This window comes from Clostridium sp. HCS.1, assembly GCF_047900555.1.
GTDB lineage: Bacteria > Bacillota > Clostridia > Clostridiales > Clostridiaceae > Clostridium.
The window spans coordinates 173,015-230,685 of record NZ_CP170704.1 but is presented as its reverse complement, the minus strand read 5'-3'; the positions used below and the strand labels follow the sequence as shown (position 1 = coordinate 230,685).

Annotated in this window: 58 protein-coding genes, 7 tRNA genes, 1 riboswitch and 1 other annotated feature (2 of these 67 running past the window's edge); of the genes, 9 read left to right on the top strand and 56 right to left on the bottom strand. The window is 28.8% G+C overall.

Features of this window, described 5'->3' with window-relative positions; all coding sequences use genetic code 11:
* From spoIIE to purR, 27 genes are all read right to left on the bottom strand, one after another.
* Positions 1 to 819 carry the beginning of a stage II sporulation protein E gene (gene spoIIE / locus ACFYH6_RS01110; protein ID WP_316344395.1) on the bottom strand. 1,563 nt of this gene lie to the left of the window's left edge, so the window shows 819 of its 2,382 coding nt (coding positions 1-819); its start codon is at positions 817 to 819; the stop codon falls past the left edge of the window.
* Between the two features lie 359 nt (positions 820 to 1,178).
* Positions 1,179 to 1,265, bottom strand: a tRNA-Leu gene (locus tag ACFYH6_RS01105).
* A gap of 5 nt (positions 1,266 to 1,270) precedes the next feature.
* Positions 1,271 to 1,347: transfer RNA gene (locus ACFYH6_RS01100), tRNA-Met, on the bottom strand.
* A gap of 6 nt (positions 1,348 to 1,353) precedes the next feature.
* Positions 1,354 to 1,429, bottom strand: a tRNA-Met gene (locus ACFYH6_RS01095).
* A gap of 22 nt (positions 1,430 to 1,451) precedes the next feature.
* Positions 1,452 to 1,538: transfer RNA gene (locus tag ACFYH6_RS01090), tRNA-Leu, on the bottom strand.
* A gap of 5 nt (positions 1,539 to 1,543) precedes the next feature.
* Positions 1,544 to 1,620: transfer RNA gene (locus ACFYH6_RS01085), tRNA-Met, on the bottom strand.
* A gap of 5 nt (positions 1,621 to 1,625) precedes the next feature.
* Positions 1,626 to 1,701: transfer RNA gene (locus tag ACFYH6_RS01080), tRNA-Met, on the bottom strand.
* Positions 1,702 to 1,722: 21 nt separating this feature from the next.
* Positions 1,723 to 1,809, bottom strand: a tRNA-Leu gene (locus tag ACFYH6_RS01075).
* Between the two features lie 212 nt (positions 1,810 to 2,021).
* Complete coding sequence (locus ACFYH6_RS01070) at positions 2,022 to 2,429, bottom strand: S1 domain-containing RNA-binding protein (RefSeq protein WP_316341933.1); 408 nt, start codon at positions 2,427 to 2,429, stop codon at positions 2,022 to 2,024.
* Positions 2,430 to 2,513: 84 nt separating this feature from the next.
* Positions 2,514 to 2,801, bottom strand: coding sequence for a septum formation initiator family protein (locus tag ACFYH6_RS01065; RefSeq protein ID WP_316341932.1), 288 nt, complete (start codon positions 2,799 to 2,801; stop codon positions 2,514 to 2,516).
* Between the two features lie 84 nt (positions 2,802 to 2,885).
* Complete coding sequence (gene yabQ, locus ACFYH6_RS01060; protein WP_316341931.1) at positions 2,886 to 3,275, bottom strand: spore cortex biosynthesis protein YabQ; 390 nt, start codon at positions 3,273 to 3,275, stop codon at positions 2,886 to 2,888.
* A gap of 9 nt (positions 3,276 to 3,284) precedes the next feature.
* Entirely contained in the window at positions 3,285 to 3,578 is a 294-nt protein-coding gene (gene yabP / locus ACFYH6_RS01055) for a sporulation protein YabP (protein ID WP_316341930.1), read from the bottom strand.
* A 51-nt stretch (positions 3,579 to 3,629) separates the two neighbouring features.
* Complete coding sequence (locus ACFYH6_RS01050; RefSeq protein WP_316341929.1) at positions 3,630 to 3,890, bottom strand: RNA-binding S4 domain-containing protein; 261 nt, start codon at positions 3,888 to 3,890, stop codon at positions 3,630 to 3,632.
* A 64-nt stretch (positions 3,891 to 3,954) separates the two neighbouring features.
* On the bottom strand, positions 3,955 to 4,230 hold the full coding sequence (locus tag ACFYH6_RS01045; protein WP_066889712.1) for an HU family DNA-binding protein: 276 nt from the start codon (positions 4,228 to 4,230) through the stop codon (positions 3,955 to 3,957).
* A 225-nt stretch (positions 4,231 to 4,455) separates the two neighbouring features.
* The gene (gene mazG, locus ACFYH6_RS01040; protein WP_416179837.1) at positions 4,456 to 5,907 is read right to left on the bottom strand and encodes a nucleoside triphosphate pyrophosphohydrolase; all 1,452 of its coding nucleotides are present in this window, start codon (positions 5,905 to 5,907) and stop codon (positions 4,456 to 4,458) included.
* A 19-nt stretch (positions 5,908 to 5,926) separates the two neighbouring features.
* Positions 5,927 to 7,462: a polysaccharide biosynthesis protein gene (locus ACFYH6_RS01035; RefSeq protein WP_316341927.1), complete on the bottom strand. Its 1,536-nt coding sequence runs from the start codon at positions 7,460 to 7,462 to the stop codon at positions 5,927 to 5,929.
* Between the two features lie 102 nt (positions 7,463 to 7,564).
* Positions 7,565 to 8,113, bottom strand: a complete 549-nt coding sequence (gene spoVT, locus ACFYH6_RS01030) for a stage V sporulation protein T (protein ID WP_316341926.1) — start codon at positions 8,111 to 8,113, stop codon at positions 7,565 to 7,567.
* A gap of 162 nt (positions 8,114 to 8,275) precedes the next feature.
* Positions 8,276 to 9,253: a peptidylprolyl isomerase gene (locus ACFYH6_RS01025; RefSeq protein ID WP_316341925.1), complete on the bottom strand. Its 978-nt coding sequence runs from the start codon at positions 9,251 to 9,253 to the stop codon at positions 8,276 to 8,278.
* Positions 9,254 to 9,349: 96 nt separating this feature from the next.
* Positions 9,350 to 12,859: a transcription-repair coupling factor gene (gene mfd, locus ACFYH6_RS01020; RefSeq protein ID WP_416179836.1), complete on the bottom strand. Its 3,510-nt coding sequence runs from the start codon at positions 12,857 to 12,859 to the stop codon at positions 9,350 to 9,352.
* Between the two features lie 18 nt (positions 12,860 to 12,877).
* On the bottom strand, positions 12,878 to 13,453 hold the full coding sequence (gene pth / locus ACFYH6_RS01015; RefSeq protein ID WP_416179835.1) for an aminoacyl-tRNA hydrolase: 576 nt from the start codon (positions 13,451 to 13,453) through the stop codon (positions 12,878 to 12,880).
* 103 nt (positions 13,454 to 13,556) lie between these two features.
* Positions 13,557 to 14,696: a S1C family serine protease gene (locus ACFYH6_RS01010; protein WP_416179834.1), complete on the bottom strand. Its 1,140-nt coding sequence runs from the start codon at positions 14,694 to 14,696 to the stop codon at positions 13,557 to 13,559.
* Between the two features lie 15 nt (positions 14,697 to 14,711).
* The gene (locus ACFYH6_RS01005) at positions 14,712 to 16,130 is read right to left on the bottom strand and encodes a HAMP domain-containing sensor histidine kinase (RefSeq protein WP_316341921.1); all 1,419 of its coding nucleotides are present in this window, start codon (positions 16,128 to 16,130) and stop codon (positions 14,712 to 14,714) included.
* A complete protein-coding gene (locus ACFYH6_RS01000) occupies positions 16,131 to 16,817 on the bottom strand; it encodes a response regulator transcription factor (protein WP_316341920.1) in 687 nt (228 codons plus the stop codon). It abuts the gene before it with no gap.
* A gap of 140 nt (positions 16,818 to 16,957) precedes the next feature.
* Positions 16,958 to 17,920 (bottom strand): ribose-phosphate diphosphokinase, encoded by a 963-nt coding sequence (locus ACFYH6_RS00995; RefSeq protein ID WP_316341919.1) that lies wholly within the window; start codon positions 17,918 to 17,920, stop codon positions 16,958 to 16,960.
* A gap of 49 nt (positions 17,921 to 17,969) precedes the next feature.
* Complete coding sequence (gene glmU, locus ACFYH6_RS00990; RefSeq protein ID WP_416179833.1) at positions 17,970 to 19,340, bottom strand: bifunctional UDP-N-acetylglucosamine diphosphorylase/glucosamine-1-phosphate N-acetyltransferase GlmU; 1,371 nt, start codon at positions 19,338 to 19,340, stop codon at positions 17,970 to 17,972.
* A gap of 185 nt (positions 19,341 to 19,525) precedes the next feature.
* Positions 19,526 to 19,810 (bottom strand): septation regulator SpoVG, encoded by a 285-nt coding sequence (gene spoVG, locus ACFYH6_RS00985; protein WP_316341917.1) that lies wholly within the window; start codon positions 19,808 to 19,810, stop codon positions 19,526 to 19,528.
* 125 nt (positions 19,811 to 19,935) lie between these two features.
* Positions 19,936 to 20,751, bottom strand: a complete 816-nt coding sequence (gene purR / locus ACFYH6_RS00980) for a pur operon repressor (protein WP_416179832.1) — start codon at positions 20,749 to 20,751, stop codon at positions 19,936 to 19,938.
* Positions 20,752 to 21,028: 277 nt separating this feature from the next.
* On the opposite strand from purR, the gene murC reads away from it, so the two are divergent.
* Together murC and ACFYH6_RS00970 are read left to right on the top strand one after the other, a co-directional pair.
* Positions 21,029 to 22,408, top strand: a complete 1,380-nt coding sequence (gene murC, locus ACFYH6_RS00975) for a UDP-N-acetylmuramate--L-alanine ligase (RefSeq protein WP_416179831.1) — start codon at positions 21,029 to 21,031, stop codon at positions 22,406 to 22,408.
* Positions 22,409 to 22,666: 258 nt separating this feature from the next.
* Positions 22,667 to 23,485 (top strand): purine-nucleoside phosphorylase, encoded by an 819-nt coding sequence (locus ACFYH6_RS00970; protein WP_416179830.1) that lies wholly within the window; start codon positions 22,667 to 22,669, stop codon positions 23,483 to 23,485.
* Between the two features lie 138 nt (positions 23,486 to 23,623).
* Here the strand turns inward: ACFYH6_RS00970 and ACFYH6_RS00965 are convergent, their stop codons facing one another.
* Positions 23,624 to 24,700: a M24 family metallopeptidase gene (locus tag ACFYH6_RS00965; protein ID WP_416179829.1), complete on the bottom strand. Its 1,077-nt coding sequence runs from the start codon at positions 24,698 to 24,700 to the stop codon at positions 23,624 to 23,626.
* A gap of 122 nt (positions 24,701 to 24,822) precedes the next feature.
* On the opposite strand from ACFYH6_RS00965, the gene ACFYH6_RS00960 reads away from it, so the two are divergent.
* Positions 24,823 to 25,521: a metallophosphoesterase family protein gene (locus tag ACFYH6_RS00960; protein WP_416179828.1), complete on the top strand. Its 699-nt coding sequence runs from the start codon at positions 24,823 to 24,825 to the stop codon at positions 25,519 to 25,521.
* Positions 25,522 to 25,586: 65 nt separating this feature from the next.
* On the opposite strand, the gene ACFYH6_RS00955 is transcribed toward ACFYH6_RS00960, so the two are convergent.
* The gene (locus ACFYH6_RS00955; RefSeq protein ID WP_416179827.1) at positions 25,587 to 26,000 is read right to left on the bottom strand and encodes a cytochrome b5; all 414 of its coding nucleotides are present in this window, start codon (positions 25,998 to 26,000) and stop codon (positions 25,587 to 25,589) included.
* A gap of 95 nt (positions 26,001 to 26,095) precedes the next feature.
* Positions 26,096 to 26,363, top strand: a binding site (T-box leader).
* Between the two features lie 52 nt (positions 26,364 to 26,415).
* Between ACFYH6_RS00955 and asnS the strand changes: the two genes are divergently transcribed.
* The gene (gene asnS, locus ACFYH6_RS00950) at positions 26,416 to 27,810 is read left to right on the top strand and encodes an asparagine--tRNA ligase (protein WP_416179826.1); all 1,395 of its coding nucleotides are present in this window, start codon (positions 26,416 to 26,418) and stop codon (positions 27,808 to 27,810) included.
* Positions 27,811 to 27,871: 61 nt separating this feature from the next.
* Here asnS and hypE read toward each other — a convergent pair whose 3' ends face one another.
* The 10 genes from hypE to ACFYH6_RS00900 form a co-directional block, all read right to left on the bottom strand.
* Entirely contained in the window at positions 27,872 to 28,873 is a 1,002-nt protein-coding gene (hypE, locus tag ACFYH6_RS00945) for a hydrogenase expression/formation protein HypE (protein WP_416179825.1), read from the bottom strand.
* A 4-nt stretch (positions 28,874 to 28,877) separates the two neighbouring features.
* Complete coding sequence (hypD, locus tag ACFYH6_RS00940; RefSeq protein ID WP_416179824.1) at positions 28,878 to 29,942, bottom strand: hydrogenase formation protein HypD; 1,065 nt, start codon at positions 29,940 to 29,942, stop codon at positions 28,878 to 28,880.
* Positions 29,935 to 30,165: a HypC/HybG/HupF family hydrogenase formation chaperone gene (locus ACFYH6_RS00935; protein WP_416179823.1), complete on the bottom strand. Its 231-nt coding sequence runs from the start codon at positions 30,163 to 30,165 to the stop codon at positions 29,935 to 29,937. The genes hypD and ACFYH6_RS00935 overlap by 8 nt, the downstream gene beginning before the upstream one ends.
* Positions 30,166 to 30,198: 33 nt before the next feature.
* Complete coding sequence (hypF, locus tag ACFYH6_RS00930; protein WP_416179822.1) at positions 30,199 to 32,922, bottom strand: carbamoyltransferase HypF; 2,724 nt, start codon at positions 32,920 to 32,922, stop codon at positions 30,199 to 30,201.
* The gene (locus ACFYH6_RS00925) at positions 32,919 to 34,310 is read right to left on the bottom strand and encodes a nickel-dependent hydrogenase large subunit (RefSeq protein ID WP_416179821.1); all 1,392 of its coding nucleotides are present in this window, start codon (positions 34,308 to 34,310) and stop codon (positions 32,919 to 32,921) included. The genes hypF and ACFYH6_RS00925 overlap by 4 nt, the downstream gene beginning before the upstream one ends.
* Before the next feature lie 9 nt (positions 34,311 to 34,319).
* Complete coding sequence (locus ACFYH6_RS00920; RefSeq protein WP_416179844.1) at positions 34,320 to 35,141, bottom strand: hydrogenase small subunit; 822 nt, start codon at positions 35,139 to 35,141, stop codon at positions 34,320 to 34,322.
* A gap of 148 nt (positions 35,142 to 35,289) precedes the next feature.
* Positions 35,290 to 35,502, bottom strand: coding sequence for a hypothetical protein (locus ACFYH6_RS00915; RefSeq protein ID WP_416179820.1), 213 nt, complete (start codon positions 35,500 to 35,502; stop codon positions 35,290 to 35,292).
* A gap of 18 nt (positions 35,503 to 35,520) precedes the next feature.
* Positions 35,521 to 36,000 (bottom strand): hypothetical protein, encoded by a 480-nt coding sequence (locus tag ACFYH6_RS00910; RefSeq protein WP_416179819.1) that lies wholly within the window; start codon positions 35,998 to 36,000, stop codon positions 35,521 to 35,523.
* Positions 35,994 to 36,203, bottom strand: a complete 210-nt coding sequence (locus tag ACFYH6_RS00905; protein ID WP_316341898.1) for a helix-turn-helix transcriptional regulator — start codon at positions 36,201 to 36,203, stop codon at positions 35,994 to 35,996. Before ACFYH6_RS00905 ends, ACFYH6_RS00910 begins: the two co-directional genes overlap by 7 nt.
* An 81-nt stretch (positions 36,204 to 36,284) precedes the next feature.
* Complete coding sequence (locus ACFYH6_RS00900) at positions 36,285 to 37,514, bottom strand: chloride channel protein (RefSeq protein WP_416179818.1); 1,230 nt, start codon at positions 37,512 to 37,514, stop codon at positions 36,285 to 36,287.
* 69 nt (positions 37,515 to 37,583) lie between these two features.
* Positions 37,584 to 37,655, bottom strand: a riboswitch (Fluoride riboswitch).
* Between the two features lie 183 nt (positions 37,656 to 37,838).
* Between ACFYH6_RS00900 and ACFYH6_RS00895 the strand changes: the two genes are divergently transcribed.
* The gene (locus ACFYH6_RS00895) at positions 37,839 to 38,375 is read left to right on the top strand and encodes a sigma-70 family RNA polymerase sigma factor (RefSeq protein ID WP_416179817.1); all 537 of its coding nucleotides are present in this window, start codon (positions 37,839 to 37,841) and stop codon (positions 38,373 to 38,375) included.
* Position 38,376: 1 nt separating this feature from the next.
* Positions 38,377 to 39,027 carry a hypothetical protein gene (locus ACFYH6_RS00890; protein ID WP_416179816.1) on the top strand — a complete coding sequence of 217 codons (651 nt, stop codon included), beginning with the start codon at positions 38,377 to 38,379 and terminating at the stop codon, positions 39,025 to 39,027.
* 160 nt (positions 39,028 to 39,187) lie between these two features.
* On the opposite strand, the gene xylB is transcribed toward ACFYH6_RS00890, so the two are convergent.
* Both xylB and xylA read right to left on the bottom strand, forming a co-directional pair.
* Positions 39,188 to 40,642: a xylulokinase gene (gene xylB / locus ACFYH6_RS00885; RefSeq protein WP_316341895.1), complete on the bottom strand. Its 1,455-nt coding sequence runs from the start codon at positions 40,640 to 40,642 to the stop codon at positions 39,188 to 39,190.
* A gap of 184 nt (positions 40,643 to 40,826) precedes the next feature.
* Complete coding sequence (xylA, locus tag ACFYH6_RS00880; RefSeq protein WP_316341894.1) at positions 40,827 to 42,134, bottom strand: xylose isomerase; 1,308 nt, start codon at positions 42,132 to 42,134, stop codon at positions 40,827 to 40,829.
* A gap of 176 nt (positions 42,135 to 42,310) precedes the next feature.
* Here xylA and ACFYH6_RS00875 point away from each other — a divergent pair, with 176 nt between their 5' ends.
* Positions 42,311 to 43,459, top strand: a complete 1,149-nt coding sequence (locus tag ACFYH6_RS00875; RefSeq protein ID WP_316341893.1) for an ROK family transcriptional regulator — start codon at positions 42,311 to 42,313, stop codon at positions 43,457 to 43,459.
* Between the two features lie 63 nt (positions 43,460 to 43,522).
* Here ACFYH6_RS00875 and ACFYH6_RS00870 read toward each other — a convergent pair whose 3' ends face one another.
* From ACFYH6_RS00870 to ACFYH6_RS00825, 10 genes are all read right to left on the bottom strand, one after another.
* Positions 43,523 to 43,849 (bottom strand): DUF202 domain-containing protein, encoded by a 327-nt coding sequence (locus ACFYH6_RS00870; protein ID WP_416179815.1) that lies wholly within the window; start codon positions 43,847 to 43,849, stop codon positions 43,523 to 43,525.
* Between the two features lie 28 nt (positions 43,850 to 43,877).
* The gene (locus tag ACFYH6_RS00865) at positions 43,878 to 44,816 is read right to left on the bottom strand and encodes a 1-phosphofructokinase family hexose kinase (RefSeq protein WP_316341891.1); all 939 of its coding nucleotides are present in this window, start codon (positions 44,814 to 44,816) and stop codon (positions 43,878 to 43,880) included.
* 15 nt (positions 44,817 to 44,831) lie between these two features.
* The gene (locus ACFYH6_RS00860) at positions 44,832 to 45,689 is read right to left on the bottom strand and encodes a tagatose bisphosphate family class II aldolase (RefSeq protein ID WP_416179814.1); all 858 of its coding nucleotides are present in this window, start codon (positions 45,687 to 45,689) and stop codon (positions 44,832 to 44,834) included.
* Positions 45,682 to 46,197 (bottom strand): galactose-6-phosphate isomerase subunit LacB, encoded by a 516-nt coding sequence (gene lacB / locus ACFYH6_RS00855; RefSeq protein ID WP_416179813.1) that lies wholly within the window; start codon positions 46,195 to 46,197, stop codon positions 45,682 to 45,684. Before lacB ends, ACFYH6_RS00860 begins: the two co-directional genes overlap by 8 nt.
* An 11-nt stretch (positions 46,198 to 46,208) precedes the next feature.
* A complete protein-coding gene (gene lacA / locus ACFYH6_RS00850) occupies positions 46,209 to 46,637 on the bottom strand; it encodes a galactose-6-phosphate isomerase subunit LacA (RefSeq protein WP_316341888.1) in 429 nt (142 codons plus the stop codon).
* 10 nt (positions 46,638 to 46,647) lie between these two features.
* On the bottom strand, positions 46,648 to 48,126 hold the full coding sequence (locus ACFYH6_RS00845) for a sulfatase (RefSeq protein ID WP_416179812.1): 1,479 nt from the start codon (positions 48,124 to 48,126) through the stop codon (positions 46,648 to 46,650).
* A 123-nt stretch (positions 48,127 to 48,249) separates the two neighbouring features.
* Positions 48,250 to 49,062 carry a PTS system mannose/fructose/sorbose family transporter subunit IID gene (locus ACFYH6_RS00840; protein WP_316341886.1) on the bottom strand — a complete coding sequence of 271 codons (813 nt, stop codon included), beginning with the start codon at positions 49,060 to 49,062 and terminating at the stop codon, positions 48,250 to 48,252.
* A complete protein-coding gene (locus ACFYH6_RS00835; RefSeq protein WP_416179811.1) occupies positions 49,062 to 49,856 on the bottom strand; it encodes a PTS mannose/fructose/sorbose/N-acetylgalactosamine transporter subunit IIC in 795 nt (264 codons plus the stop codon). The genes ACFYH6_RS00840 and ACFYH6_RS00835 overlap by 1 nt, the downstream gene beginning before the upstream one ends.
* A gap of 26 nt (positions 49,857 to 49,882) precedes the next feature.
* Positions 49,883 to 50,353 carry a PTS system mannose/fructose/N-acetylgalactosamine-transporter subunit IIB gene (locus ACFYH6_RS00830; protein ID WP_416179810.1) on the bottom strand — a complete coding sequence of 157 codons (471 nt, stop codon included), beginning with the start codon at positions 50,351 to 50,353 and terminating at the stop codon, positions 49,883 to 49,885.
* Between the two features lie 21 nt (positions 50,354 to 50,374).
* Positions 50,375 to 50,806: a PTS sugar transporter subunit IIA gene (locus tag ACFYH6_RS00825; protein WP_416179809.1), complete on the bottom strand. Its 432-nt coding sequence runs from the start codon at positions 50,804 to 50,806 to the stop codon at positions 50,375 to 50,377.
* 264 nt (positions 50,807 to 51,070) lie between these two features.
* On the opposite strand from ACFYH6_RS00825, the gene ACFYH6_RS00820 reads away from it, so the two are divergent.
* Entirely contained in the window at positions 51,071 to 52,201 is a 1,131-nt protein-coding gene (locus tag ACFYH6_RS00820; RefSeq protein ID WP_416179808.1) for an anaerobic sulfatase maturase, read from the top strand.
* Positions 52,202 to 52,207: 6 nt separating this feature from the next.
* Entirely contained in the window at positions 52,208 to 55,039 is a 2,832-nt protein-coding gene (locus tag ACFYH6_RS00815) for a sigma 54-interacting transcriptional regulator (protein WP_416179807.1), read from the top strand.
* Positions 55,040 to 55,061: 22 nt separating this feature from the next.
* Here ACFYH6_RS00815 and ACFYH6_RS00810 read toward each other — a convergent pair whose 3' ends face one another.
* The 5 genes from ACFYH6_RS00810 to ACFYH6_RS00790 form a co-directional block, all read right to left on the bottom strand.
* A complete protein-coding gene (locus tag ACFYH6_RS00810; RefSeq protein WP_416179806.1) occupies positions 55,062 to 55,808 on the bottom strand; it encodes an ABC transporter permease in 747 nt (248 codons plus the stop codon).
* A 1-nt stretch (position 55,809) separates the two neighbouring features.
* On the bottom strand, positions 55,810 to 56,466 hold the full coding sequence (locus ACFYH6_RS00805; RefSeq protein WP_416179805.1) for an ATP-binding cassette domain-containing protein: 657 nt from the start codon (positions 56,464 to 56,466) through the stop codon (positions 55,810 to 55,812).
* 145 nt (positions 56,467 to 56,611) lie between these two features.
* Complete coding sequence (locus ACFYH6_RS00800) at positions 56,612 to 56,917, bottom strand: PadR family transcriptional regulator (RefSeq protein WP_316341877.1); 306 nt, start codon at positions 56,915 to 56,917, stop codon at positions 56,612 to 56,614.
* An 88-nt stretch (positions 56,918 to 57,005) separates the two neighbouring features.
* Entirely contained in the window at positions 57,006 to 57,410 is a 405-nt protein-coding gene (locus ACFYH6_RS00795) for an arsenate reductase ArsC (RefSeq protein ID WP_416179804.1), read from the bottom strand.
* Between the two features lie 175 nt (positions 57,411 to 57,585).
* Positions 57,586 to 57,671 carry the final stretch of a leucyl aminopeptidase gene (locus tag ACFYH6_RS00790; protein ID WP_416179803.1) on the bottom strand. 1,390 nt of this gene lie beyond the right edge of the window, so the window shows 86 of its 1,476 coding nt (coding positions 1,391-1,476); the start codon falls outside the window, past its right edge — the gene reads right to left on this strand; the stop codon is at positions 57,586 to 57,588.

Below are 57,671 nucleotides of genomic sequence, written 5' to 3'. Positions count from 1 at the left end.
AGCAGAAAAGACTCTACCAACTTCTTTAAAAATTCCAATTATTAACCCACATAAGCTATATAAAGTTATAGCACTTACAATATCTCCATTAGTTATTCCTATAATAAGACCCATAGACACTCCTATGGCAGATCCTATTCCAGATCCCCCTATATATGCAAAAATAGCAACAGAAGAAAGTGCTAGAATATTTCTAACTTGTATATTAAATATATCTAAACTTCCTACACCTGCAATTAATAAGCAAATTAAAATCCCTATACTAATTATTTCTTCTGTTGAGAAAAAATAATTACTTTCTAATTCATCTACACATCTTAAAGCATAACTTATCATATATTTAACTGGAACTATGCTTAAAACCTTTAACAAAGAAAATACTATGTTAACTTCTATAGGTTTATTATTTACAACAATGTTATATATAATAAACACAGAAAAAACCAAGAAAAAAGTAACATAATCCCTCTTTTTAATTTCTAATTTATTACAAACCTCCATATATCCTATTACTAGTACAGCTGCTATTGAATAACTAACAGCTCCCTCTAAGGTAGCTGATATAGATAAATACCCTAATATAGTTCCTAGTAGAGCTACTAATATACTTGTAACATCTTCTCTCTTTATACCTATAAGATACGCAATACCAAAAGGTGCTATCCCCATATCTATAGTTGCTGACAATAGAACTCTACTAAGTAAAAATCCCATTACCAGGGATATAATCAACCTGAAAGCTGTCCCTTGAAGCTTTATTTCTCTTTTTTTCTTGTTATCCACTCTCTTATAAGTTGATATGTTAACACCATATTGCATTTTCTCTCCTCCATCTTTCCATAAAATGTAATTTAGATTATATCACCTTATAAAAAAATTATGTGTCGCAAGATGTATAGTTATTATTTTTTCGTAGTACAATATTATGTAAATTTCCTTATTTAAATAGCCCTTTTTATTCATAAAGTTCTAAATAATAAGTTTTTGTATTATTTAACCTTTTTCTTTTGAAAATAAATTTGTCAGTATTACTTAATTTTTGAAGAAATATAAATAGAAAAAATTAAAGATAAAAATATAATGCATGTTCTTCTTTGATAAGCTTCAAATCTAAAAATATAATATATATTTTTTATTTATAAAATAAAAAAAAGTACTTAAGTTATACTTAAGTACTTTGGTGCTGAAGACCGGAATCGAACCGGTACGGTATCGCTACCGCAGGATTTTAAGTCCTGTGCGTCTGCCTGTTCCGCCACTTCAGCGTGTATGGTAGCGGAAATAGGACTTGAACCTACGACACCTCGGGTATGAACCGAGTGCTCTAGCCAGCTGAGCTATTCCGCCATATTTTGGTTGCGGGGGCAGGACTTGAACCTACGACCTTCGGGTTATGAGCCCGACGAGCTGCCAACTGCTCCACCCCGCGATATTAAAAGCTAAATTCAACTTGGTGCTGAAGACCGGAATCGAACCGGTACGGTATCGCTACCGCAGGATTTTAAGTCCTGTGCGTCTGCCTGTTCCGCCACTTCAGCCTATATGGTAGCGGAAATAGGACTTGAACCTACGACACCTCGGGTATGAACCGAGTGCTCTAGCCAGCTGAGCTATTCCGCCATTTTTGGTTGCGGGGGCAGGACTTGAACCTACGACCTTCGGGTTATGAGCCCGACGAGCTGCCAACTGCTCCACCCCGCGATAATTAAGTTGAATTTAGCTTGGTGCTGAAGACCGGAATCGAACCGGTACGGTATCGCTACCGCAGGATTTTAAGTCCTGTGCGTCTGCCTGTTCCGCCACTTCAGCATGTTTTTTTCTGTCGCCCCTCAGCGACAAAATTAATTATATATTATGTTTTATATAGTGTCAACATCTTTTTTTGATTTTTTATTTGATATTACTTAATTTTATTTGTAAATTCTTTTTCTTACAAAGCATAAAGGACTATTTCAATTAGTAAATAGTCCTTTATATAGATTTATATATTAAATTTATATGATGTACTTTATTATCTGTTATTAGTTTTTTCTTGAACCTTTAGATTTAAAATCTTGCTTCTTCTTAACATCTTGCATTCTTTCTTCACTGTCTTTTAAGAACCTTGACATTATATCTTCGAAATTGCCTGTATTAGAGCTAGTCTTTTTACTTTCTGATGTCCAATCTATTTCTACAGGTTTAATTGATTTTTTTTGTACATTTGCTTGCTTTATTGACAAGCTTATCTTCCCATTATCATCAATAGATATCACTTTTACTTTCACCTTATCTTGTTCCTTAAGGTGCTCTCTAATATCCTTAACAAATGAATCTGCCACTTCTGAAATGTGAACTAGTCCTGTCTTTCCTTCTATTTCAACGAAAGCTCCAAAACTAGTTATATTAACCACTGTACCTTCTAATATGTTTCCTGCCATCAAGGTCATGTTACAAAGATTCCTCCTTAAAAATTAAATAATATATGTTATTATAATAATAACCTCTTTTAAATAGTTCTAAAACATATTTTTTTAATTTTGCTGCTGAGAATCCACAACTTTTTCTCCATCTTTAATCATACCTAGTCTTTCTCTTGCAAGTTTCTCAAGATATTCATTAGATTCATTAGCTTTTTTAAGATCTGATTCTAATTTGAAATTTTTATTCTTAAGTTCTTGTAATTCTTCCTGGCTATTAATAATGTCTGCTTGGATTCTTCTAATAGTAATTTCTTGCTTTATATAATTAGCAACAAAAATAACAAAAATAATAACTATAATTAATCTTTTAAGAGTTAGTTGCTTTTTAATTGCTCTCACCCTCTTTAAAATATATTATACAATATATTTTAAACACTATAAATATTTTATTCAAGTTATTTTTTTATGTTCATAGTTTTCCTATCATTTTTTACCAGAAATACTATAATATATTATCTTTATTGGATATACTGCATTTTTAAAAGTTATCCTAATAATTTTAGCAATTCTATTAATTATATATTTCTCTATTCTAAAGACTGTAGGGCTTATAAATTTCAAATAAAGGATTAAAGTTAAAACCATAAATATATATACATAAGGACCTAAGAAAGCATAATTGGTATATAGTAAAAAGGTAAACACTATAACAGCGGTAAGAATCCAAAATAATATATCTTCGATTATTACTATTATTTTAGGAATCCTAAATCCCCTTATTATATTATATAAATCAAATAATATGCCAACTAATATTCCAGCAAGTATGGAATATACTAATATGTCAATTTGAACATCTAAAGATAACGGCATATCATTTACCTATTTAAATAATTTAGAAATTATACTTTCTTTTTCTTTTTTTATTTCCTTACTACTATATACTATTGAAGCTACATTCCCAACTATTATTACATCGCCATTTTGTACATCTAGCTTATTCATTTTTAGTTCTGACCCTTTAATAGTTAAAAACCCTAACTTTGTATTTAATAAAATCTTCTCATCATCAAAACTTATAACTTCTTCTACCCCTGTAAGTGTTAACTTTTTTCTATTTTCTAAAACTATATTACCCCTAGGTTCTTCTAGTTTATTTTCACTTTTCTTTTCCATCTTATCTCCTCCACATATTCTTTATAAAAATATATGAAAGAGATATAATATTTATTCTTTATCTTCTTCGCCTTCTAATATCTCATACATTTCTTTTGCATTTTCTTTTCTTACATGTTCAGCTATATTTACAATTCTTGCTTTCAGAGTTCTGTTTGCAAATTGTATTTCTATAATGTCCCCCTCTTTAACTACAGTTGAAGGTTTAGCTATTTTCCCATTAATAGAAACTCTGTCACCTTCACAGACTTCTTTAGCTACAGTTCTTCTTTTTATAATTCTGGAAACCTTTAAATATTTATCTAATCTCATATTTACTCTCCTTAAACCTTATTGTTTATTAAAAGAACCCCAGTAAACTGGGGTTCTATTTATACTATTTATTAACTTTTTCTTTAAACTCTTTTCCTGCTTTGAATACTGGAACAGTTGAAGCTGGAATGCTTATTGTTTCCTTAGTTCTTGGATTTCTACCTTCTCTTGCTGCTCTTTCTCTAGTTTCAAAAGTACCAAATCCAACTAATTGAACTTTTTCTCCCTTTTCTAATGCTTCTTCAACGCTTTCTATAAAAGCTTTTAACGCTAATTCAGCATCCTTCTTAGTTAATTTGCTTTTTTCTGACATGCTAGTGATTAATTCTGCTTTATTCACAATTACATCCTCCTTAAATAACCCGTGTATATTTTAGTAGTTAACCATTTCTGTTAATATGTACTATAACTACATTCTCTTATTATATATCGTCTTTTTGTGCTAGTCTATAACATTATGATTTTTTTGTTATAAAAGCTATTTTTTACAATAAGTTAATTATAGCATAGTATAAATCACTATAATACTATTCTTCAAAAAATTTATAAATCCTTCTTTATTTTATTAAATTCTTTGTTTTTTTGCTTCATTCCAAAGTTTATCCATTTCTTCTAAGGTCATTTCATTTAAATTTTTATTATTTTTTAATGCCTCTTCTTCAATAAAAGAGAATCTATTTATAAATTTTTGTATAGTTAAATTTAATGCTTCTTCTTCATCTATATCTAATAGCCTTGCTACATTAACAGATGCAAATAATAAGTCCCCTACTTCACCTTTTATTTTCTCCTTATTATTGGATTTATATACATCTAATACCTCTTTTAATTCTTCTTCAACCTTTACTGAAGCCTCTTCTACCCTATCCCAATCGAAGCCTACTTTAGCCGCCTTCTTTTGAACCTTATGAGCCCTAACTAAAGCTGGAAGCGCCTTTGCTATAGCCTTCATTTCATCAGTGATAGTATTATGGCTTTTTTCTTTTTTCTTAAGTTCTTCCCAATTATCTACAACCTCACTACTATTTGAAACTTCTACACTTCCAAAAACATGAGGGTGTCTATAAATCATTTTATTACATATAGATCCTATTACATCATAAATATTGAAATATCCATCATCCTTACCTATAGATGCATGGAAAACTACATGTAATAAAACATCTCCAAGTTCCTCTATCATTCCATCTATATCATCGTTATTTATGCTATCTACTAATTCATAAGCTTCTTCTAATAATTGATTTTTTATACTTTCATGGGTTTGCTCCATATCCCAAGGACAACCATTTTCTCCTCTTAAAGTATCAATTATTTCAACTAAATCATTAAAATCCTTCTTATTACCCATATCCTTTGGTATATAAATAGAAGTTAAATAGTCTATATCTTCCTGCATATCAAGTTCATAAATAGGTATTGTTCTAATAGACTCTTCTCCCTCTATACCTGCAGCTCTAACAAAGTATATCTCTGTATCATCATTGTAATAGTCTAATAATCTCAACTTTACTTCTGATGCTATTAAAGGATTGTATACCTGCGTAATTATAGTTCCTATTCTCTTATCTAAAACTTGATTTCCTATATCAAAAGCATCAATAATTTTTAGTCCTTCAATTGGATCTATTTTTAATACATCCATCATTGCATCAATAAAACTTACAGCTGGCACTATTTCATATTTAATATTTTCACTATCACATAAGCTAATAAGATTAAATACTGATTTTTCTGCTACTAGTGGATGGCCAGGGACAGCGTAAACTATTTCTCCAAATTCCTTATGATTTTTCACTATGTCACTAGCTATATTTTCATAAACTTCATCAAAATTATCTGAAGTCTCATAATAATGATCGTATGTTTTAAATCTTTCTACCTTTGATTTTAAGTAGTCTACAGTAGGATGTTTTTCAGTTCTAAAAAATATATTTTCTCCTTCTTCTAAAGCCCTAACTGCACCAATAGTTAAGGCATCTGGTGCTCCTGGTCCTAAACCTATTATTTTTATCATTAGGTTCTCTCCTTACTAATTAATTTTTTACAAATTTATTTTTTATTTCATCTATACTAAATATTCTAAGTATCACTATTAATATTACATATATAATAATACCCAAAAATATAGATAATAAGCAAGAAGAAGTATTGCTATTAGTTTTAATAAATATTAAATTATATGCAACTAATACGCCAATAATCATAATAGAAGCTGCAATAATAGGTTTTATAAAAGATTTATATACATTTAGTCTTAATTTTAATCTTTTTCTTAAAGAAATTAAATTTAATATAGTTGCCACTAAATACGCAGAAATACTGGCTATAACAGCCCCATATATATTAATTTCAGGTCTAGGAACTAAAATAAATGTTAATATTACTTTAACTATACATCCTATAAATAAGTTAATGATAGGCCTAATATAATGACCTATTCCTTGCATAATGGATGTAGTTGTTTGAGTTAATATTATAAAGGGTACTGATAATGATAAATACTTTAAAATTAATATTCCATCATATCTTCCTGGAAATATAACCTTCATTATAGGTCCTGCAAGGAAAAAAAGCCCTAATGTACAAGGCATAGCTATAAGCATGGACATTTTCATAGCTAATTGTACCTTAGACTCTAACTCATCTCTCCTGTTCATTACATACTTCTCTGCTATTATAGGTATAAGTGCAGTTCCAAGCGCCATGGATAAAGTTAATGGAATGTTAGTTATTACATTAGCTTTACCTGTAAGTTGTGCATAAAGAATAGTTGCTTTTTCTGATACTAAGCCTGCTTGTAATAATTTTTGAGGAACTAATATAGAATCAATTAAACTCATTATAGTCCCTACAGTTGCTCCTACAGAAATAGGTAATGCTATTTTTAATATGGCTGAAAGCACTTCTGGGTTACTTCTAACCTTCCTATTCCACATTTCTTTTTTAACTTTTTTATACTTTTCATGCAGATAACTTGCTCCTATAACTCCTCCTGCTGCTGCCCCAAAGGCTGCTCCCCCTGCTGCATACTCTATACCCTTAGGTAAAAGTAGGATAGCAAGTCCAACACCTATTATCACTCTTCCTATTTGCTCTAATATCTGTGAAACCCCTGAAGGCGTCATATTTTGAAGCCCTTGAAAAAAGCCTCTATATATAGTCATAATAGAAATTACAAAAGGCGCAAAAGATATCCCTATTAAAGAATAATAGGATTTCATATCCCACTGAACAAAATTAATAATAGGTTTAGCAAAAACAAATAATAAAAGACTTGTACCAATTCCTAAAACCATCATTAAAATTGTAGATTCCTTTAATGTTACAAATATGCCTTCTATATCTCCCTTTGCTTTCTTCTCCGAAATCATCTTTGAAATAGCCACAGGAACTCCTGAAGCCATAGCAACGAAAAACATATACAGAGGATATGACATTTGATAATATCCCACACCTTCATCCCCTATAAGCATAATTAGTGGCCATCTAAAGAATAATCCTAAAAATCTTGCTATTATCCCTGCCATTCCAAGTATTAAACTAGCTTTTATTAGAGATTGTTTCTTCATAAAATACCTCCAAACTTTTATTGCTTTAATAATTTTTATTTTAAGTTTAGAGGTATTATTACTTTTTATTGATAACTTTATATTTTATTAATTAATTTATGTTTATTGTTCCATTTGTTTACCTAAGAAAGCTGAAGCGGTTTCAGATAGCTTTAATTCTAATTCCCCTAACTTTTCACCTGGTTCCTTTGATAAGATAATAACTGCTCCTATTGCATCGCCTTCTGCTATTATAGGAGATATTACTTGGCTAGTATACTTTCCAGCTTCTTCATCACTATTTAATGGAATTGTTTTGCTTTGATCTGTTATCAAAACTGCTTTTCTCTCTTCCATTACTTTTTCTAGTTCCTGACTAACCTTTCTTTCAATATACTCCTTCTTAGAGCCTCCACTGACTGATATAAACGCATCCTTATCTGCTATTAAAATAATATGTCCAATTGCTTGTTGTAAACTTTCAGCATATTCTTTCGAAAAATCAGTTAATTCCCCAATAGGTGAATATTTTTTTAAAATTACTCCACCTTCTCTATCAGTGAAAATCTCTAAGGGATCTCCTTCTCTAATCCTTAAGGTTCTTCTTATTTCTTTTGGTATTACAACTCTTCCTAAGTCATCAATACGTCTAACTATCCCTGTTGCTTTCATTATTACGAGCTACCTCCTTAATTAATAATTAGTTGCAATATTATTATTTGACTTATTAGAAATTTTATACCCATATAACCAATTTTTATTTAATCAAAAAAATATTAGGTAACTTAAAAGAAAAAAGGAATTAGCTAATCATAGCTAATTCCTTAAAATTTTTTATAATCTATTTTCGTATGTTTTAACCTTATAGTCTTTCTTCCATTGTTCAATAGAAGAAGTATATATTTCATTTTTCTTTTCATTTTCTAATGTAGTCTTTATAGAATCCTTTGATTCATCAAGTGTCTTTTGTTTAATATCCGTAACCTTTATTATGTGATATCCATAAGTGCTCTTTACAGGTTCTGAAACTTCACCTTCATTTAATTTCTTGAAGGCTTCTGTAAATTCTGCAACATATTGAGTAGTATCATAGGTTACAGTTCCTAGGCTTCCACCATTTTCAGCAGTTCCTGTATCTTCTGAATTTTCCTTTGCTAATGTAGCAAAATCTTCTCCATTTGCTGCTTTTTCTCTTATTTCTTTAGCTTTTGCTTCATCTTTTATTAAGATATGAGAAACTGTTGCACTCTTAAAACTATCTAAGTGTTCATCATAATATGTCTTAATTTCTTCATCTGAAACAGATACATCCTTAAATAATTCTTCAGTAACATTAGTGCTTATTAAACTATCTTGGATGTTTTTATTTAATTTTTCTCTATATTCATCTAAAGTCATTCCTGCATTTGTTAAAGCAGTATTAAAGGCTTCTTCTCCACCAAAAGTTTCCTTTTGACTTTCAATATACTTATCAGTTTCAGCTGCTACTTCTTCTTCAGTTGGAAGCACTCCTAGCTCTTCAGCTTTCTTATACATAATCTTTTGTTCTACTAGCAAGTTTATTGCTTGAGTTCTTAATTCTTTTACTTGGTCCGCTATTTCTGCATTTGTATCGTAATCAGAACCATATTGTTGTAAATAAGGATCTGCTAACTCATCAACTTCCCCTCTTGTAACCTTAAGATCTCCCACCTTTGCTAGCACAGTGTTTTTAATTGACTCTGGTGTCCTTTGTATCATTTCGCATCCAACTGCTGAAAAAGCAAATATACTTAAGGCTCCCGCAGCTATTATTCTTTTAATTTTAACCAATGATGTTCCCTCATTTCTATTTAATTTGTTAAGCCATTTAATTATATACAAATAGTATATCAATATTGTGTCAGTTATTCAATTTCTTAATTAACTTTAAATATTTTTAGTTAAGTTATCTAATATTTCTTTAAATAAGCCTAAAATTTCTTCTTTTTTCACTTCAGAAATTCTAACACCAAAATACGGTTTTTCTCCAAACATTAAGAATAATTTATCCTTATAGTTTTGTAGTAGATATTTATATATCTTATTAAGATTAGTAGTTCCATCTGCAAATATAAATTTAATTTCCTTTGGTGTTTCCTTAATTTCCTCAATTGAAAGCATTTTTGCTCTACTCTTAATATATGCTATATCCATTAAATTATAAACAGGATCTGGAATTTCTGAATATCTATCTTCAAGCTCCGATTTAATATCCATATAGTCATCTAAGCTCTCTATAGCTGCAATTTTCTTATAAATTTCTATCTTTTGAATTTCATCTTCTATATAAGTTCCTGGAATATACGCATCTACTTTTATGTCTACTGTTGTTTCAATAGGTTCTTTTTCTATTTCACCTTTAATTATCTTAATAGTATCTTCTAACATTCTGCAATATAAGTCATACCCTATAGCTGCCATATGACCATGTTGTGCTGAACCCATCATATTACCAGCGCCTCTAATTTCTAAGTCTCTCATAGCTATTTTGAAACCAGAACCAAGTTCAGTAAAATCTTTAAGAGCTTTTAATCTCTTTTCTGCAACTTCAGTTAAAATCTTATCTTTAGTATACATAAAGTATGCGTATGCTATTCTATTAGATCTACCTACTCTACCTCTTAATTGATAAAGTTGAGATAGTCCCATTTTATCTGAATCATGAATTATCATAGTATTAACATTTGGAATATCTATTCCTGTTTCGATTATAGTCGTACACACTAAAACATCATAATCCCTATTCATAAAGCTTACCATTTCAGTCTCTAACTGTCTTTCTGTCATTTGCCCATGAATAATTCCAATTTTACATTCAGGAATTAAATCCGCTAAATATTTAGCCATATTTTCTATGCTTTCTACTCTATTATAAACATAGTAAACTTGACCTCCTCTATTTATCTCTCTTAGTACAGCATCTCTAACTAATTGATCATTTTGCTCTACCACATAAGTTTGAATAGGGTATCTTTCCTCTGGAGGAGTTTCTATTACAGAAATATCTCTAGCTCCTGTTAGTGACATATGAAGAGTTCTTGGTATAGGTGTAGCACTTAATGTTAATACATCAACATTTTTCTTTAAATTTTTAATTTTTTCTTTTTGTGCAACTCCAAATCTTTGCTCTTCATCAATTATTAATAATCCTAAGTCTTTAAAAACTATATCTTTGGATACTAATCTATGAGTACCAATTAGTATATCTACATTTCCTTCCTTAGCAGCTTGAAGTGTTGCTTTTTGCTCTTTAGCACTTCTAAATCTACTTATCATATCTATCTTCACAGGGAAATCTGAAAATCTCTTAAGCATATTCTTATAATGTTGCTCTGCTAATATAGTAGTTGGCACTAAGAAAGCAACTTGTTTTCCATCCATAACAGCTTTAAAGGCAGCTCTAACAGCGACTTCTGTTTTACCATAACCAACATCACCACAAAGAAGTCTATCCATTGGCTTATCTGATTCCATATCCTTCTTAATTTCTTCAAGAGATGTTAATTGGTCTGGTGTTTCCTCAAATGGGAATTCATCTTCAAATTGCCTTTGCCATTCTGTATCTTTGTTATATTTATATCCCTTTAATGTCGCTCTAGTTGCATATAGTTTAACTAAATCTTGTGCAATTTCATTTATAGATTTTCTAACTTTAGCCTTAGCCTTACTCCATTCAGCACTACCTAGCTTATTTACCTTAGGAGTTTTTCCTTCTGAACCTATATATTTTTGAACTAAATCTAATTGGTCAACAGGAACATAAAGCTTATCTCCTTTATCATAAACTATATCTAGGTAATCCCTTTTATGACCACCTACTTCAATTTGCTTTATACCCTTGTAAACACCCACACCGTGATTAGCATGAACAACGTAGTCTCCTAATTTAAGTTCAGCAAAGCTTTTTATCTTGCCTATTCCTTTTTTATTAGATTTTCTCTTTGATATTTTTCTTTTAGCTTCACCAAATACATCCTTATCAGAAATAACGCATAACTTTAATTCAGGATACTCAAAGCCTTTTAAAAGGTTTCCGAAGGTAATAACTACTTCTCCTAATTCTATAGAATTTACATCATCTCTATATACACTTTCAATTTCTCTATCTCTTAGTGTATTAACTAATCTTTCTCCTCTTGGTCTTGTACCTGATAATATTACTGTTCTATATCCCTTAGATTTTTTATCTTTTATATCTTCTATTAATAAATCTAACTGGCCTTGATAGCTATTTAAGGTTATAGAATTTAATAAATATTTTTTATTAGGTCTTAATAGCTTACTATTAATATCAAATACATCTAAAGTAATTGCATTCTGTAGTTCTAACTTTTCAATTAATTCTTCTTGATTTAGTAATAAATTAATTTGTGAAGGTAATATTCCTCCTCTTTGAAGAAAGGCTTCATAATTTTCTTTAAATTCAAAGTAAGAACTTTCTAGCTTTCCTTCACACTTTTTCAAGTCATCAATTACATATATATAATTTTTTACATAGTCAAAAAAGCTATCTGTCCTTTCATAAAAGTAAGGCAAATAACTATCTACTGTTTCAAAAGTTAAAGTTTCACTTAAAGATTCCACATTAGCTTTAACTATGGCTCCAAGCTTCTCTATTCTTTCATCATCAGATTTTCCCTTAGATTTGATTTCTTCAAATTCCTTTAAAATATTTTCTTTTCCTCTACTTAAGGCTTCCTCGTCTAAAATAACTTCTTTTGCTGGAAATATTTCCATAGAGTCAACCTTTTCAATACTTCTTTGTGATTCTGTATTAAAAGTTCTTATTGAATCTATAGTATCACCAAAAAGGTCTATTCTATATGGATAGGTTGATATAGGTGGAAATACATCTAATATTCCTCCTCTTAAAGAAAATTCTCCTTTTCCTTCAACGGATTCAACCCTTTCGTAACCACATTCTAAAAGTTTCTTAGATAGCTCCTTAAAATCTACTTCATCATCTACACTTAAAGTTATATTATATTTATTAAACAACTCTTTAGGTGTATAAACTGATGTTAAGGAGTCTACTGATGTAACTATTATCTTTTTATTATTATTTAATATTTCTTTAATTACCTTTAATCTTGCCCACCTTAAATCTCCTGAAATAGCATCTATATTATAAAAAACTACTTCCTTTGCTGGAAAGTAATAAATATCATTAGTATAAAAACTTAAATCCTCATATATATTTTTTGCTTCCATATCATTATTAGTTAAAATAATCATAGGAGAATCTACTTCTTCATAGATACCAAATATACTATAACTTTTACCTGAATCAGATAGTCCATTTATATTTATAGGAAATTTCCCCGCCTTTATACTAGCTATTATTTCATTAAAAGTTGAGTTTTCACTTAAAGGTTGTAATACCCCCTTTAATCTCATTAAAATACACCATCCTTATTACTCATTTTTTGACAGCTTAAATCCATTTAATTCATTCATAGCTGCTTTTGCTCCATTTTTTATTATTATTTCTACTGCCTTAATTGATGCGTCAATAACCTCTTTTAAATCTTGTGCTTCTTCTTTATTAAATCTTCCCAAAACATGAGAAACTAAATCACCTTTAGGTTGTCCTACACCAATTTTAATTCTTGGAAAAACATCTGTGCTCAAATTGGCTATTATACTCTTTATTCCATTATGGCCACCAGCGCTTCCTTTTTCTCTTATTCTTAATTTTCCTATTTCTAAGCTTATATCATCATATATAACTATAATATTATTATTATCAATTTTATAAAAATTAATTACTTCTCTAATACTTTCTCCACTTAAGTTCATATATGTAGTAGGTTTTAGTAAAATAACCTTTTTACCTTCTATAAAACCCTCTCCAAATACACCTTTAAACTTTGATTTATTTAAATCTATACTATATTTTCTCCCTAGAGAATCTATAGCTTCAAAACCTATATTATGCCTAGTTCCATCATATTCTTTACCTGGATTTCCTAGACCTACAATTAAAAACATAGTAATTTGTCCTCCTAATGAATCTTTACATATTTTATATTATACTAGTTTTTTACAATAATAAAAGACCTTTAAAAGAAATAGCAACCTTAGACAAGAGTTGCTATTCCTTGATATTACTTAATATTATATCTATTTCTATAATCTTTCCAGATCTCATTACCTTACAGGTTACAGTATCTCCATTCCTCTTATTTTTAACCATCTCTGATACTTCTTTAATATCATTAATTTTTTTATCATCAACTTCAATTATTATATCAGTTGGCCTTAATCCTGATTTATATGAATTGCCATTTTTATTTACTTTAGTAACATATATACCGCTATAATTTTCTGAATCATTAACCTCAATGAATTCCCCTTTATCTATTCCTAATATATACTTTATTTCATTAGTATAATTAATTATCTTCTCTACCGAACTTAAATCTATAGAATAATACAGGCCCTCAATATTCATATCATCAGTTATTTTTATACTTGCAATTCCTATAAGTTCACCTTTTAAATTGCTTATAATTCCTCCAGTATTAAATTTATTTATTGGAGTGTTAACTTCTATTAAATTATATTTTTTATTATTAACTTCTAATTTTCTGTTTGAAGATGTAATAATACCTGGTACCATATTATCTATGTATTCATCAGAAGTTGAATTACTAATTAGCAAAATATTTTCTCCTGCTATTATTTCATTAGAAGGTGCAACCTTAACTGGAGTTAAAGTTTCTTCACTATTAACCTTAATTATAGCTATATCAATATCTTCGTTTACAAATATTATTTCTCCTTTTATAGGCTCTGAATTAACAAATGACAACTTAACATATATATCTTTTAAATTTTTTATCATTGAATAATTGGTTATTATTTTGCCACTCTCTTCAATTATTATTCCAGTTACATTCCCATTTACATATATATTTTCTTGTAAGGCTTCTTTGCTTCCTCCAACAGTTACTAAAGAATTCTTTACATTATCTATAGCATTATAATAAACTTTATTAATATTATAACTATCTATATTATTGTTATTATTCAATAATTCTTTATACTTATAATTAAAAAATATTATAAATACTCCTATACTTATAGAAACTGTAATAAAAATAAATATTAAAACCTTTAATAATTCCAAAGTCCTATATCTTAATTTTCTTTTTACAAACTTTATTGAAGAATTGTTTTCTCCTTGCAAATTATTATTTTGATTATCTTTTTTATTTATAATCCCTAACATGGTATTAAAAACTCCCTATTTAGTAGTTCTCTTTAATGTAAATGTAAATTTTACACCTTTATCTGGAATATTATCAATCCAGATATCTTGTTTATGTTGAGTTAAAATTAATCTGACTATAGGCAATCCTAATCCAGTACTTATTTTGTTTGTTCTAGATTTGTCTACTTTATAAAATCTCTCCCAAATTTTATTTATCTCTTCCTTTGGAATGTTTTCTCCTGTATTAAATATACTTATAAAAACTTTATCTCCCTTAGTATAAGTTTCTATTTGTATTTTTCCATTTTCATTTCCATATTTAATGGCATTCTCAATTAGATTAGTTATAACTTGAATTATTCTATCTCTATCAGCAAAACAATATTGGTGATTATCTGCAAATATAATTTCTACATTTATTTTCTTTTCTTCAATTTTCCCTTGTAAATTCAAGATACATAAGGTTATTATTTCATTAATGTCAATCTTACCTATGTTCATTTTAAATTTACCTGATTCCATAGATGATATATCCAAAAGATCTGTTACTAATCTTGATAGCCTACTTACTTCATCGTTAACTATATTTAAATAATATCCTTCTCTATCCTTTGGTATAACACCATCAATAATTCCTGTTATAAAACCCTTTATAGATGTTATAGGTGATCTTAATTCATGAGATACATTTGAAATAAACTCTCTCCTTGCTAAGTCTACTTTTTCTAAAGATTCTGCCATCATATTAAAGGAATTTGCCAGCTCTCCAATTTCATCATTAGATTCTATATATACTCTTTTTTCCACCTCTCCTTTGGCTAGTTTTTTAGCAGCATTATTAATCTCAGATAATGGATTTATCAATATTTTTTTAGCAAGATAATAAGCTATAATATCAGAAAGTATAATTGCAATTAGCACAGATATCCAAAGCACAATATAAAAATTATAGAAACTTATATTCCTATTATCTTTTATCAAAATAATTGCTCCATTAAAACTATCATTACCAAAAAGAGGGTAATATTCAACTTTTATCTTATTATTTGATTCATTTATAAAGCCTTTCTCTATTAATTTATTTTCTTTTAATAGACTCAAATCAGAATCTTGCATATCTATTTTGGTATACTTTAGATAAGATAATTTGTCATCTGAAACTTCATAGACATATCCTTGACTATCTAAAACTATTGAGTCCATCTTTACAGATAACTTAATTATCTTCATAGTATTAATTAAATCCTTATATCCTGATTCATCATTATTATTTATAAACTTAGATGTGGCTTCTTCTATTATCTCAATATAACTACCTATAAGAGCTCTTTTTTCATTGTTGTATTCCCTATTTATAATCATGGATATAAATATTCCAACTAATATTAAAATAAGCGTAGTTATAGATGAAAATGTAATTAAAAGCTTGTATATTACACTTTTCCTCTTCATCTATTTCACCTCAAATTTATATCCAACTCCCCAAACAGTTTCTATTTGCCAATTAATCCCACCACTTATCTTTTCTCTAAGTCTTTTAATATGAACATCTACAGTTCTAGAATCTCCTGGATAATCATATCCCCAAACTTCACAAAGTAACTGTTCTCTTGTAAAAACCTTATTCTTATTTATAGCTAAGTAATTTAAAAGTTCGAATTCCTTAGGTGGCATCTTTATTTCTTGTCCTTTATACACTACATTATAAGAAGAAGCATCTATAATTAAGTCTGGATAATTAATAGTTTCCGCATTCTTTTCATCATAATTATACCTTCTCATAACAGCTTTTATCCTTGCCATTAATTCCTTAGGCTCAAAAGGCTTAACAATATAATCATCTGCTCCAAGTTCTAATGCTAATACCTTATCAAAAGTATCACCTTTTGCTGTTAGCATAATTACTGGAATTTCACTATTTTTTCTTATCCACTTCAGAACTTCAATTCCATCCATTTGGGGAAGCATAATATCAAGTAGTACTATATCTGGCTTAAAATCTAAAAATAAATTAACAGCTGCTTTTCCATTATGAGCTGATCTGGTTTCATATCCTCCATTTAATAAATACATATTAATAACTTCGCATATATTTTCATCATCGTCTACGATTAATACCTTGCCTAATTTATTATTCATAAATAAAACACCGTCCTTAAAACTATATATAATCCACTTCTCTAATGAACTTATTTTTTAAATTAAATACCACAATTAAATATAAATAGTAAGCCTCTAAAAAGTTTGTGCTTCTTAGAGGCTTTTTATCCAATTATGTATTAAGCTTCAAATAGTTTGCTTATTGGTTCATCATCATATATTCTCTTTATTGCTTCTGCAAATAAAGGAGCTACTGATAATGCTTTAAACTTAATTAAATCTTCTTTATCTTCTGGCAGCTTTATAGTATTTAGCATAACTAATTCTTCTATAGCTGAATTATTTATTCTTTCAAAAGCTGGTCCTGATAAAACTCCATGAGTACAACATGCATATACATTTTTAGCACCTAAATCCTTTAAAGCATTAGCTGCATTTGCAATAGTTCCTGCTGTATCTATCATATCATCTATAAGAATACATTTTTTGCCTTTTATGTCTCCTATAATATTCATTATTTCTGATACGTTTGCCTTAGGTCTTCTCTTATCAATGATTGCTATTGGTGCATGTAATCTATCTGCAAATTTTCTAGCTCTTGTAACACTTCCTAAGTCTGGTGAAACAACAACTACATCATCATCTTCGTCAAATCCTCTATCAACAAAATAACTTGCTAATATTGGTGATCCTAATAAATGGTCAACTGGTATATTAAAATATCCTTGAATTTGAGCTGCATGTAAATCCATAGTTAATACTCTGTGTGCACCTGCTGCTGTTAATAAATCTGCAACTAATTTTGCTGTAATTGGATCTCTAGATTTAGCTTTTCTATCTTGTCTAGCATATCCATAATAAGGCATAACAACTGTTATTCTTCCAGCTGAGGCTCTCTTAAATGCATCTATCATTATTAACAGTTCCATTAAATTATTATTTACTGGTGAACTTGTTGATTGAACTACAAATACATCCGCTCCTCTTACTGTTTCTCCTATATCAACTGATATTTCACCATCGCTAAATGTTGAAACCTTTGCTTTACCAAGTGGTAATCCTAAAGTGTCAGCAATTTCTTTCGCTAATTCTGGATGTGAGTTTCCAGTAAATATTTTTATATTTTTTCCATGGGTTATCATTGTATGAAGACCTCCTTAATATTTTTAACACTTTTGTTTATCTAAATAACTATTTGTTAGTAAGACCTTTTTTGGCTACCCAACCTTCTATATTCCTTTGTTTAGCCCTTGCAATTGCAAGTTCCCCTTCTTTCACATCATTTACTATAGTTGAACCTGCAGCAATATATGTGTTATCTTCTACTGTCACTGGTGATACTAAGTTCGTATTACAACCTATAAAACTATTATTACCTATTACTGTTGTATTTTTCTTCTTACCATCATAGTTTACCACTACTGTTCCACATCCAAAATTACAATGTTCCCCAACCTTTGCATCCCCTATATATGTTAGATGAGATACCTTTGTATTATTTCCTATAGTTGATTTTTTAATTTCAACAAAATCTCCTATTCTAGCGTCATTTCCAATTACAGATTCTGGTCTTATATATGCAAATGGTCCAACAGTTGTTCTTTCCCCAATTTTACTGTCAATTATTACAGAAGATTGTATTTCTACTTCATTATCAATAATACTATTTGAAATCCTTGAATTAGGATATATCATAACTCCTTCTCCAATCTTAGTATTACCTTCAATTACATTTCCAGGATATATTATAGTATCTCTTCCAATCTCCACATCATCTCCTATATATGTAGAATTTGGATCTATTAACGTAACTCCATTTTCCATGTGCATTTTGTTAATTCTTCTTCTTAATATCTCTTCTGCCTCTGCTAATTGAACTCTAGAATTAACTCCTATAGTTTCTTCATAATCTATTGATACTGCTCCTACTTTTTCATTTTCATCTTTTAATATTCCTATAACATCAGTTAAGTAATATTCTCCTTGGCTATTATCATTAGATAATTTTTCAAGAGAACTTAATAACTTTTCGATATCAAAGCAATATATTGCAGCATTCATTTCATTTATTTTTAACTCTTCTTCAGTACAATCCTTGTGTTCAACAATCTTTAATACTTCATTACCTTCTCTAACTATTCTTCCATACCCAGTTGGATCTTCAACTATAGAAGACAATAATGTAGCAGAATTATTATTTTCCATATGAGTATTAAATAAAGTTTGAATAGTTTCAGGCTTGATTAGAGGAGCATCACCAGCAAAAATACCTACGATTCCTTTTTTATCTTTTAAGAAATCAATAGCACATTTTACGGCATGCCCAGTTCCTAGTTGCTCTTCTTGTAGTGAATAACTAATATTTCTTGAAGCAGTCTTTTCTTTTACTAATTCTGCTCCCTTTCCTATAATTACATTTATATCATCTATTTTAGCTTTTCTCATTGTATCTATAACATGGTTAACCATTTCTTTACCACATACTTTGTGTAAAACCTTTGGTAAATTAGATTTTATCCTTGTTCCCTGTCCTGCTGCTAAAATCAATGCACATTTATACATAAAGTTCACCTCACTATATAATGTTAAGGACAAATTTATACTTTTTATTAAAAACGTTCGTAAACATCTCATTATATTATATTGTATTGATGTTAGTATTTCAACCTTAATTATACCATATATATCCCATAATTCTTTACAAAAAAAATAAAAGGGATATCCCTTTTATTTTTAGTTAGTTACTATTAGTCAACAACTTCTTCTGATTCATCTTCTAATTTAGCTTTTTCATAAGCTTCTAAAATTGAAGCTTGAATCTTTTCTCTTGTGTCAGTATTTATAGGATGCGCTATATCTTTAAATTCTCCATCTGGTGTCTTTCTACTAGGCATTGCTATAAATAATCCATTTTGTCCTTCAATTACCTTAATATCATGAACCACAAATTCATTGTCAAATGTAACAGAAACTATAGCCTTCATTTTTCCATCTGAAGCTATTTTTCTAATTCTTACATCAGTTATTGTCATTGCACTACACCTCCGTTGCTATGATAGATATAAAATTCTATAAAAAAATTAAAAATCCTCTTTTATTTTTAAACTTTTTTAAATTTTTATAAAATTCAGCAATTTTGTGTAATAAATTTGTTGTTTTATAATATTAAATTCGAAGGTTTTACCTCTAAGGATTTATTTTGGTCTAAATTACTAATTTCGACTATTGAAATATAGTCCTTAACTCTCTTTTGAGCAACTCCTATATTATCAACTAACACTCCAATTCCTATTAGCTCACTTTCAAATTCATTTAGTAAATCCTTTATTCCTTGAGCTGTTCCCCCTCCTCTTAAGAAGTCATCTATAAATATACACTTACTTCTTGGCTTCATAGATCTCTTAGATAGGGACATCTGCTGTATTCTACCGCTTGTTCCTGATACATAGTTAATTGTAACAGTTGATCCTTCGGTAACTTTGTTATCTCTTCTAATAATTACTAGTGGAATACCTAAATTTCTTGCAACTTCATAAGCCAAAGGAATACCCTTAGTTTCCACAGTTACTACATAATCTACTTCTTTTTCGTAAAATTCTAAAGACAAAATAACTCCAGCTTTACTGATAATTTGAGGATTATACATTAAATCCGTCACATAAATAAAGTTGCCTGGAACTATTCTACTTTCATCCTTTAACATTTCACAAATATCTTCAACAAACTTTTTCTTACTTTCCTTTTCTATTCCTGGTATGTACTTAATTCCCCCAGCTGCACCAGCAATAGTTTCAACTTTTCCCATTTCAAGCTTTTCTAATATTTCTCTTACTATGACTATATCTTCACTAATAGTTGATTTTGCTGCATTTAATAGTTCCGAAAATCTATTTAGACCTATTACTTTGTTTGGATTTTCAGTTAAAATCTTTGTGATAGCAACAACTCTACTGTTTCTACTCAATTTTTCCAAAATATATCACCTACATTTTTATTTTTTTCCGAATTATTTGTTAGTTTTAAGCATCTAATATTCATATTTTATTCTATATTTTTCTCAATATCAATAGATTTTAGTCACTATTACTTTAATTTACATATATTTATAAAAATTTAAATAAAATTTCACCAAATTATATAATATATAGCTTTTTTGTGTGTTCATTTTTCTAAATTTGTATATAATTATAAAGTGAAAACTATTTAAGGATAATTAGAATATTATTCTTAATATAAAAGGAGTTGGTATTTTGTCATTCAATGTTAATGAAGATATAAATAAAAAAGTTCATTTTATAGGAATTGGCGGAATTAGTATGAGCGGTCTTGCTGCCCTTTTATTAACTAAAGGTTATAAAGTGTCAGGATCTGACTCTAAGGAATCTGAAATAACTAATAAGTTAAGAGCTGAAGGTGCAGAAATATACATAGGTCATAACAAAGATAATATTAAAAATGTAGACTTAGTAGTTTATACTGCAGCAATCCCATCAGACAATCCTGAAATAATAGAAGCTAAAAATCAAAACATAGAGCTTGTTGATAGAGCTGAATTTCTTGGACTAATTATGAAAGGACATAAATATAATGTAGCAGTAGCAGGTACTCATGGTAAGACAACTACTACATCAATGCTTTCTCACATAACTTTAAAAGCAAACTTAGATCCTACAATATTAGTTGGTGGAGAATTAGATGCCATAAATGGTAACTTTAAAATTGGAGATAGTGAATATTTTATTACTGAAGCATGTGAATATAAGGAATCATTTCTTAAATTCTATCCTTATATAGGTATTATATTAAATATTGATGCTGACCACTTAGACTACTATAGAGACTTAAATCATATAAAAGAAACCTTCGAAAAGTTTTCTAATATAATCCCTGAAGATGGATATCTAATAGGTTATTGTGAAGATGATAATGTAAATGAAATATTAAAGAAGGCTAAATGTAATACTATTAGCTATGGATTTAATAAAGGTGATGTAAGAGCCACTAATATCACTTTCAATAATAATGGATGTGCAACCTTCACTGTTTGGAAAGATAACAAAGATTTATTTGATGTTACTTTAAGCACTACTGGAAAACATAATATATTAAATTCATTATCAACTATTTGTGTAGGTTTATTATTTAATGTACCTTATGATGTAATTAAAGAAGGATTAAAGGAATGCAAAGGTGCCCATAAAAGATTTGAATACAAAGGTGAAGTAAATGGTGCCACTATAATTGATGACTATGCTCATCATCCAGTAGAAATAAAAGCTACATTAGATACTGCTGAATTAATACCTCATAAAAATATTTATGCTGTATTCCAACCTCATACTTACACTAGAACTAAAACTTTATTTAATGAATTCACAACTTGTTTTGATGAAGTTGATGAACTACTTCTTATGGACATCTATGCAGCAAGAGAAAAGGATACTGGTTTAGTTTCTTCTGAGGATCTTGGAAATGCTCTAAGAGATAAAGGAATTAAATGTACTAATGTTCATAGCCATGAAGAAGCTGCTGAATACTTAAAAAATATAACTTCAGAAAAGGATATAGTTTTAACTATAGGTGCTGGAGATGTAGTTAAAGTTGCAGATATATTATTGAATAAAAATTAAAAAATGAAGAAATGAAAAAATGAAAAAATTTAGAATGTGAAATAAAGGAATGGATTACTTTAATAATTCTATTTTTTCAATTAGGGGCGTTAAACAGCCCCCTTTTCTTTTTTCGATATTTTTGTTATCTTTTGACCAATGTACCAATAATATTGATATTATTAGGCTTTTATGTTTTCTTTTACGGAAATTTATTTTATAATTTACAAGAAAGTAATTATAGTTAATGAAATTAAATTTATATATAGAGGTGATTTTATGGATTTATCAATGAAGATTAAAAATGCTGCAGATTTTATAATTCAAAAATCTAAGTATAAGCCTGAAATTGGATTAATATTAGGTTCTGGTCTTGGCTCTTTAGCTGACTCAATAGAAAACCCAGAATTTTATCCTTATGAAGAACTTCCTCACTTCCCTGTATCAACAGTAGAAGGTCATGCAGGAAGATTAGTTATTGGTATGTTAAATGGAAAATGTGTTATAGCAATGCAAGGAAGATTCCACTACTATGAAGGTTATGCAATGAATGAAGTAACTTTCCCAGTTAGAGTTATGAAATTATTAGGAGTAGAAACTCTTATAGTTACTAATGCTTGTGGAGCTGTAAATGAAAGCTTTAAGCCTGGTGATTTAATGATAATAAAAGATCAAATTAACTTCTCAGGAGATAATCCATTAATAGGTGCTAATCTTAAGGAATTTGGTCCTAGATTCCCTGATATGTCTAGTTCTTATACTCCTGCATTAATAGAAAAGGCAGAAGAAGTTGCTAAAAGCTTAAACATAGACATCAAAAAGGGTGTTTACATGATGTTTAGTGGTCCAACTTATGAAACTCCAGCTGAAATAAGAATGTCAAGAGTACTTGGCGCTGATGCAGTAGGTATGTCTACAGTTCCAGAAGTAATAATTGCTGCTCACTCTGGCATGAAGGTGCTTGGAATTTCTTGTTTAACAAATATGGCTGCTGGAATATTAGATCAACCTTTAAATCATGAAGAAGTAGTTGAAACTTCTAATATGGTTAAGGAAAAATTCACATCTCTTATGAATAAAATAATAGAAGTAATCTAAAAATTGAACTCTATACATATTAAGCTCAGCTCTCCGTCGCACAGCTCCAAGTCGACTTTCGCATAATATGTATAGAGTTCTTATAGTTATATATTAACTTTCTAACTAATTATTTTATTTTTTATTTATGGAATAAGATTAAATTATTGTTATGTCTTTAGTTACTGAATTTAGAACTTCGCAACCTTCTTTAGTTACTAAAACTAAATCTTCTATTCTAACTCCAATATCATCTTTTAAGTATATTCCAGGTTCTATTGAGAATATCATTCCTTCTTTAACTTCTTCATTATTTGTTGAACTTACATCTCCAAAGTCATGACCTTCTATTCCTATGCTATGTCCTGTTCTATGAGTAAAGTACTCACCATAACCTGAATTTTCAATATAGTCTCTTGCAGCCTTATCAATTTCTGAGAACTTAACTCCCTCTTTTACCTTTTTTATTGCACTTAAATTTGCTTCTTTAACTATGTTATATATTTCTGCATGTCTTTCACTTGGTTCTTCACCAAAGAATACAGTTCTAGTCATATCAGAACAATAAGAATTATACACTCCTCCAATATCTATAACGATACTATGTCCCTTTTTTATAGGAGTCTTATCTGAATCATGGTGTGGATCAGCGCCATTAGGGCTAACTGCAACTATTGGAGAAAATGAAAATTCATTTACTCCATGATTTTCATATAATTCTGCTAGCAAATTAGCATAATACTTTTCAGTTTTTCCTTCTTTTAAGTTATCCCATAATTCTAGCATAACTTTATCATTAATTTCTGATGACTTTTTCATTAATGATATTTCTTCGGCATCTTTTATCATTCTTAATCTATCTATAATTGGAGAACCATTAACAAAAGCCTTTGCTCCATTATTATTCATAAGCTTGATTAAAAAGTGCGCTGGCCAATTTTTATCCACAGCTAAGGTGTTTTCTTTGTCCACAATTGTGCATAAAACTTCTATTGGATCCTGAATATCTGTGTACCAAATTAAATCTACACCTAAATCCTCATATATTGGGAATAATTTATTAACAATAAGCTTATGATTTCCTTTAGTACTTAAATATAAGGCTACCATTCTTTCTCCTGGAGAAAACCATTTTCCTGTTAAATAAAATATAGCAGGTGGTGATGATACTATCATTTGACTTAAGCCTTGCTTTTCCATCTCTTTTAACACGTTATTTACTCTATTTGTATTCATTTTTCCTCACCTCTATTTTTTTCTATATTAATAATATACCTCATGAATAAAATAATATCTATTTATATCAATTATTTATAGTGATATAATTAATTAGTTAAATTTATTTAGGAGGATTAATTATGAAAATAGCAGCAATATCAGATATACACGGAAATATTTATTCACTAATGAAGGTGTTAGAAGATATAGATGATCAAAAAGTTGATTTAGTAGTTTGTCTTGGAGATTTAGTTGGATATGGTCCTCATCCAAACGAAGTTATAGCATTAATTAAAAGAAGAGAAATTCCTTGCATAAAAGGTAATTATGATGCCTCTGTTGTAGATGGAGCTTTTACCTTTATTAGAGATACTTCTATCAATTCTTTCTCACTACCTTGGAATGTTGAAGAAGTTAGGGCTTCAAATAAATATTATTTATCACAACTACCTACAAAGCTAAACTATGATATTAATGGAGTAAAAGTTATCTTTACTCATGGTAGCCCAGATAAAATAAGTGAATACTTATTTGAAGATGGAGAAAACACTAAAAAAGTAATGGATGAAATAACTGAAGATGTACTGATATGTGCTCATACTCATATTCCTTCTTATAAAAAGTTCGGTAATAAGGTATTTATAAATGTAGGAAGCGTTGGAAAACCTAAAATCGGACGTCCAAATGCTACTTATGCTTTAATAGAAATAAAAGAAGATAAAACTATTGATGTTAAGTTTAGAGAATTAGAATATGACTATAAAAAAATCGTTAAAGATGCTCAAATGCTACACTTTCCTGCTCAACTTGTAGCTTCTTATGAAAATGGAAATGAATAAAGGCAAAAAATTGCTACGATAATAGCACGTAGCAATTTTTATTAATATTTTTAAGTATATTTATTCTAGGAGTTCAATACTCCTACTACTTTTAATTTTGATAAAATACTCTTATCTCCATTATGACATTTTTTAAAAGTTTCACTATAATCAGCTCCAGCTCTTACTCCAAAATGCTTTCCATCTTTCAATTGTGGTACATCACCAATATCATATATAGTTCCATCTACAGAAATATATGCCGGCATCCCATTTTCTCCATTATATAAAGCTAATTCTTCCCTAGTTAATTGAATCAATACATTATCCCTTTTTTTATTATGAAAACTTACCTCTTCTAAGTATGAATTGACTTGATTACAGATTTTATCCATAACCTGAACTATATTTTCTTTGTATTCCTTTGGATATGTCACTAGCATACTTTTCAGCTTATTTATCTCAATAAATTTTTCTTCTAAGAAATTTTTATTGCTCATTTAATTCCTCCTGATTTATTTCCTAAAATTATATTATGATTAAACGTTGCAAATGTTAGTAAATTGATGTAAAATCTTTATAAACTATATATTGTATTATTACTATGACGAGAAGAGTAGCTATATGGAAGTAGTTTTAGCGAGTAAGGAATGGTGTAAGCCTTATACGAAGCCTTTAGTGAAGAACATCTCTGAGTTTCTAACCGAACAAGTGATAATTTATTTCATTAATATGTAATCACTTAAGTAGACTTAGACGGATTCAAACCGTTATACTTTGAATGACATTATTTAGTGTTAGAAGAGTGGCTATTTATAATAGCAACTTGGGTGGTACCGCGAAATTATCCTTTCGTCCCTTGTATTTGGGATGGAAGGTTTTTTATTTATAAAAAATTAACTAGGAGGAAAAGAAATGAGTAAAGTTGTTTATGTAAAATCACTTTATAGAAACCAAGAAGAATATTTATCTAAAGAAATTAAAATTTCTGGTTGGATAAGAACATTAAGAGCATCTAATGCCTTTGGGTTTATAGAAGTAAATGATGGTACTTTCTTTAAAAATATTCAAGTTGTTTTTGATAACAAAATTGAAAACTTTAAAGAAGTTTCAAAATTACCTATTAGTTCATCAATAACTGTTGTAGGTACTTTAGTTGCTACTCCTGAAGCTAAGCAACCTTTTGAAATTCAAGCAAAGGAAGTTATAGTTGAAGGAATGTCTAATAATGATTACCCACTTCAAAAGAAAAGACATACTTTTGAATATTTAAGAACTATAGCTCACTTAAGACCAAGAAGTAATGCATTTTCAGCTGTATTTAGAGTACGTTCTGTAGCAGCTTATGCTATTCATAAGTTCTTCCAAGAAAGAGGATTTGTTTACACTCATACTCCATTAATAACTGGAAGTGACTGTGAAGGTGCAGGTGAAATGTTTAGAGTTACAACTCTAGATCTTAACAATGTACCAAAAACTGAAGAAGGAGCAATAGACTTCAAACAAGACTTCTTCGGTAAAGAAAGTAACCTAACAGTATCAGGACAATTAAATGCTGAATGTTATGCTTTAGCATTTAGAAATGTTTATACTTTCGGACCTACTTTCAGAGCTGAAAACTCAAACACAGCAAGACACGCAGCAGAGTTCTGGATGATAGAGCCTGAAATAGCTTTTGCTGATTTACAAGATGATATGGAATTAGCTGAAGATATGCTTAAGTATGTACTTGAATATGTTTTAGCTGAATGTCCAGAGGAAATGGCATTCTTTAATCAATTTATTGATAAAGGAATATTAGATAGATTAAACCATGTAGTTTCATCTGACTTTGGAAAGGTCACTTATACTGAAGCAGTTGAAATATTAAAGAAAGCTGATAAGAAGTTTGAATACCCAGTTGAATGGGGAATAGATTTACAAACAGAACATGAAAGATATCTTACAGAAGAACACTTTAAGAGACCAGTTTTCGTAACTGATTATCCAAAAGACATTAAAGCCTTCTATATGAGATTAAATGATGATGGAAAAACTGTTGCTGCAACTGACCTTTTAGTTCCTGGAATCGGAGAACTTATAGGTGGTAGCCAAAGAGAAGAAAGAATCGATGTCTTAACTAAGAGAATGGCTGAAATGGGTCTTAATGAAGAAGACTACTGGTGGTATCTAGAGCTTAGAAAATACGGAGAAACTAAGCACGCTGGATTTGGATTAGGCTTTGAAAGACTTATCATGTACATCACAGGTATGGCAAATATCAGAGACGTAATCCCATTCCCAAGAACTACAGGACAATCTGAATTCTAATAAAAAATCAAGGAAAGCTTTGTAAACATAAAGCTTTCCTTTTTAATTTTATTATGATATTTTAACATATTCTAGGTAACATATTCCCTTCTAAAGGTGGTAGTATTCTTTTACCACCAAAATAATTTTCTATATAAATAGTATTTTCCTGTTCTTTAACGAATTCCCCTATAATTTGAGCCTCCTTGCCTTCATGTATTGATTTAATTAAACTTAGAACCTTTTCAACCTGATTTTTTTCTACAACTAATACCATTCTTCCTTCACAAGCCATATATAGTGGGTCAAAGCCTAAAAGTTCATTTATAGCACTAATCTCATTATTAATAGGAATATCACTCTCATTTAAATGTATTCCAAGGCCACAAATATCAACAAACTCATGTAATGCAGTTGCTAGGCCTCCTCTAGTTGGATCTCTCATTATCTTTATTGAGTCATAATTATCCTTAAGTATTTCTATAAAAGGAAATAAAGATGCACAATCACTTTTAATATTGCTTTTTACCTTAATGTTATATCTTTCTACTGCAATTGTGGTGCCATGATCTCCTATATTTCCTGTTACTATTATTTTATCTCCTTCTTTAATTGGCTTTTGATAATATTTATCTGATACTCTTCCTATTCCACTAGTATTAATAAATACTCCATCTAATTCACCCTTTTCTACTACCTTAGTGTCTCCAGTTATTATGTTTACCCCTGATTCTAAACAAGTTTGTGACATTGACTTAACTATTCCCTTAAGCTTTTCTAGTTCAAAACCTTCCTCAATAATAAAACTTGCACTTAAATAAAGTGGCTTAGCTCCTGATACAATTAAATCATTAACTGTTCCACAAACTGCAAGCTTTCCTATATTTCCTCCTTGAAAAAATATTGGCTTTACTACAAAGGAATCTGTGGTAAAGGCTAATTTACCATTTACTCCTTCAAATACCGTTGCATCTTGTGCTTTTGTTAACAAGTCATTATTAAAATATTTATAAAATATATCCTGAATTAATTTCTTAGTATGTTCTCCCCCATCACCATGAGTAAGCTTTATTACTTCCTTCATTTATTCATCTCCTATTATATTTGTAAAAAATAGAACATGCCCCTTCAGAAGAAACCATGCAAGGTCCAATTGCATTTTCTGGAGTACAACTTATTCCAAAAAACTTACAATCACTTGGTTTTTTCTTCCCTAATATAATCTCATTACATGCACATTTATTAGTATTTTTTTTATTTAAATTTACTTGAAACCTTCTTGCTGCATCATAGTCTTTATAACTTTCATTTAACATGAAACCTGAAGCCTTAATATCTCCAATGCCCCTCCATTCATTATCACAATCTATAAATACATCCTTTAATAAGTTATTCACCTTCAAATTTTCTTCTAAGGTAACACAACCTTTATATAAGTTCTTAAAGCTTTTTTTATTCTTTCCTTGCTCTTGAGTTAAAAAATATAAAGCTCCAATAATATCAAGTTCACTAAAACCTGTTACTACTGCTGGAATATTATACTCTTCTACAATAAACTTAAAATAATTTGCTCCAGTTACTGCTGCTACATGTCCAGGGCAAATAAATCCCTGTATATTTAAATTATCATCCTTCAGTATATGATTTAATATAGGCTCCATTTTCTTTATTCCTATTAAAAAGCTAATATTCTTAAGCTTTTTTTCCTTAGCGGTTTTTATAGTTAAAGCAATTATTGGTGCTGTAGTTTCAAATCCAACTGCTAAAAAAACTATTTCCTTATCTTTATTTTCTTCTGCAAGGTTTATTGAATCTAAAGGCGAATATATAATTCTAATATCTTTTCCCTTACTTCTTTCATCAATTAAACTTTTCTTACTGCCTTTAACCTTCATCATATCTCCAAAGGTAGCTAAAATCACATTACTTTCTTTAGCAATTTCTATAGCTGCATCAATATATCCTTCAGAAGTAACGCACACAGGGCATCCAGGTCCAGATATTAAGTTTATTTTTGATTCAACCAAACTTCGAATTCCAAACTTAGATATAGATTGGGTATGAGTTCCACAAACCTCCATAACATTAAATTTATTTATTGGAGAGCTATTAATTTCTTCTAAAAACTTTTTTATTAAATCTCTTTTATTCATAGCTACCCTCTACTTCTGAAAGTAATTCTAGCATTTCAGTTAACTCTTCAAAATACTCTATATCAATTTTTTTAATAGCACATCCTGCATGTATTAGAACATAATCTCCAACCTTTGGTTCTTCAATTATTTGAATATTTATCTCACTTTCTACCCTCATAATACTTACCTTTGCTGTATCCTTGTTCAATTTTATGATTTCACCTGGTATTGCTAAACACATATTATTACATTCCTTTCAGTATTTAAATTACAATTAATTTTCGCCTAATATCTCACTAGCTATATTAAGTTGTCCAAAAGATAATCCTCCATCATTTGTTGGAATTTCTTTATTGTAAAAAACCTGAAACCCTTTTTTAGTTAAATTCTTATTTAATAGCTTTAATAAATACTCATTTTCAAAGGCTCCTCCACTAAGAACAGCCTTCCTTATACCTTCCTTTTTTCCTAAAATACAAACTAAATCACAGGTTGAATATACTAATGAATTATGGAACTTCGCAGATATCTTAGATATAGGTTCCTTTTGCTTTATATCCATTAATATGCCTTCTATAATCCTTTTGTATTTTATTTGAAATACTCCATTAATTTCACTAATATCATACATATAGCCTTCACTTATATTATTATCAATTATATTTTCTAATTCTATGGCCCCTTGTCCATCATAAGTTATATAATTTCTAAGGCCAGTAATTGATGCTACAGCATCAAATAATCTCCCAACACTAGAGGATAAAAAACAGTTTACTTTTGATTGCAAAGCTTGTATTACTACCTCAATTTTTTCTTTTTCTATATTTTTAAGTATTTCAGCTGGATTATATCCTAAATAATATAAATAACTTACTGCACATCTCCATGGTTCTTCTATTGCTTTATTACCTCCTTGAATCTTTATATATTCTAAGTGACCAGCTCTTTTAAATGACTTTCTATTGCCAATAAAAAATTCTCCACCCCATATTGCTTCATCTAATCCAAAGCCAGTTCCATCAAAAATAACTCCAATTACATTTTCATATATTGAATGCTCTGCCATACAACTTACCATATGTGCATGATGATGCTGAACTTCTATTTTATTTATATTTTGCTCTTTTGCATATTTTGTACTTATATATGATGGATGCATATCATGTACTAAAAGCTTTCTATCAATATCAAATAGATTAATAAAATGGTTAAGTACATATTTGAAATTATTATAGGAATTAAAATCCTCCAAGCTTCCTAAGTACTGACTTAAATAAATATAGCCATTTTTTGAAACACAAACTGAACTCTTTTGGTCACCTCCAATGGCTATAATTTCATATTTATTATTACTTTTTGATATATATGGAGAGTAGCCTCTCCCTCTTCTTATAACTTTCTCACTATTATCTACAACTTTAACTACTGAATCATCTTCTTCTATATAAATATCTCTATCATGAAATAAAAAATAATCTGCTACATCCTTTAAATTATTTAAAGCTTCCTGATTTTTATATTCCATGGGCATATTACTTATATTTCCACTAGTCATAATTAAAAAATCTAAATCTTCCTCTAGCAATAAGTAATGTAAGCCTGTATATGGAAGCATAACCCCTAAGGAATTTTGTTTTGGTGCTATAGCTTCTGGTAGTAAAAGTGGAAATTTCTTTTTCAAAATTACTATAGGTCTTTTATTACTTTTTAGTACTATTTCTTCTTTATAAGATACTTCACATATCTCCTTAACAACATTAATATCTCTTACCATAACAGCCAAGGGCTTATGACTTCTACGTTTTTTCTTCCGAAGAATATTAATTGCTTCTTCATTTCTTCCATCACAAACTAAATGAAATCCCCCTATGCCTTTAATTGCTAATATCTTACCTTCTTTAAGAAGTCTTTTAGCTTCATCAATTGGATTTTCACATATATTTTTTACTCCCTTATTATCTGTTAACCAAAGCCGCGGTCCACATTTATCACAACAATTTGGCTCTGCATGAAATCTCCGACTTAATGGATTGTTGTATTCATCATTACATTCCTTGCACATAATAAATTTTTTCATAGTAGTATAATGTCTATCATATGGAAGGCTCTTAATTATAGAATACCTTGGCCCACAGTCAGTACAGTTAGTAAAAGCATATTTATATCTATTAGATTTATTTTCTTTCATGTCATTTAAGCAATTTTCACAAATTGAAATATCAGGAGAAACAAACTTTGGAAAGCCCTTTTCATTAATACTTTCCTCAATTACAAAACTATTTGTATCTAAATTACTTTTATAAATATTATTATCTCTAATAAACCTACATCGAAACTTTTCAACTTTAGAAATAGGTGGTACATCATTTAAAATACTTAATATAAATTCTTTTAAATTACTTTTTATACCTTCACAATAAATCTCTACAGATCCTCCTAGGTTCTTAACATATCCTGATATTCTATATTCCTTTGCTTTTCTGTACACAAAGGGCCTAAAGCCTACTCCCTGTACAATTCCATCTATATTTATTAAGTAGTGAAGAATTTTTCTTTCATTATTTATTTTTTCTATTATTTTTAAAACCTTATTAGAAATTAACTTGAGGTTATTTTTCAAAGTAGAGCTTAACCCAATTTCGAAATCAATATCTTCAACTTCAATGCCCAAAATTATTCCTTCAATATTAGGATAATAAAGCTTTAATAAATCTAAAAAGCTATAAATATGCTGAGAAGCTTCTACCTTTTTAGAAATAAATTTATCTATAGATTCAGTAGTTATTTCTCCTACACGTTTCCCATAATAGGCTGAATCTAAAATTATTATATAATCTTCCTCTTCTATACTTGATATGCAATGTTGAAGATTTGTCTCTCCATAAACAACATTAATTCTAAGTTTTAAGAGCTCTTCTTCTATTTCTTCTGCAACTTTTATTCCTATGGCATCATCCTTCATAAGTATATTTCCAATTGCTATAACTTTAAGACTCATATTAAAACCTCAATTGTTTTAATATCACCTTTACTTCCAATTAAGTGAGTTGCACAAGATACACAGGGATCATATGATCTTACAACCCTTCCTATTTCTACTGGTTCATTAATATTATTTATTTTACAGCCAATCAAGGCTCTTTCTATAGGTCCAGGATTGTTTAATTCATCCTTAGGAGAAAGATTCCATACTGTTGGAGTTATAATATTATAATGTTTAATTGTCTGATTTTCTATTTCTATCCAATGTCCTAAGGACCCTCTTGTAGTATCTATAAGACCTACACCATATGCTTTATCTGGAACTTGATAAACTTTTTGATTATTAGGTTTTACCTCTACTCTTTCTGCTAAATTTCCTAAGATATTTAATATCTTCTTTGTTTCTAAAACTCTTGCTATATTTCTATCCATAGATGAATGTCCCCCAGTGTATTCACCAGAGATAATTAATCTTGCTAATGGTCCAACTTCCATAGGTGCTCCATCATACCTAGGTGTCTTTACAAAGGTATATGCATCAGCCTTAGATAAATCTACTTCTTCAAGATTTTGATCTTGCTTATACCAAGAATATTGAATTTGTTCAGTAATTTTATTAGGTTCTAGCTCATATCTAATATTATCCTTTATTATTCCAGGTTTGACATAGGTAATATCAGATTCTTCATACTTATCAAAAACACCAAAACTCATAAAATTAGGATATGATATGCCCTTTTTAAAATAATCTGAATAATATTTAGCTATAGTCTCTACATCTTCTATCATTTCATTTGAAACAAAGTTATTAATTTTTTTAATAATACTTTTAACCTTTTCTAGTTTATAAGCATCTATATTTACTGTAACCCCACCTACAAAAATCCCATGGTTATGAGGGGCCTTTCCTCCTAATACTGCTAATCCTTCATGAGCCAATCTACTAAACTCAATACTTTTAATATAGTGTTCCTCTATAACATCATTTATTTCCTTGGGAAGCCTAAAGTCTTTATATTGATTATTTTCAACTAATTTCACACTAGAAATTCTTACATAACTTGGAATAGACATAAGATAGAAATGTCTTAAATGATTTTGAATAAATTCAAATCCATGCATAATATCTCTTATATAACTATCATTTAAAGTAACTTGTATCTTTAATGCATCTTCTAAAGCTAGGGTGGAAGACATAGAATGTGCAGTTGAGCATATGCCACAAATTCTTTCAGTAAAATATATAGCATCTAATGCTGGCCTGCCCTTTAACATCTTTTCAAATCCCCTAAAAAGTAGACCACTAGCTGTTGCTTGAACAATTATATCTTCTTTAACTTCTGCTCTAACATCTAAAAAGCCACTTATTCTTGTAACTGGATCTATAGTAATTCTTTTTTTCATAATTCCTCCTTAATATTTAACAAAAGGTTCATTGCCATCTGGAAATGTTGATTTTGCACATCCTATACAAGTGGTATTATCACCAATAGGCCAGTTAACATATCCATTCCACTGCCTTCTAGGACAATCAGTTTTTGTAACAGGCCCCTTACATCCAATTTTAATCATACAACCTTCATCTCCAAACTTTTCTGCGAAAATTCCTTTTTCAAAAAGCCCTCTTCTAGTACAAGTATCATGGATTGTAAAGCCATAAAAAAGAATTGGTCTCCCGTCACTATCTAATTCTGGAATTCCATATCCAACTAAATGAGCTAAAGTTCCCACCACCCAGTCAGGATGACATGGACATCCTGGCAACTTAATAACTTTTTTATTTGTAATATCCTGTACACTTTTACTCTCAGAAGGATTTGGAGCTGCTGCAGAGATTCCCCCATAACATGCACAAGTTCCTACAGCTACAACATATTTTGCTTTTTCAGTTGCTAGTTCTACTGCCTCTAAAGCAGTAATAGGTTTTCCATTATAATTTGCAATAATATTATAAAATCCCTTTTCTTTTGTTGATACTGCTCCATCTACCAGTAATATAAATTCTGTATCAAGTGTTTCTAAAAAGTTTTCAAAGGCTAAATTTCCTTCGTTGCCCATAAGCGTATTGTTGAAAGTAATATTCACTATATCAGTTAGAATATTATACAAGCCAGGATTTTCACTATTTAATAGAGAAATTATATTTCCAGAACAACCAGTTACCTCAAGCCACATAGCATTCATCATTTTAGTTTCTTTTCTTTTAACCATTTTTAAAACATCTTCTTCAAATATTCTCGCCGTCTTTAATTTAGCTTCCTTGAAAAAACATTCTTTATTATTATTCAACTTAGTATTACTCCATTACATTATTTAATATAATTTATGCACAAATACATTTAAACATTAAAAAAAGGAAGTATATTACTACTTCCTTAATTTATTAGTATCTTAACCTTAAAATAACTTTTCTTTTAAAATTTTTTAATTTATTTATATTATGATTTTCTCTGTAGGCTCCTAACAGTAATAATACAATTGATAATCCTACACAAAATCCATTCACAAACTCTGGCAACTGAAAGAGTCTCTTAGATACCATCCAAAAAGCATAAATAAATAATCCAAAGCGAATATAATTATTTAATTTTCTCATAAATCTTCCTTGCCCCCATTAAAATTTTTTTGATATTATTATATAGGCAATTAAATATGCTAATAAAAAAAATGATATTATACCAAATAAAACTTGGGTTAGAATTGGATACCATAAACCACCAATTAAAGCTACCAAATACATACTTACTAACATTACTGCTAATGCAAATCTTGATGCCCTTAAGCTTATATCCTTAATTCTTTCATCAGTATTACTAATACGAGCCTTTCTAATTTTCTCTTCATTCTTTAAGATTAGAACATTTTTAATTAATAGTACTACACCTACTACTGTTAATCCAGTTCCAAAGCCTGAGTAAGTAGATATCATCTTTTCGCTAATCTTTAAATTTAAATATCTATCTCCAAAAAGTGTTATAACTAATGTTATTAATCCAAGAATTATTATTCCTATAAATAATACTATCCTTCCTTTTATAACCCTTTTATATTCTTCATTAGTTTTACAGTCACTACCACAAAACATACCTAACATAAATTTTCATCTCCCTCAAAAATAAATATATCTTCTATTTTTAATCCAAAATATTGAGAAATCTTATGAGCAAGTACTAAAGATGCCTTATACCTTCCACTTTCTAGGGATATTATTGTTTGTCTAGTTACATCTAAGGCATCCGCCAATTCATTTTGTGTTATCTTACGTTCTTTTCTTAAATCCTGTATCCTAGTTTTCAAATTTACACCTCCTAGTAAGTAAAGTTCACTTTACAATTTAAGTATAGTTTGCTTTACATCAAATGTCAAGTATATTTTACATTATTCTTCTATATTTTCTAAGGATTTTCCCTTATATTTTTCATATCTTTTTAACTTAGGGGTATTAATAATTTGTGCTTCATAGATACTATTATTTCCTATTACGTAATAACTAATCAATGCACCAATTACATAGTAAGGAATAGCTTGTACTCCAAATAAATTAATTCCTAAAATAATAGTAGTAATTGGTGTATTTGTAGCACTTCCAAAAACGCAAATCATTCCAATGGCTGCTAGTAGTGAAGGCTCTACATGAGTTATATTTCCTATAGCTCCACCTAGAGAAGCCCCTATAGTGAATAATGGTGTTACTTCTCCCCCTTGAAGTCCAGCTCCTAAAGTTAGTACTGTTAATACTAATTTCTTTATTGGATCTAAAAGACTTACCTCTCCTGAGAATCCATTATCAACAAGCCAAATACTTAACCCTTCGAAGTTATATAATCTAAATATTACAATTACTAACAAAACTACCACTGATGATATTAAAGCTCTATATATATTATTTTTTATGTATTTTCCATAGAAGGCCTTAACTAAATTAATACCTTTAGCAAATATTCTTCCAAAAAGTCCAAATATAATTGAAGATAGAACTACTATTAAAAATGTATAAATAGAAATACTAGGTATTGATTGTATTACATGACCAGGATGCATTATACCTAGGGCTTCTGTAATAAAGTTAGCTGTATAAGATCCAATAAAACAATATATCATTGCTTCATAACTAAGCTTTCCTATAAAGCACACTTCCATCCCAAAGAATGTTCCTGCAAGAGGAGTTCCAAATATTGATCCAAAAGCAGCACTTATTCCCACCATAATTAGGATTCTTTTTTCTCTATGCTCCATTTTAAAAATATTTGCTACCTTATTTGTTAATGCTCCTCCTATTTGAACTGCTGTACCCTCTCTACCTGCTGATCCTCCAGATAAATGGGTTAATATAGTAAAAATAAATGTTAAAAATATCATTCTAAAGGGAACTGATATCTCCTTATGAACACTTTCAATAATTAAGTTATTACCTCTATTAGATTCTTTTCCATATTTAGAATATATATATGTTGTTAGTACCCCTATTAAGGGTATTGTTAGAATTAAATAAGGGAAACTTCCCCTTATTGTTGCAACTAATTCTAATGACTTTAAAAATGTTGCTGATATAATGCCCATTATAATTGAAACTATAATAGTTGAAATTGTTAATTTAAAAATTCTCATCTTTTGCCTACCTTTCCCTTTAATAAAAAATAAATTTATAAATAATAAAAAAGACTAATGCTCTACGATTAAATCATAGAAGTCATTAGCCATAATAGATGGTTAGATTTCTCCTGGGAGAACTTCATTTCCAATAATTATTCGTATTTTACTTAAATAATTATAGTACTACAACTTATAAAAATCAATTTGCCCTATAAATCAAAAATAATGTGTTAACATTAATCTGTTTATATTATGGTAAAATATATAAATTAGTTGACAGAAAAGTAGCATATTAAACGAATATTATATATAGAGAGATATAATTAAGGAGGAGATTCTTTGGAGCAAAATGATTTTTATTTAGTCCAAGGTATTAAAAATAAGGATAAAAATAGTCTCTGTATGCTAATGGAGAACTACGGTAAACTAGTGATTTATATTTCATCCAAAATATTAAATTCTCCCTACGAAAAGGAATTTGTTGATGAATGCTATAATGATGTATTTACAACTATTTGGTTTAATATTGATTGCTTTAATGAAGAAAAGGGCTGCTTTAGAAATTGGTTAATATCTATTACTAAATATAAAGCCTTAGATATAAAACGAAAGAATTATAAAATAAATAACTCAGTAGAATATATTCCAAATATACTTTCATCTGAAGAAAATAACTTTGAAAAATTTGAAAATTTACAAATGATTAATATGCTTTTACAAAGCATCGATGAAAAAGATAGAAATATACTAATTAAAAAATATTACCAAGGCTTTTCCATAAAAGAAATAGCTTTAGAATTAGAATGCACAGAAGATTATATTTATACTAGAATTTCAAGAGCTAGAAAAAAATTAAAAAGTATTGTAGGTGAATAGTATGGAAAATAAAGATTTATTAAAGCTTTTAAACTCAATAGAATACTCTGATGATGAAATTATAGAATTACAGAATATATCCCTTGAAAAAGAAAATACCATTGGTGAAGACTTTTATAAAATAAAAAATGATAAAGTTTTAAAGAAGATAGCATTTTTAGAATTAGAGAATCTAGTTATATCTAAAATATCTAAGGATGATAAAATTAAATATAGAATTATTGCTCTTCAAAGTTATTTTGAAAAAGATGTTCATAGAGTTTGGGCTGGAGCCTGGGGGGCAGAATCTATCATATATCTTGGAATATTCATTACTAATTATAGAATCTTTATATATAAAATGGGACGCACTTATAATCTCCTAGAAGAAGGATACTACAATGAAATTGAAAATATAGAATGCTTAACTGATATGTGGAATCAATGTGAAACAATAAGTATCAAATTTAAAGATGGTAAAGAGTTTTCTCCAAGGCCCTTTGGTAGTAAAACTAAAGAACTATTTTTAGATATAATTAAATATTTAAAAGATGAAAAATCAATTAAGATAATAGATTATAAAAAGAAGAATCTATCTTCCTTTGAAAAATTTCTTCTCTTCTTTATATATATATTACTTTTAGTAATTCCACTTTCACTTATATTTAAATAACTCATTTATTAGAAATAGACTAATAAAAATAGCTGTGGTAAACAACCGAAAACAATAATTTATAATGTAATTATATTAATGTAAAAACTCCCTTAGGAGTTTCTACATTAATTTTTTCATTTTTTCATTATTCATTTTTCACTGTGCGCTAGCACCTTAGTTATATATTTTTTATATTTTCATATACTCTTCTATAACGAGAATAAACTTCTTTGTATGCTTCTACTGCTTCTGCATTTGGATAATAGCAGTCTTTTTCTTTTACTATTACCTTTACAGCATCTTCAAAGGAGTCAAACCAATTTAAAGAAACTGATGCTATAATTGCAGCTCCAAGAGATGGACCTTCTTCTATTTTTAAAGATATTACCTTCTTATTGAATACGTTAGCCTGAATTTGAAGCCATTCCTTAGACTTAGCTCCTCCGCCTACTGAAATTATTTCTCTATCACTATCGTCTTCATAAATACTAAAGCAATCCTTTAATGAGAATGTTATTCCTTCAATTACTGCTCTAGCAAAGTGATTTAAATCATGACTTTTATCTATTCCTATGAAAGTTCCTCTGATATTACTATCTGCATAAGGAGTTCTTTCTCCAACAATATAAGGAGCAAATAATAATCCATTAGATCCTTCCTTAATATTTGATACTCCACTTAAAAGCTCATCAAAATCCTTATCCTTTGCAAAGGTATTTCTAAACCAGCTTAAAGAATCTCCTGCAGAAAGAGTTACCCCCATTGAGTAGCAACTATTTGGTAATACGTTATTAAACATGTGAAGTTTTCCACCATAGTTCTTATACTCTTCTTCATATTTTAAATATACACCTGAAGTTCCTATACTTAATAAATCTCTATTTTTATTTATTATTCCTGAGCCTAAAGCTGAACACGGATTATCTGATCCCGCTGGGAATATTTTAATACTTCCTTTAGCATTTAATTTTGCCTTTAATTCTTCATTTAATTCTCCAACACATTCAGTAGAGTTATATATCTTAGGGTATTTTTCTAAATCTATATCCAATAAATCTGCTATTTCTTCAGACCATTTTCCTTCTTTAATATTTAACATTTGTGTTCCAGCTGCATCAGAGATATCTGTACATATGTTACCTGTATATTTAAATACTAAATAGTCTTTAGGTAAACAGAATTTTTTAGTCTTGTCCCAATTCTCAGGTTCATTTTCTTTTATCCATAATACCTTTGGTAATGTAAAGCCTTCAAGACTCTTATTGCCTGTAATTTCAATTACCTTTTCTCCAAAGTTATTCATTATATATTGGCATTGCTTAGTTGTTCTTGTGTCATTCCATAGAATACTTCTTCTTATAGGTTTATTTTCATTATCTAATAATACTAAGCTATGCATTTGACCTGATATACTTATGGCTCTTAATCCATCTCCACCTAATTCATTAGTTATTTTCTCTAAAACCTTAACAGAAGCATTATACCAATCCTCTGGCTCTTGTTCAGAATGTCCATCTCTATTATTGTATAAAGGATAGCTTTCTGAATGTTTTAATACTACTTCTCCAGCTTTATCTAAAGCTATCCCCTTGATAGAACCTGTTCCTAAATCTAAACCTATAACATATTCCATAAAAATATCCTCCCACTATTTATAATGTAAAATGTAAAATGTAGAATGTAAAATTAAAGAAGAAACTCCTAATGGAGTTTCTACAAGTATCTATTTTTAGTAATTCCTATGGAATTACATCAATAATTCTACATTATTCATTTTTAATTTTTCATTTAGGAGCTGTTATAACAGCTCCTAAACTTTAGTATATTAAATCATTTAATTTTGATTTTACGAATTCAATATGTGATGATTTGTTCTTAACTTCTTTAACTGACAATGCATGATTAGTTAAAGCTTCTAAATCTAATTCATTGTTTAATAATTGTTTTCCTAATTCGCTATCATAAGATGAATATCTTTCCTTTTTAACATTGTCTAGGAATTCAGTTTCAATTATTCTAGCTGCAGCTTTTAATCCTCTTGCATAAGTGTCCATTCCTGCAATATGAGCTATTATTAAATCTTCTTGTTCAAAAGAAGTTCTTCTAACTTTAGAATCAAAGTTTATTCCACCATCGTGTAATCCACCATTCTTTAATACTTCTAGCATTGCTAAAGTAGTATTATAAACGTTAGTTGGGAATTCATCTGTATCCCATCCTAATAACTCATCTCCTTGGTTAGCATCAATTGAACCTAAAGCATTGTAATTTCTAGCTACATTCAATTCATGTTCAAAAGTATGTCCAGCAAGAGTTGCATGGTTTGCTTCAATATTTAACTTAAAGTGTCCTAGTAAGTCATATTTTTGAAGGAATGCTAAAGCTGTAGCTGAATCAAAATCATATTGATGAGTCATTGGCTCTTTTGGTTTTGGTTCAATTAAGAAAGTTAATTTATGATTAATCTTTTCACAATAAGCTATTGCCATTTTATATAATCTTGCTATATTTTCTTCTTCAAATTGAATATCTGTGTTTAGTAAAGTTTCATAACCTTCTCTTCCACCCCAGAATACAAAGTTTTTACCGCCTAATTTTTTACTTATATCAATTCCCTTTTTAACTTGAGCTGCTGACATTGCATAAACATCTATATTAGGACTTGATGCAGCACCATTAACATATATAGGATTAGCATGTCTATCTGCTGTATTCCATAAAAGCTTAATGCCAGTCTTGTCCATCTTTTCCTTCATATAGTCAGTTATAACATCTAGGTTATGGAAGAATTCTTCTAAGCTATTTCCAAATGGAGCAACGTCCATGTCATGGAAACAGAAATATTCAACGCCTAATTTTTGTAATAATTCAAAGTTTGCATCAACTTTATTTTTTGCTGTTTGCATTGGGTCATCTGTTATCCAATTTCTTTGATTAGTTCCTTTTCCAAATGGATCTGCTCCATCACTACAGAAAGTATGCCAGTAAGCAACTGCAAATTTTAAATGTTCTTTCATTGGTTTTCCTAAAACTATTTCTTCAGGATTGTAATGACGAAATGCAAACATATTGTCTGTATCTGGTCCTTCATATTTTATAGTTTGTACATTATTAAAGAATTCCATATCTTCACCTCATTTAATTAGTTAGTTTTCCTATCTAACTTAATAATACACCTTGATTTTTAAGATGTCAATGTTTACATTGACTATTTTTTCTATTTTTTATCTGAATTTAGATTTTGAACTTTTTAAAGGGCTATGCTATATTATTTATAAACAATCAATAAGGATGGTACTCTATGGATAATAAATTTAACATTAGAAAGGCTAATATAGTTGAAATATTAAAGCTGCTTTTTAATAACCCAAATATATCTAGAATTGATATCTCAAAACTTATAAATCTTAATAAAGCTAGTGTTTCTGAAATTATTAGTTTATTAGTTGAAAAAGAAATTGTTTCTGAAATAGGAATTGGAAATGGTAGTTCTAGTGGTGGAAGAAAACCTATTCTTCTTAAATTAAACGAAAAGGCAGGTCTTAGTCTTAGTATTGACTTAGGTACTAATTATATTGGTTTTTTACTTACTGACTTAAATAAAAATATCATAGCTTATGAACACTATGAAACAGTTGTAAATAAAGATAATGTAGTTGATATAGTAGTTAATACAATTAACTCTTTAGAAAATTATATAGGAGAATATAAATATGGATTAATTGGAGTTAGTCTTGCTATTCATGGTAGAGTATATAATGATTCCATTAAATTTACTCCATATTACGATTTAGATAAGATAAACTTAAAAGAAGAGTTATCTAAAATTCTACCTAAAATAAGATTCCATCTTGAAAATGAATCTAATTTAGCTGCTATTGGAGAATTTGAAAATTCTGAAGAAAAATTAAAGAATTCTATAGTAATAAATGTTCATTCAGGAATAGGATCTGGAATTATAATTAATGAAAAACTTTATACTGGCTTTGAAGGACGTTCGGGTGAAATAGGTCATATGGTTCTTGTGCCTAATGGCAAGAAATGTCCTTGTGGTAATAAGGGATGCTTTGAGCAATATTGTTCTATTCCAGCCTTATTAGAAGAATTTAATAATAAATCTAGTTTAAAGGTTAAAACAGTAAAAGAACTTTGTAAATTATACAATTCTAATAACAAAGAAGCTATTGATATAATTTCAAATAATATAGAACTAATGGCTATAGGAATAACTAATATATTTAACTTATTTGCTCCTGATAATATATTTATACATAGTGAATTAATAGATTATATACCTGAGTATTTAAATTTAGTTAATGATAAAATAAATTCAATCTTTTCTAAGGATGTTACTCTTCTCCCAAATAAATTAGATGGAAAGTCTAACTTATTCGGAGGAATAACTCGTTGTATATATGACTTTTTAAATGATTTCCCAGATATGATATAAGGAGCTGCTTGGTAGCTCCTTATCTTGTATTTAGAAGGTTATACTATTTATCTTTAATAATTTCTACTTATATATAACATTCTTTAGTTTTTTATTAATAATTTTGTATCTATATAACCCTAAAAATATTGGTACTAGCCCTAAAATTATAAATATTACCCCTAATATATAGGTGGCTGTAGTATCAAATAATTTTATTAATGATATGGCTATTGCTAAAAGACTGATTCCAGTTCTAATATATGCTAACAATGTCCTCTCATTTGCTAACAGAGTTCTATCTGCAGCTAAGAAGTCCCTTAATATCATTTCTTCTTTCTTAAAGTTATATACATCTTCTTTCTTTACTATTTTAGATTTTATATTTTTAGAATTTTTTATTTCACTCATTTTTATAACCTCCTAAAACAACTAATTCTTAGGTGTCTTCTTCAATTATAGAAATAGTTACCTTATCCAATAAATCTTGAACTACATCCAATTTAACTGAACCTGTTTCCTCTTCTAATGCATTTGCTGTTCCACAGGCTGATGCAAGCATTAATATATCTTCTATTTCATACTCTCTTTCAAGTCCTATTGCTACTCCTGCTACGTAAGAATCTCCTGATCCAACTGGATTTATGGCATTAATCTTAGGTACTGTTACTTTGTAGTATATTCCCTTATATCCTATTACCGATCCCTCTGCTCCTAATGAAATTGCAACTAGCTCTACACCTTTTTTATGAAATTCTTTAATTTCTCTAACAGCATCTTTATAGCTTTCTATATGTCTTCCTGTTAAAAACTCTATTTCATCCTTATTAGGCTTAATAAAAAATGGTTTTCCTTCAATTCCTTCTCTAAGTAAATCTCCACTTGTATCTAATAAAAATTTTTTATTTTTACTATTGGCTATATCTATAAGCTTCTTGTAAAAATTCTTAGGTATATTTCTAGGAAGGCTTCCTGATGCTACTATTATATTGGCTTCTTCTAATAACTCATTATACTTATCTATGAATCTATTTTGTTCTTCCTCTGTAACTTCAGGGCCTGGCTCCAGTATTTCTGTTTGAACTAAATCATTAGTGATTATAGCTAAGCACTCTCTTGTATCACCTTTTATCTTTACAAAATCTTGCTTTATTCCATACTCCTCTAGTTTATCATGTATAAACTCTCCTGTTTTTCCACCCAAGAATCCAGTAACTATACATTTTTCTTTTAATATTGTAGATACATTAGCTACATGGATCCCTTTTCCACCTGGAGTATTTTCAACACTCTTAGCTCTCATTACTAAGCCTTTGTTTAGATCATCCATAACATACTTTTTATCTACTGATGCATTTAAATTAATTACTAATATCATACTAACTCCTTATAATTAAGCTTTTTCATTACTTCCACAAACCATAATTTTGTGTTCAACTACCTTCTTCATAGCTTCTTTTCCAGGTGTCATATATTTTCTTGGATCATTAGCTTCTGGATTTTCTATAAAGTATTTTTTTACTGCATCTGAAAATGGTATTTTTAAATCAGTTGCTACATTTACTTTACATATTCCAAGTGCTATTGCTTTTTTAACTAATTCATCTGGTACATCGGAGGCTCCATGTAAAACTAATGGCACATCTACAAAGTCTCTTATTTCCTTCAATCTATCTAAATCTAATTTTGCTTCTCCCTTGTATAATCCATGTGCTGTTCCAATTGCTATAGCTAATGAATCTATTCCTGTTTTTTCTACATATTCCTTTGCTTGCTTTGGATTAGTATACTTACTATCCTTTTCATCTACTATTAAATCATCTTCTTGTCCACCTAATCTACCAAGTTCTGCTTCAACTGTTGCATCATATTTATGTGCATATTCAACTACTTTTTTAACGGTTTCTATATTTTCTTCAAATGGCGCATGAGAAGCATCTATCATTGTTGACTTAAATCCTAAATCTACAAAGTGCTTTATTTCATCTATTACTTCAAAGTGATCTAAATGTATTGCTATTGGAATATTATATTTTTCGGCTGCTACTTCTGCCATGGCAACTATAAATTCTCCTCCTGCATATGCAATAGTTGATGGTGTTCCTGCTAGTATTACTGGTGATTTTAATTCTGCTGCTGTTTCTACAACTACTTCTAATGTCTCTAAATTATGAATGTTAAAGGCTGGTACTGCATAGCCTTCTCTTTGAGCTTTATTTAGCATTTCCCTTGTTGATAGTATTTTAGTCATGATATTCACCTCTATCCCATTTATCCATAAACTCATCAAAATAATGCTCATCACCATTTGCATAATCTTTTTCTATCATATTATTTAATTTTTCTACCATTGCTATATTTTCCTCTGTAGGATTAAACTTAGTTTCAAGAAATACATCTATTATGTTTTCCATAAGTCCAAGTCCAGTTATTCTTCCACCAAATCCTAATATATTTATATTTAAATTTTCTTTTGAATATCTTGCTGTTTCTATATCTCTAACTAATGCAACTCTGGCCCCCTTTATCTTAGTAGCTGCATTAGTAATTCCTACACCAGTTCCGCAAATAACTATTCCTAAATCTGCTTCTCCATTAACTACTTTTTCAGCAGTCTTCTTTCCATATATAGGGTAGTGAGTTCTTTCTTTATCATAGGTCCCGTTATCTATAACTTCATATCCCTTTGATTTTAAATATTCAACAACACTATCTTTAACCTCTGTTACTATATGATCACAACCAACTGAAATAATCATTTTTTCCCCTCCTATGCCATCTTATTTAACATATCTACTCTTATTTGATGTCTTCCACCAGAATAATTAGATAAAATAAATTTATCTGTTATTCTTTTTGCTATTTCTAGAGCTGTTACCTTGGAGCCAATTGCAATTATTGAAGTATTATTATGATCTCTAGTCATCTTTGCAGAATGTTCATCTGCAACCTGTGCGCATATTATTCCCTTATGTTTTGTACACACATTAAAAGAACCTGTTCCATATTCATCTATTACTATTCCCTTTTCACCTTCATTATTAAGAATAGCTTCTGCTACTAAATTTGAGGAGTCATAAAAATCTAACTTTTTTCCTTGTGATTTATCTATTACATCATATCCCTTTTCTATAAGATATAATTTTATAGAGTCTTTAAAATCCTTGCTTTTATAATCTGATGAAATAATTATTTTCATAAAATACCTCCTACTTTAGATTTAATCTTTCTAATTGTTCTTCTGGAGCATCCATTTCCTTTAATGCTCGTATCATTAGTCTTTTATATTTATTTTCTAATTCATTATCTTTAATAGGTTTTGTTTGATAATAATCTTCAGCTATATTAAACAACTTATTCTCACTTGTATACTCTAATGCATTTTCTACGTTATCAAGAATTGAAGGATTATTAATCTTTATTTTATATACAGGATAATTTGTTCTATTAATAAATCTTCCCATCTCTATTTCTTCTTGATTTTCTTTTCCTAAGTACTTTCTTATAGTTGTAGGAATACAAGTATATTCATAACAAGGTTTATTTTCCTTATTAGGAGCTCTAAAGTATGTATACTCTCCATCTGTTATATTTACAGCTACTCCATGATATCCATACAACGCATAATCTCTTTTATACTCTTTTCCATCAACTATATTCCTCCAAGAAAATCCTTGTACATCTTTTGGGATATCTATATCAGAATAATCTAAAACCGTTGGCATAATATCTATATTTTGAGTTAATAAATTAATTCTCTCTCCAGCCATCTTTCCATTTGGGAATCTTACTAATAATGGTATATGGGCCAATTCATTGTACATATGCATATAATTTTTCCCAAAATAGTTCCTTTCCCCTAAGAAGTATCCATGATCTGTTGTAACTATAATCAATGTATCATCATATAAATTTAAATCCTTTAATTTCTTAATTAACCTTCCAAAATGTTTATCTGTCATTGTAAGTAGTGCAGCATATCTTTTATTTATATACTCTAATGCATCTTTTGGTACATCTACTTCCTTATAATTAGGTATCTCAAAGTAAGGTCCATCATATTTACAATCATAAAGTTCCATGTACTCATCAGGAACATCAAAAGGTTCATGAGGATCAAAGGTTTCTACCATCAAGAAAAAGTCATCGTGATCCTTATTATCTTCTAACCAATCACAAGCTGCACTAAAAGTCTTTGGAGTAGGATACTCCTCCTCATGTCTATCCCATTTTGTCCTATTCCATTGATATTGCCTTCTAAGTTTTCCATAATAATCTTTAGGCATAAATGATGGATCATCTATTCTAGATATCCATGGATCTCCTTCCTGTCCTCTATAAAAATCCCAAGTTGTAAACTGTTGAACATATCCTTCTCCACCTAGTCTAAAGTAATGAGGATGATCTGTTACAATGTGGCTAAATACATCTTTTTCAGCTAAAACTTTAGGTAATGTTATGTCGAAGGGCTCTATAGGTCCCCAAGATCTTTCTAAGAAATTAAGCCTTCCTGTAAGTATATCCCTTCTTGCTGGCATACATGGAGCAGAACCAACCCAATGATTATCAAAAGTAGTGGCTTCCTTAGAAAAGTTAGTTATGTTCGGCGTTCTTACCCAAGTATTTTCGTTGTAAACTTCCATCATCTCTCTTTTTAAAGTATCCATTAAAATTACAACTGTCCTCATTCCATATCCTCCTATCTAAAATTTCCATCATAGAGATAGTGTTCTCGCACAATGTAAAATGAATTACATCAATAATTCTACATTTTTAATAAGGAGCTCCTACTGCAGCTCCATAAATTTATGTTAAACGATTATTCCTAACATAGATAAGATTACAGCTATTATTAAAACTCCGAATATAATCCATACTGCATTCTTACCATTAGATTTCTTTAATAAGTAATAACATACAACAGTAACTAATAATGGAACTAAGTTAGGCATAACCTTATCAAGCATTTCTTGCAACATAAGTGGATTTTCACCAGCTGATATCTGAACTCCTAATGTTGCTTTTACAGTTGTAGCAATTAATCCTCCAACAACTATTATTCCTAATACGTTAGCCATATTTGCTAATCTATCAAATACACCCTTACCATTATCTTCCTTACCCAATACTTCTATTCCTTTTGAATAACCTTTAGTTAATCCAAAGTATTTTAATGGGAAGTATAAGCAATTAATCATTAAGAACATCATTATTGCTCCAAATATACTTCCATCTAAAGCAAAGGCTGCTCCTATAGAACCTGCAATTGGCATCCAAGTAAAGTTAAGCAAACTATCTCCAATTCCAGCGAAAGGTCCCATTAAACTTGTTTTCATAGCAATAACTGATTCTTTTTGATCTTCGTCAGTTGTTTCTTCCATGGCAGATACTATTCCTAAGATAAATGGCATAGCTATTGGATGTGTATTAAAATATTCTAAATGTCTTTTCATTGCATTAACTTTTTCTTCTTTTGGTCTATCCTTATACAATTTCTTTAATACTGGTTTTAATATATATACAGTACTTAAGCTTTGCATTCTTTCATAGTTATGTGACATTTGACATAATTGTGATCTCCAAAATACCTTCATTAACTCTTTTTTAGTAATTAAGTTTGCCATTATAAATCCCAACCTCCTTCTTCAGAATTATCAACCTCTACTGTTGAAACATTTACAGTTGTTTCTTTTTCTTTCTTAGCCATTATTAAATCGTATATTCCAGCAAAACATGCACCTATTAATGCTAATGCTAGTGTTGGAAGTCCTAAATAAGTTGTTAATGTAAATCCTAATACTAAGAACATCCACATATTCTTTTTAAGCATCATAGTCAATAACATTGCTATACCAACTGCAGGTATTACTTTTGATGCAACTGTTAATCCAGTCATAACACTTGCTGGTATAAATGCCATAATTGAATCGATTGCACTAGCACCTAAAAATACTGCTATAAATGTTGGAAATGCTCTACTTAAAAATATAAGTCCAGCCCCCATATATTGTAGTTTATCTATTTTATCAAAATCTCCTGTTTCAGCAATTTTATCTGCCTTGTGTACTAAAGATATACTAAATGTCTTACATAACATATCAAGTTGTTGAACTAAAAGTGATACTGGTATTGCTATTGCTATTCCTGCTGCTTCTCCTCCACCAGATAAAATACCTATTGCTACTCCTACTACAGATCCTGAAATAACATCAGGTGGTACATAGGTTCCTACATTATTTACACCTAACCACATTAACTCTAAAGTAGCTCCAATAATAAGTCCTTGTCTTAAATCCCCTAAAATAAGTCCAGTAATAGCTCCTGCTAGTAAAGGTTTTCTAAATCCTAAGTGTGGTCCATATTGGTCCCAAGCACATATGCCTGCCCATATAGCAACTAATATAGCTTTAATTAACATATACTACTCTCCCCTTTTTTTATTTTTTATATAATATCTTTCATATAAATAACATCATCTTTAGGAACCATTTGTATAAATACTTCAACCCCCATATTTATAATTTCCTTAAATGCATTTTCTTCTTCTGGAGTTACTGAAATTGATTTTGTTAATCTCTTTCTTGTTTCGTTATATCTCATTCCGCCAGCATTTAATTTTGCTATTTCTAAGCCACCTTTCATAACCTTTAAAACATCTATTGATGTAGTAAATAATAGTAATGTTGCCTTTTTAATAGGATTTTTCTTAATAACTTCTATAAATTGATCTACTCCAAAAACTAAAACTCTTACTCCTGAAGGTGCTGCTAATCCTACTACTGATTTTTGAACAGGATCATTAGAAACCTTGTCATTAATAATAAGCACTTGTTCTATATTGTAGTCCCCAATCCAAGTTGAACAAACTTGTCCATGTATAAGTCTGTCATCAATTCTAACTAATTTAATACTCACTTAAATCTCCCCTTTATTTTTTTATAAAGCTATTTCATCTTCATTTAATTTATTTAAAACCTTATCACTTATACTTATAAAAGTTTCACTATGTACTTTTTCAAGGTTTAATTTAACTTCATTTAAAGGTTTATCTCTATTTAATAATAGTTCTAATAATACGGGTAAATTAAATCCTGTATAAGCTGTTAGCTTTTTACCACTTAATATTAATCTTGAAGTAGCATTACAAGGCGTTCCCCCAAATATATCAGTTAATATAATTACTTCTCTTCCTTTGCTTAAAACATTGTAAGAATCCTCTAGTTCCTTTATAACATCTTCTAAATCTTTATCATCTGTTACTGAAATAACCTTATAATTTTCTTGTTTTCCTATAATCATTTCAGCACTATCCATTGCATATTTTGCAAAGTATCCATGGCTAATTAATATAACTCCTATTTCATTCATTTCCTCATCCTCCTCTTGCCATTATTTATAGCAAATATCATGCCAAATTCTAAAACCTATTATTTTTCAAGACGGTAATACTCTTTAATACTCTTTTTTTATAATAAATACTTTTTACTAATACTATTTCAATACTCTTTTAAAAACTCATATAATAACTACAATTAGAAATTCACTTGTTTTTTTTATTAGTTGATTTTAAGATATAGATATAGAGGTACTAAAACATTTACATAATTCTTAATGTCACAAAGGAGGATTTTTATGAAAAAAAATTTAAGCTTGATGATTAAACCCTCTTCAAGTAAATGCAACTTAAAATGCAAATATTGTTTTTATAATTCTATATCTGATGCTAGAGAGATTAAAGATTATGGGTTTATGCAGGAAGATACAGTAAAAAAAATATTAGATAGAGTTTTTGAATATTGCAATGGTGGTAATTGCTCAATAGCCTTTCAAGGTGGTGAACCACTACTTGTGGGAATAAACTTCTATAAAGAACTTATTGACTACATAAAAACAAATAATATCAATGGTACAAGCTTCTCCTTTGCATTGCAAACTAATGGAACTCTTATTAATAATGAATGGGCAAGTTTTTTTAATGAAAATAATTTTCTAATAGGTATATCCTTAGATGGAAATAAAGATTTGCACAATTTAAATAGAGTAGATTATTTAAATAATGAGTCTTTTAATAGAGTTATGAAGGGAATACATATACTAGAAGAGTATAATGTAGAATATAATATACTAACAGTTATTACTTCTGCTTTATGCAAAAAAATAGAATCTACATATAAATTTTATAAAAAGAATAATTTTAATTATCTGCAATTTATTCCTTGTTTAGAGCCATTAGAAAACTCTGATATGAATCTAAGTAGCTTCTCTATAACCCCTTCTCAATATGGTGATTTTCTAATTAAACTTTTTGATCTTTGGTACGATGATATTCTATCTGATAAATATATAAGTATAAGATTATTTGATAACATTTTAGGATTATTCTTTAACCAAGATTATGAGGCATGTGAAATGAAAGGAATATGCTCATGTCAGCATATTATAGAAAGTAATGGAGAAGTTTATCCTTGTGACTTTTACACCTATGAATCTTATAGTATCGGAAATATATTAGAAAACTCCTTTGAAGATATTCATAAAAATAAAAATACATTAGAATTTATCAATTCATCAAAAAATATAAATGATAAGTGTAAAAATTGTGCTTATTTCACTTTTTGCAGAGGTGGTTGCAGAAGGCATAGAGAAAATCAAAAAGATAACCTAAATTACTTCTGTGAATCATATTATAAATTTTACTCATATTCCTTAGATAAATTAAAAAATGTAGCACTTAAAATTCAAAGAGAGAATTTTAGGAGGTAGATCTAGTTGTTACGTATTGAAATGATAAAAAATTATATTTACAAATTTTGCTCTAATTTAACTGTGGAAGACATAATAAACAATCCCTATATAGGTATTTCATCCTTAGACTTATCTGAAAATTTAGACATATTAAGAAACAATGCATCTTCTGATTTAAATAAATTACATAAAGATGGCATTCTTATTAAAATAAAAGGTAAGCCAACAAAATATTTTTATAAAGATCATTTAGAAGAACTATTTAATATAAACTTATTTGATTCATCAATTGAGTGCTTATCTTTAATGGAATTAATTAATATAGAAGAAAATAATATTAAGCTTTCTCCTGTATTACCAAAAAATAATGATATAGATCCCTTTAATAAATTAATTGGTGCAAATAATAGCCTTGCCCCAATTATAAAATTAGCTAAATCATCTATTTTATACCCTGGTGGACTTCATACATTACTTTTAGGGGAATCTGGAGTAGGTAAAAGTCTTTTTGCTGAACTTATGTACGAATATGGACTAATTAACAACATCTTTTCAAAGGATTCTTCATTTGTTGTTTTTAACTGTGCAGATTATGCAAATAACCCAAATTTATTGGTATCTCAACTTTTCGGTTCTGTAAAAGGTGCATATACTGGTGCAGAATCTGACAGGAGAGGTTTAATAGAAGAGGCTAATAATGGAGTTTTATTTTTAGATGAAATTCATAGACTTCCGCCAGAAGGCCAGGAAATGCTCTTTTTATACATAGATAAAAAGAAGTTTAGGAGACTTGGAGAGGTATCTTCTGAAAGAACTTCCAATGTATTAATTATTGCTGCAACTACTGAAAATCCAAATTCTATGTTGTTAACAACCTTTATAAGAAGAATTCCTTCAATAGTAAAAATTCCAAATTTAAATGATAGAAGCTTAAGTGAAAAACTTATGTTAATAACATCCCTTTATGATAATGAAGCAAAAAAGATTAACATGCCTATAATTGCTACTAAAGACTGTCTAGCAGACTTAATGCTTTATAACCCTAAAGGAAATATAGGACAACTATCTAGTGATATTCAACTTTCAGTTGCAAGATCTTATCTTGATAGTAGGATGAATAATCTAGACAAGGTATATATAACCAAAGATTCATTTCCATTATATACAAATAATTCACTTACTAATATAGATATATCAACTAGACAAAAGGTAGAATTACTTCTAGACAGAGATGAGTATAGATTTTTACCTAAATTAGACTTTAATAAAAAAATTACTACTCCATCCTATGATTTTCTTAGATTCTTTAATTCTCAATTGAAAGAAAATAAAGATATTAAAAAAGCTTTTTATGATTATACTCAATTAATAGCAAAAAGTTTTGCATTACAAAATATATTTCCTGACTTTATAGATGATGAAATATCTGAAATAGTTACTACATTATCTGATATATTATATGAAGACTTAAACTTAATTATTGATAAAAGTTCTTATATAGCTCTAGCATTATATCTTAAGAATTTAAAAGATTGTGATAGTATTATTTGCCACTCATCTCCTTCTACTATTGAATTAAGTGAAATACCTTCTGAAATACAAAATATATCTAAAAAACTTATAAAAATATTAGAAGGAAGATTTAATATTTATTGTCCGCCATCAGAGTTAAATAACCTTATGATAATAATAGATTCATTAAAAACAAAGGAAGTTTTTGAACCTGTAGGAGTTATGATTGCTGCACATGGAGATTCAATAGCCAGTGATATTGCAAAAGTTGCTAATGATTTACTTAGTATTAACTTTGCTTTATCTGTAAATATGCCTCTTAGTGAAAACACAAATAATATATTATCCTTGATAATAGAAAATTTAAGAGGTAAAAGTTTTAAAAGGGGATTAATTCTTTTTGCAGATATGGGTTCATTAACTAATCTAGATGAAACAATAAAAAAGGAGACTGGCATAAATGTAGTAACATTACAATCAATAAATATTCTTTTAGTTATAGAAGCTATAAGAAAATCAATATTTTTAAAAAATGATTTAGAAGACATCTTACGTGATTTATTATGTACAAACAATAAACTTAATTATTTCTTTAATAAAAAAATAGAAAATTATCTTTCTATTAACAAAAAAAATGTTATTTATACTGTTTGTAATTCTGGTGAAGGTATTGCAAATTACTTAAAGAATAGCATAGAAGATTTATTAAAAACTTATAATATCTTTAATGTGGAAATAATTCCTTTAAATATAGAAAATAAGAAGAAGCTACGAGATATTATTAAACAAACTTCAGTAGATAAAAGACCTCTTGCAATAATAGGTAGTATAAATCCAGAAAACAGTGAAGTTCCATTTATATCTCTTGAAGATATTCTTTTAAATTCTGGAATCAACAAACTCTTAAATCTCTTAGGAATAAATGAAGAAATTTCAACAAATAAAATGGTAAAAACTATAACAAAAGATATAACAATTAATATTACTTGTGATGCAGTTAATAAATATTTAACTATTCTTTCTAGTGATAAAATTAAATCTTCTATACTGGATTTTATTAATACTATAGAAGCTGAATTGAATATAATTATGACTAACTCTAGCCTTAGTAAAATATTTATTCATATTTCATGCTTAATAGAAAGGCTTTTACTTAAGGATTTTATTTTAACATCTAATGAAGAGATATCTTCTTACAAAAAAAGAAATGAAAAATATATTTCTATAATTGAAAAAGCGTTCACTTTAATTATAGATACCTTTAATATATCAATTCCTGAAAATGAGTTGTATTTTATATGTGAAATCGTAAAAGAATCTGAAAAACAAAGTAAAAAAATATAAGTAGAGATATTAAGATCTCTACTTATATTTTTATTTGCTTTCTATCATTGAAGAATTTCTTATAACTTAAATATGTTGCCATCATTACAGAGAAAGAAGTTGATGAAATCATCATAAAAGTAACCATTATTTGAAACTTAACTGCTAGTAATGGGGAAGCCCCTCCTAATATTAATCCTGTCATCATTCCTGGTAAGGATACTATTCCTAAGGTTTTAGCTGAATCTATGCTTGGCATAATAGAAAGTTTAATACTTTCTCTAATTATATCTTGAGATGCATCCTTTGTATTTGCCCCTAAAGCTAATTTAATTTCTACTGCTGTTCCATTATTTTTATAACTATTAATTAGATTTTTATAGGCTAATGACAATGCTACCATTGAGTTACTTACTACCATTCCAGCTACTGGTATAATCTCACTAGGAATAAATTTTATAGCTTTAGATAATACTAAAACACCTAAAGTAATACTTGTACCAATTAAAATTGAAATAAAGGAAATAAATAGTTGATTCTCTATTATTTCTTTCTTTTTTCTAGTATTTAATGCTGCATTAAATACCATTACTATAATTAAAATAATAGTAAATATAGGCTTTTCAAGACCAAAGATAAAGTTTAATAAATAACCTACTATTAAAAGTTGAACTATAGCTCTTATCATACTAAAAATTATTTCTTTTTCTAAATCTAATTTATCTTTATAAGAAATAAAAACAGGAATTGCTACTAGTATAGATGATAATATTAATGATTCTGTACTCATCCTATAACACCTCTACCTTCTCTATCTTTCCATTTTTCATCGCTACTCTTTTATTAAAAATCCTTTTACTCTGTTCATTATTATGAGTAATCCATAATATAGTTACTCCTGAATTATTTAATTCTTTTATATAATTTTCTACTATAACAGTATTATCATTATCTAGAGCTGATGTCACTTCATCTAACAATAAAATATCTGGAATAAATATTAAACTTCTAATTAGAGAAATTCTTTGTTTTTCTCCACCTGATAGTAAATTTATATCCTTACTTAAATAGGATTCATCTAAATTGAAAATGTTAAGAAGCTCTATTATTCTCTTTTTATCTATTTCTTTATGCCTTATTTTAAATGGAAATTCTAGATTTTCCTTTACTGTATGTCCAAAAAGATATGGTAATTGTGTACAATAACTTATCTTTCGCCTAAGGTCTATTGGGTCATATGACATATAGTTTTTTCCAATATATTTTATTTCACCCTTAGAAGGAGATATTAAATCTGCTAAAAGTCTAAGGAATGTACTTTTTCCTCCTCCAGATCCCCCCACAATTGAAATGCAGTCTCCCTTATTAACCCGTAAGCAAATGTCATCAATAATAATATTATCTTTATCCTTAAAAGTTACATTTTCTATATTTAATATATCCACCATGCCTCACCTCATAACAATTTCATCAATATCGTAATTCAATATCGTAATATGATAATACCATATTTTAATTATATTTACAAACTTATGGTATAAATCTTTCTTATTTATTAAATAAAAAAAGGAGTTATTAACTATAACTCCTTAACTACATAATTTCACCAACTAATATTTTTAAATTTTTCTTTAATTCTATTAGAAGTTGATTCCCCTTTTCTGTAGTTTTATAATACTTTCTTACTTTTCCATTAACTATTTTATCTTCTTTTTCTAATAGTTCTTCATCTACCATAAGCTTTAATATGGGATATATTGTTCCTGGACTAACTGTATAACCATGTTCCTTAAGCTCTTCTATCATCCAGCTTCCATAAAAACTTCCTTCACTTCCATGATGCAAAATATGTATATATATCAGACCATTAAATACTTTTCTTATTATTTGATTCTTCAAAGCTCCATCCCCTTATTTAAACTTAATAAGTAATAATATTATAATTCATTATGTTATTTGTTACAAAAATATTTATATACTAAAAAAATTAAATCTTCTTCTCTTTAATTCTTTCTATTAGCGCCTTGATATTTTCTTCTATTTTTTTTGCAATATCAATAAATTCTTCATCAGATTTACCAGTAGGGTCATCAAGTCCCCAATCCTCTATATGATTAGCTAATACAACTGGGCATACAACATTACATCCCATTTTTATTACTATATCTACCTTTGGTATATCGCTAATTAACTTAGACTTTTGACTTTCATTCATATCTATTCCATATAGTTTCTTAATTATTCTTACTGCATCTTGATTAATCTCTGGTTTAGTTTCAGTTCCTGCTGAATAACTTTCAAAAACATCTTCCCCGTATAATTTTCCTAGTGCCTCAGCCATTTGAGATCTACAAGAATTATGGACACAAATAAATGCTACCTTTTTCTTCATTTTTATTCTCCTTAAATTAACTTCATTCTATTCTTTTACTTTATTATCAATATAGATTGTTATCAATACCTTGTCAATAAATTCAGGCCTTCTAAACTCTTTAAATAAAAAAGCTCGGTAAAATACCGAGCCTCTACTATAACTATTACTTCTTACTTATTAACTATTAACTATATTATTTACTTCTTCTCTTAGCTAGTTCATATAATGTATGCACTGGAGCACCTGTTCCACCCTTTACTCCTAAGTTACTATTACTTG

Bases quoted from the DNA above. Each gene is read 5' to 3' on its own strand.
- glmU (WP_416179833.1), bottom strand. From the start codon at position 19,340: ATGTATAAATGTGCATTGATTTTAGCAGCAGGACAGGGAACAAGGATA.
- yabP (WP_316341930.1), bottom strand. From the start codon at position 3,578: ATGGAAAAGAAAAGTGAAAATAAACTAGAAGAACCTAGGGGTAATATA.
- ACFYH6_RS00925 (WP_416179821.1), bottom strand. From the start codon at position 34,310: ATGAAAAAAAGAATTACTATAGATCCAGTTACAAGAATAAGTGGCTTT.
- xylB (WP_316341895.1), bottom strand. From the start codon at position 40,642: ATGGAATATGTTATAGGTTTAGATTTAGGAACAGGTTCTATCAAGGGG.
- ACFYH6_RS00825 (WP_416179809.1), bottom strand. From the start codon at position 50,806: ATGAATGAAATAGGAGTTATATTAATTAGCCATGGATACTTTGCAAAA.
- ACFYH6_RS01035 (WP_316341927.1), bottom strand. From the start codon at position 7,462: ATGAAGAAACAATCTCTAATAAAAGCTAGTTTAATACTTGGAATGGCA.
- hypF (WP_416179822.1), bottom strand. From the start codon at position 32,922: ATGAGTCTTAAAGTTATAGCAATTGGAAATATACTTATGAAGGATGAT.
- lacA (WP_316341888.1), bottom strand. From the start codon at position 46,637: ATGAAAATAATTATTTCATCAGATTATAAAAGCAAGGATTTTAAAGAC.
- ACFYH6_RS00795 (WP_416179804.1), bottom strand. From the start codon at position 57,410: ATGAAGAAAAAGGTAGCATTTATTTGTGTCCATAATTCTTGTAGATCT.
- ACFYH6_RS00875 (WP_316341893.1), top strand. From the start codon at position 42,311: ATGGATAATAAATTTAACATTAGAAAGGCTAATATAGTTGAAATATTA.
- ACFYH6_RS00810 (WP_416179806.1), bottom strand. From the start codon at position 55,808: ATGAGTACAGAATCATTAATATTATCATCTATACTAGTAGCAATTCCT.
- ACFYH6_RS01005 (WP_316341921.1), bottom strand. From the start codon at position 16,130: ATGAAGAGGAAAAGTGTAATATACAAGCTTTTAATTACATTTTCATCT.
- ACFYH6_RS01000 (WP_316341920.1), bottom strand. From the start codon at position 16,817: ATGAATAATAAATTAGGCAAGGTATTAATCGTAGACGATGATGAAAAT.
- spoVG (WP_316341917.1), bottom strand. From the start codon at position 19,810: ATGACAATAACTGATGTAAGAATTAGAAAAATAGCTTCAGATGGAAAA.
- ACFYH6_RS00870 (WP_416179815.1), bottom strand. From the start codon at position 43,849: ATGAGTGAAATAAAAAATTCTAAAAATATAAAATCTAAAATAGTAAAG.
- ACFYH6_RS00900 (WP_416179818.1), bottom strand. From the start codon at position 37,514: ATGAGAATTTTTAAATTAACAATTTCAACTATTATAGTTTCAATTATA.
- ACFYH6_RS00935 (WP_416179823.1), bottom strand. From the start codon at position 30,165: ATGTGTTTAGCAATACCAGGTGAAATCATAAAATTGAACAAGGATACA.
- ACFYH6_RS00995 (WP_316341919.1), bottom strand. From the start codon at position 17,920: ATGATAACCCATGGAAAAAATATAAAAATATTTACTGGAAACTCACAT.
- ACFYH6_RS00820 (WP_416179808.1), top strand. From the start codon at position 51,071: ATGAAAAAAAATTTAAGCTTGATGATTAAACCCTCTTCAAGTAAATGC.
- ACFYH6_RS01070 (WP_316341933.1), bottom strand. From the start codon at position 2,429: ATGACCTTGATGGCAGGAAACATATTAGAAGGTACAGTGGTTAATATA.
- ACFYH6_RS00840 (WP_316341886.1), bottom strand. From the start codon at position 49,062: ATGGCAAACTTAATTACTAAAAAAGAGTTAATGAAGGTATTTTGGAGA.
- ACFYH6_RS01050 (WP_316341929.1), bottom strand. From the start codon at position 3,890: ATGAGATTAGATAAATATTTAAAGGTTTCCAGAATTATAAAAAGAAGA.
- mfd (WP_416179836.1), bottom strand. From the start codon at position 12,859: ATGAGATTAAAGGGGGTATTACAACCTTTAAGTGAAAACTCAACTTTT.
- ACFYH6_RS00960 (WP_416179828.1), top strand. From the start codon at position 24,823: ATGAAAATAGCAGCAATATCAGATATACACGGAAATATTTATTCACTA.
- xylA (WP_316341894.1), bottom strand. From the start codon at position 42,134: ATGGAATTCTTTAATAATGTACAAACTATAAAATATGAAGGACCAGAT.
- ACFYH6_RS00860 (WP_416179814.1), bottom strand. From the start codon at position 45,689: ATGACTAAAATACTATCAACAAGGGAAATGCTAAATAAAGCTCAAAGA.
- hypE (WP_416179825.1), bottom strand. From the start codon at position 28,873: ATGAAGGAAGTAATAAAGCTTACTCATGGTGATGGGGGAGAACATACT.
- yabQ (WP_316341931.1), bottom strand. From the start codon at position 3,275: ATGCCGTTATCTTTAGATGTTCAAATTGACATATTAGTATATTCCATA.
- ACFYH6_RS00955 (WP_416179827.1), bottom strand. From the start codon at position 26,000: ATGAGCAATAAAAATTTCTTAGAAGAAAAATTTATTGAGATAAATAAG.
- mazG (WP_416179837.1), bottom strand. From the start codon at position 5,907: ATGATAAAAATAATAGGTTTAGGACCAGGAGCACCAGATGCCTTAACT.
- ACFYH6_RS00805 (WP_416179805.1), bottom strand. From the start codon at position 56,466: ATGGTGGATATATTAAATATAGAAAATGTAACTTTTAAGGATAAAGAT.
- ACFYH6_RS00970 (WP_416179830.1), top strand. From the start codon at position 22,667: ATGGATTTATCAATGAAGATTAAAAATGCTGCAGATTTTATAATTCAA.
- ACFYH6_RS00915 (WP_416179820.1), bottom strand. From the start codon at position 35,502: ATGAGAAAATTAAATAATTATATTCGCTTTGGATTATTTATTTATGCT.
- ACFYH6_RS00865 (WP_316341891.1), bottom strand. From the start codon at position 44,816: ATGATATTAGTAATTAATTTAAATGCATCAGTAGATAAAAAGTATGTT.
- hypD (WP_416179824.1), bottom strand. From the start codon at position 29,942: ATGAATAAAAGAGATTTAATAAAAAAGTTTTTAGAAGAAATTAATAGC.
- spoVT (WP_316341926.1), bottom strand. From the start codon at position 8,113: ATGAAAGCAACAGGGATAGTTAGACGTATTGATGACTTAGGAAGAGTT.
- ACFYH6_RS00835 (WP_416179811.1), bottom strand. From the start codon at position 49,856: ATGTTAATTAAAGCTATATTAGTTGCTATATGGGCAGGCATATGTGCT.
- pth (WP_416179835.1), bottom strand. From the start codon at position 13,453: ATGTTTTTAATTGTAGGTCTAGGAAATCCAGGTAAAGAATATGATGGA.
- ACFYH6_RS00910 (WP_416179819.1), bottom strand. From the start codon at position 36,000: ATGTTAGGTATGTTTTGTGGTAGTGACTGTAAAACTAATGAAGAATAT.
- asnS (WP_416179826.1), top strand. From the start codon at position 26,416: ATGAGTAAAGTTGTTTATGTAAAATCACTTTATAGAAACCAAGAAGAA.
- lacB (WP_416179813.1), bottom strand. From the start codon at position 46,197: ATGATTATTTCAGTTGGTTGTGATCATATAGTAACAGAGGTTAAAGAT.
- ACFYH6_RS00890 (WP_416179816.1), top strand. From the start codon at position 38,377: ATGGAAAATAAAGATTTATTAAAGCTTTTAAACTCAATAGAATACTCT.
- ACFYH6_RS00965 (WP_416179829.1), bottom strand. From the start codon at position 24,700: ATGAATACAAATAGAGTAAATAACGTGTTAAAAGAGATGGAAAAGCAA.
- ACFYH6_RS01010 (WP_416179834.1), bottom strand. From the start codon at position 14,696: ATGTTAGGGATTATAAATAAAAAAGATAATCAAAATAATAATTTGCAA.
- ACFYH6_RS00845 (WP_416179812.1), bottom strand. From the start codon at position 48,126: ATGAGGACAGTTGTAATTTTAATGGATACTTTAAAAAGAGAGATGATG.